Source organism: Pseudobacillus sp. FSL P4-0506 (assembly GCF_038003025.1).
In the GTDB taxonomy this organism is placed as follows: Bacteria; Bacillota; Bacilli; order Bacillales; family Domibacillaceae; genus Pseudobacillus.
In genome coordinates this window covers 338,187-392,321 of sequence record NZ_JBBOOI010000001.1, presented here as the reverse complement: position 1 = coordinate 392,321, position 54,135 = coordinate 338,187, and the positions used below count along the sequence as shown (strand labels likewise).

The 54,135-nt window shown below is 43.1% G+C and carries 64 protein-coding genes, 8 tRNA genes and 3 rRNA genes (2 of these 75 running past the window's edge); 67 read left to right on the top strand and 8 right to left on the bottom strand.

Annotation, left to right across the window (positions count from 1 at the left end):
- The 32 genes from fusA to rplQ form a co-directional block, all read left to right on the top strand.
- Positions 1-2,033, top strand: the 3' portion of a protein-coding gene (gene fusA / locus MKZ02_RS01980) for an elongation factor G (protein WP_120035858.1). It extends 46 nt beyond the left edge of the window; only the last 2,033 of its 2,079 coding nucleotides appear in the window; its start codon lies beyond the left edge, outside the window; it ends in the stop codon at positions 2,031-2,033.
- A 129-nt stretch (positions 2,034-2,162) separates the two neighbouring features.
- Positions 2,163-3,350 carry an elongation factor Tu gene (gene tuf / locus MKZ02_RS01975; protein ID WP_120035859.1) on the top strand — a complete coding sequence of 396 codons (1,188 nt, stop codon included), beginning with the start codon at positions 2,163-2,165 and terminating at the stop codon, positions 3,348-3,350.
- 293 nt (positions 3,351-3,643) lie between these two features.
- The gene (gene rpsJ, locus MKZ02_RS01970; RefSeq protein ID WP_019394071.1) at positions 3,644-3,952 is read left to right on the top strand and encodes a 30S ribosomal protein S10; all 309 of its coding nucleotides are present in this window, start codon (positions 3,644-3,646) and stop codon (positions 3,950-3,952) included.
- 37 nt (positions 3,953-3,989) lie between these two features.
- Entirely contained in the window at positions 3,990-4,616 is a 627-nt protein-coding gene (gene rplC, locus MKZ02_RS01965; RefSeq protein WP_120035860.1) for a 50S ribosomal protein L3, read from the top strand.
- A gap of 30 nt (positions 4,617-4,646) precedes the next feature.
- The gene (gene rplD, locus MKZ02_RS01960) at positions 4,647-5,270 is read left to right on the top strand and encodes a 50S ribosomal protein L4 (protein WP_120035861.1); all 624 of its coding nucleotides are present in this window, start codon (positions 4,647-4,649) and stop codon (positions 5,268-5,270) included.
- The gene (gene rplW / locus MKZ02_RS01955) at positions 5,270-5,554 is read left to right on the top strand and encodes a 50S ribosomal protein L23 (protein ID WP_049659359.1); all 285 of its coding nucleotides are present in this window, start codon (positions 5,270-5,272) and stop codon (positions 5,552-5,554) included. The genes rplD and rplW overlap by 1 nt, the downstream gene beginning before the upstream one ends.
- A gap of 31 nt (positions 5,555-5,585) precedes the next feature.
- Positions 5,586-6,416, top strand: a complete 831-nt coding sequence (gene rplB, locus MKZ02_RS01950) for a 50S ribosomal protein L2 (RefSeq protein ID WP_120035862.1) — start codon at positions 5,586-5,588, stop codon at positions 6,414-6,416.
- A gap of 60 nt (positions 6,417-6,476) precedes the next feature.
- Positions 6,477-6,755, top strand: coding sequence for a 30S ribosomal protein S19 (gene rpsS, locus MKZ02_RS01945; protein ID WP_120035863.1), 279 nt, complete (start codon positions 6,477-6,479; stop codon positions 6,753-6,755).
- A gap of 18 nt (positions 6,756-6,773) precedes the next feature.
- Entirely contained in the window at positions 6,774-7,115 is a 342-nt protein-coding gene (gene rplV, locus MKZ02_RS01940; protein WP_120035864.1) for a 50S ribosomal protein L22, read from the top strand.
- Positions 7,116-7,118: 3 nt separating this feature from the next.
- Positions 7,119-7,775, top strand: coding sequence for a 30S ribosomal protein S3 (rpsC, locus tag MKZ02_RS01935; protein WP_049659366.1), 657 nt, complete (start codon positions 7,119-7,121; stop codon positions 7,773-7,775).
- Between the two features lie 2 nt (positions 7,776-7,777).
- Positions 7,778-8,212 (top strand): 50S ribosomal protein L16, encoded by a 435-nt coding sequence (gene rplP, locus MKZ02_RS01930; protein ID WP_120035865.1) that lies wholly within the window; start codon positions 7,778-7,780, stop codon positions 8,210-8,212.
- Positions 8,202-8,405 (top strand): 50S ribosomal protein L29, encoded by a 204-nt coding sequence (gene rpmC / locus MKZ02_RS01925; protein ID WP_120035866.1) that lies wholly within the window; start codon positions 8,202-8,204, stop codon positions 8,403-8,405. Before rplP ends, rpmC begins: the two co-directional genes overlap by 11 nt.
- A 19-nt stretch (positions 8,406-8,424) precedes the next feature.
- Positions 8,425-8,688: a 30S ribosomal protein S17 gene (gene rpsQ, locus MKZ02_RS01920; RefSeq protein ID WP_041101764.1), complete on the top strand. Its 264-nt coding sequence runs from the start codon at positions 8,425-8,427 to the stop codon at positions 8,686-8,688.
- A 47-nt stretch (positions 8,689-8,735) separates the two neighbouring features.
- Positions 8,736-9,104 (top strand): 50S ribosomal protein L14, encoded by a 369-nt coding sequence (rplN, locus tag MKZ02_RS01915; protein WP_041101762.1) that lies wholly within the window; start codon positions 8,736-8,738, stop codon positions 9,102-9,104.
- A gap of 46 nt (positions 9,105-9,150) precedes the next feature.
- Positions 9,151-9,462 (top strand): 50S ribosomal protein L24, encoded by a 312-nt coding sequence (gene rplX / locus MKZ02_RS01910; RefSeq protein WP_041101761.1) that lies wholly within the window; start codon positions 9,151-9,153, stop codon positions 9,460-9,462.
- 30 nt (positions 9,463-9,492) lie between these two features.
- Positions 9,493-10,032 carry a 50S ribosomal protein L5 gene (rplE, locus tag MKZ02_RS01905; protein WP_120035867.1) on the top strand — a complete coding sequence of 180 codons (540 nt, stop codon included), beginning with the start codon at positions 9,493-9,495 and terminating at the stop codon, positions 10,030-10,032.
- A 25-nt stretch (positions 10,033-10,057) separates the two neighbouring features.
- The gene (gene rpsN, locus MKZ02_RS01900; protein ID WP_001085700.1) at positions 10,058-10,243 is read left to right on the top strand and encodes a 30S ribosomal protein S14; all 186 of its coding nucleotides are present in this window, start codon (positions 10,058-10,060) and stop codon (positions 10,241-10,243) included.
- Between the two features lie 29 nt (positions 10,244-10,272).
- Entirely contained in the window at positions 10,273-10,671 is a 399-nt protein-coding gene (gene rpsH, locus MKZ02_RS01895; protein WP_041101755.1) for a 30S ribosomal protein S8, read from the top strand.
- Positions 10,672-10,701: 30 nt separating this feature from the next.
- Positions 10,702-11,238 carry a 50S ribosomal protein L6 gene (gene rplF, locus MKZ02_RS01890; protein WP_340851576.1) on the top strand — a complete coding sequence of 179 codons (537 nt, stop codon included), beginning with the start codon at positions 10,702-10,704 and terminating at the stop codon, positions 11,236-11,238.
- A 32-nt stretch (positions 11,239-11,270) separates the two neighbouring features.
- Positions 11,271-11,633: a 50S ribosomal protein L18 gene (gene rplR, locus MKZ02_RS01885; RefSeq protein WP_120035869.1), complete on the top strand. Its 363-nt coding sequence runs from the start codon at positions 11,271-11,273 to the stop codon at positions 11,631-11,633.
- Positions 11,634-11,654: 21 nt separating this feature from the next.
- On the top strand, positions 11,655-12,155 hold the full coding sequence (gene rpsE, locus MKZ02_RS01880; RefSeq protein WP_049659380.1) for a 30S ribosomal protein S5: 501 nt from the start codon (positions 11,655-11,657) through the stop codon (positions 12,153-12,155).
- Positions 12,156-12,168: 13 nt separating this feature from the next.
- Positions 12,169-12,351 carry a 50S ribosomal protein L30 gene (rpmD, locus tag MKZ02_RS01875; protein ID WP_120035870.1) on the top strand — a complete coding sequence of 61 codons (183 nt, stop codon included), beginning with the start codon at positions 12,169-12,171 and terminating at the stop codon, positions 12,349-12,351.
- A gap of 32 nt (positions 12,352-12,383) precedes the next feature.
- A complete protein-coding gene (gene rplO / locus MKZ02_RS01870) occupies positions 12,384-12,824 on the top strand; it encodes a 50S ribosomal protein L15 (protein ID WP_120035871.1) in 441 nt (146 codons plus the stop codon).
- A complete protein-coding gene (gene secY / locus MKZ02_RS01865; protein ID WP_120035872.1) occupies positions 12,824-14,125 on the top strand; it encodes a preprotein translocase subunit SecY in 1,302 nt (433 codons plus the stop codon). The genes rplO and secY overlap by 1 nt, the downstream gene beginning before the upstream one ends.
- 48 nt (positions 14,126-14,173) lie before the next feature.
- A complete protein-coding gene (locus MKZ02_RS01860; protein ID WP_120035873.1) occupies positions 14,174-14,824 on the top strand; it encodes an adenylate kinase in 651 nt (216 codons plus the stop codon).
- A complete protein-coding gene (gene map, locus MKZ02_RS01855; RefSeq protein ID WP_120035874.1) occupies positions 14,824-15,570 on the top strand; it encodes a type I methionyl aminopeptidase in 747 nt (248 codons plus the stop codon). The genes MKZ02_RS01860 and map overlap by 1 nt, the downstream gene beginning before the upstream one ends.
- Positions 15,571-15,671: 101 nt before the next feature.
- A complete protein-coding gene (gene infA / locus MKZ02_RS01850) occupies positions 15,672-15,890 on the top strand; it encodes a translation initiation factor IF-1 (protein WP_049659390.1) in 219 nt (72 codons plus the stop codon).
- A 35-nt stretch (positions 15,891-15,925) separates the two neighbouring features.
- Positions 15,926-16,039: a 50S ribosomal protein L36 gene (gene rpmJ, locus MKZ02_RS01845; RefSeq protein WP_000868344.1), complete on the top strand. Its 114-nt coding sequence runs from the start codon at positions 15,926-15,928 to the stop codon at positions 16,037-16,039.
- Positions 16,040-16,063: 24 nt separating this feature from the next.
- The gene (gene rpsM, locus MKZ02_RS01840) at positions 16,064-16,429 is read left to right on the top strand and encodes a 30S ribosomal protein S13 (RefSeq protein WP_120035875.1); all 366 of its coding nucleotides are present in this window, start codon (positions 16,064-16,066) and stop codon (positions 16,427-16,429) included.
- A 25-nt stretch (positions 16,430-16,454) separates the two neighbouring features.
- Entirely contained in the window at positions 16,455-16,844 is a 390-nt protein-coding gene (gene rpsK / locus MKZ02_RS01835; RefSeq protein ID WP_041101845.1) for a 30S ribosomal protein S11, read from the top strand.
- A 171-nt stretch (positions 16,845-17,015) separates the two neighbouring features.
- The gene (locus MKZ02_RS01830) at positions 17,016-17,960 is read left to right on the top strand and encodes a DNA-directed RNA polymerase subunit alpha (protein ID WP_340851568.1); all 945 of its coding nucleotides are present in this window, start codon (positions 17,016-17,018) and stop codon (positions 17,958-17,960) included.
- A gap of 41 nt (positions 17,961-18,001) precedes the next feature.
- Complete coding sequence (gene rplQ, locus MKZ02_RS01825) at positions 18,002-18,397, top strand: 50S ribosomal protein L17 (protein WP_120035876.1); 396 nt, start codon at positions 18,002-18,004, stop codon at positions 18,395-18,397.
- Here the strand turns inward: rplQ and MKZ02_RS01820 are convergent.
- Positions 18,381-18,551, bottom strand: coding sequence for a hypothetical protein (locus MKZ02_RS01820; protein WP_182917058.1), 171 nt, complete (start codon positions 18,549-18,551; stop codon positions 18,381-18,383). The two genes, rplQ and MKZ02_RS01820, sit on opposite strands and share 17 nt — an antisense overlap.
- 119 nt (positions 18,552-18,670) lie before the next feature.
- Between MKZ02_RS01820 and MKZ02_RS01815 the strand changes: the two genes are divergently transcribed.
- The 6 genes from MKZ02_RS01815 (at position 18,671) to rpsI (ending at position 22,947) form a co-directional block, all read left to right on the top strand.
- Entirely contained in the window at positions 18,671-19,510 is an 840-nt protein-coding gene (locus tag MKZ02_RS01815) for an energy-coupling factor ABC transporter ATP-binding protein (protein WP_340851566.1), read from the top strand.
- Positions 19,486-20,355, top strand: coding sequence for an energy-coupling factor ABC transporter ATP-binding protein (locus MKZ02_RS01810; protein WP_120035877.1), 870 nt, complete (start codon positions 19,486-19,488; stop codon positions 20,353-20,355). Before MKZ02_RS01815 ends, MKZ02_RS01810 begins: the two co-directional genes overlap by 25 nt.
- Complete coding sequence (locus MKZ02_RS01805) at positions 20,352-21,149, top strand: energy-coupling factor transporter transmembrane component T family protein (protein WP_340851564.1); 798 nt, start codon at positions 20,352-20,354, stop codon at positions 21,147-21,149. The genes MKZ02_RS01810 and MKZ02_RS01805 overlap by 4 nt, the downstream gene beginning before the upstream one ends.
- Before the next feature lie 15 nt (positions 21,150-21,164).
- Positions 21,165-21,899 carry a tRNA pseudouridine(38-40) synthase TruA gene (gene truA / locus MKZ02_RS01800; RefSeq protein WP_259455806.1) on the top strand — a complete coding sequence of 245 codons (735 nt, stop codon included), beginning with the start codon at positions 21,165-21,167 and terminating at the stop codon, positions 21,897-21,899.
- Positions 21,900-22,094: 195 nt separating this feature from the next.
- Entirely contained in the window at positions 22,095-22,532 is a 438-nt protein-coding gene (gene rplM, locus MKZ02_RS01795; RefSeq protein ID WP_120035880.1) for a 50S ribosomal protein L13, read from the top strand.
- A gap of 22 nt (positions 22,533-22,554) precedes the next feature.
- Positions 22,555-22,947 (top strand): 30S ribosomal protein S9, encoded by a 393-nt coding sequence (rpsI, locus tag MKZ02_RS01790; RefSeq protein WP_120035881.1) that lies wholly within the window; start codon positions 22,555-22,557, stop codon positions 22,945-22,947.
- Positions 22,948-23,085: 138 nt separating this feature from the next.
- Here the strand turns inward: rpsI and MKZ02_RS01785 are convergent, their stop codons facing one another.
- The gene (locus MKZ02_RS01785) at positions 23,086-24,357 is read right to left on the bottom strand and encodes a cation:dicarboxylate symporter family transporter (protein ID WP_120035882.1); all 1,272 of its coding nucleotides are present in this window, start codon (positions 24,355-24,357) and stop codon (positions 23,086-23,088) included.
- A 321-nt stretch (positions 24,358-24,678) separates the two neighbouring features.
- Here MKZ02_RS01785 and MKZ02_RS01780 point away from each other — a divergent pair, with 321 nt between their 5' ends.
- From MKZ02_RS01780 to MKZ02_RS01765, 4 genes are all read left to right on the top strand, one after another.
- Positions 24,679-25,164, top strand: a complete 486-nt coding sequence (locus tag MKZ02_RS01780; protein WP_340851562.1) for a staygreen family protein — start codon at positions 24,679-24,681, stop codon at positions 25,162-25,164.
- Between the two features lie 115 nt (positions 25,165-25,279).
- Positions 25,280-25,447, top strand: a complete 168-nt coding sequence (locus tag MKZ02_RS01775; protein ID WP_182917059.1) for a hypothetical protein — start codon at positions 25,280-25,282, stop codon at positions 25,445-25,447.
- Positions 25,448-25,576: 129 nt separating this feature from the next.
- Complete coding sequence (cwlD, locus tag MKZ02_RS01770) at positions 25,577-26,281, top strand: N-acetylmuramoyl-L-alanine amidase CwlD (RefSeq protein ID WP_340851560.1); 705 nt, start codon at positions 25,577-25,579, stop codon at positions 26,279-26,281.
- 84 nt (positions 26,282-26,365) lie between these two features.
- Positions 26,366-27,424, top strand: a complete 1,059-nt coding sequence (locus MKZ02_RS01765) for an Mrp/NBP35 family ATP-binding protein (protein ID WP_120038044.1) — start codon at positions 26,366-26,368, stop codon at positions 27,422-27,424.
- Positions 27,425-27,524: 100 nt separating this feature from the next.
- Here the strand turns inward: MKZ02_RS01765 and gerD are convergent, their stop codons facing one another.
- Positions 27,525-28,115, bottom strand: a complete 591-nt coding sequence (gerD, locus tag MKZ02_RS01760; protein ID WP_340851559.1) for a spore germination lipoprotein GerD — start codon at positions 28,113-28,115, stop codon at positions 27,525-27,527.
- Between the two features lie 142 nt (positions 28,116-28,257).
- On the opposite strand from gerD, the gene MKZ02_RS01755 reads away from it, so the two are divergent.
- Positions 28,258-28,869, top strand: coding sequence for a KinB-signaling pathway activation protein (locus tag MKZ02_RS01755; RefSeq protein ID WP_340851556.1), 612 nt, complete (start codon positions 28,258-28,260; stop codon positions 28,867-28,869).
- A 23-nt stretch (positions 28,870-28,892) separates the two neighbouring features.
- On the opposite strand, the gene MKZ02_RS01750 is transcribed toward MKZ02_RS01755, so the two are convergent.
- Entirely contained in the window at positions 28,893-29,639 is a 747-nt protein-coding gene (locus MKZ02_RS01750; protein WP_120035887.1) for a polysaccharide deacetylase family protein, read from the bottom strand.
- A 128-nt stretch (positions 29,640-29,767) separates the two neighbouring features.
- Here MKZ02_RS01750 and MKZ02_RS01745 point away from each other — a divergent pair, with 128 nt between their 5' ends.
- The 13 genes from MKZ02_RS01745 (at position 29,768) to rocF (ending at position 37,251) form a co-directional block, all read left to right on the top strand.
- Positions 29,768-30,022 carry a hypothetical protein gene (locus MKZ02_RS01745; protein WP_120035888.1) on the top strand — a complete coding sequence of 85 codons (255 nt, stop codon included), beginning with the start codon at positions 29,768-29,770 and terminating at the stop codon, positions 30,020-30,022.
- 458 nt (positions 30,023-30,480) lie between these two features.
- Positions 30,481-32,034 (top strand): 16S ribosomal RNA (locus tag MKZ02_RS01740).
- A 205-nt stretch (positions 32,035-32,239) separates the two neighbouring features.
- Positions 32,240-35,171, top strand: a 23S ribosomal RNA gene (locus MKZ02_RS01735).
- 136 nt (positions 35,172-35,307) lie between these two features.
- Positions 35,308-35,423 (top strand): 5S ribosomal RNA (rrf, locus tag MKZ02_RS01730).
- Together the 16S, 23S and 5S rRNA genes with 8 tRNA genes alongside form the textbook arrangement of a ribosomal RNA operon.
- Positions 35,424-35,470: 47 nt before the next feature.
- Positions 35,471-35,545: transfer RNA gene (locus tag MKZ02_RS01725), tRNA-Asn, on the top strand.
- Position 35,546: 1 nt separating this feature from the next.
- A tRNA-Thr gene (locus tag MKZ02_RS01720) sits at positions 35,547-35,619 on the top strand.
- Between the two features lie 17 nt (positions 35,620-35,636).
- Positions 35,637-35,708: transfer RNA gene (locus MKZ02_RS01715), tRNA-Glu, on the top strand.
- An 8-nt stretch (positions 35,709-35,716) separates the two neighbouring features.
- Positions 35,717-35,792, top strand: a tRNA-Val gene (locus MKZ02_RS01710).
- Between the two features lie 17 nt (positions 35,793-35,809).
- Positions 35,810-35,885, top strand: a tRNA-Thr gene (locus MKZ02_RS01705).
- A 9-nt stretch (positions 35,886-35,894) separates the two neighbouring features.
- A tRNA-Tyr gene (locus tag MKZ02_RS01700) sits at positions 35,895-35,979 on the top strand.
- A 70-nt stretch (positions 35,980-36,049) separates the two neighbouring features.
- Positions 36,050-36,124, top strand: a tRNA-Gln gene (locus tag MKZ02_RS01695).
- A 4-nt stretch (positions 36,125-36,128) separates the two neighbouring features.
- Positions 36,129-36,201, top strand: a tRNA-Lys gene (locus MKZ02_RS01690).
- A 144-nt stretch (positions 36,202-36,345) separates the two neighbouring features.
- The gene (gene rocF, locus MKZ02_RS01685) at positions 36,346-37,251 is read left to right on the top strand and encodes an arginase (RefSeq protein ID WP_120035889.1); all 906 of its coding nucleotides are present in this window, start codon (positions 36,346-36,348) and stop codon (positions 37,249-37,251) included.
- Between the two features lie 46 nt (positions 37,252-37,297).
- Here rocF and MKZ02_RS01680 read toward each other — a convergent pair whose 3' ends face one another.
- The gene (locus MKZ02_RS01680) at positions 37,298-37,447 is read right to left on the bottom strand and encodes an aspartyl-phosphate phosphatase Spo0E family protein (RefSeq protein WP_120035890.1); all 150 of its coding nucleotides are present in this window, start codon (positions 37,445-37,447) and stop codon (positions 37,298-37,300) included.
- A gap of 170 nt (positions 37,448-37,617) precedes the next feature.
- On the opposite strand from MKZ02_RS01680, the gene sigW reads away from it, so the two are divergent.
- From sigW to glmS, 6 genes are all read left to right on the top strand, one after another.
- Positions 37,618-38,181, top strand: coding sequence for an RNA polymerase sigma factor SigW (gene sigW, locus MKZ02_RS01675; protein ID WP_120035891.1), 564 nt, complete (start codon positions 37,618-37,620; stop codon positions 38,179-38,181).
- An 18-nt stretch (positions 38,182-38,199) separates the two neighbouring features.
- On the top strand, positions 38,200-38,808 hold the full coding sequence (locus MKZ02_RS01670) for an anti-sigma factor family protein (RefSeq protein WP_120035892.1): 609 nt from the start codon (positions 38,200-38,202) through the stop codon (positions 38,806-38,808).
- A 141-nt stretch (positions 38,809-38,949) separates the two neighbouring features.
- Entirely contained in the window at positions 38,950-39,783 is an 834-nt protein-coding gene (gene cdaA / locus MKZ02_RS01665) for a diadenylate cyclase CdaA (protein ID WP_120035893.1), read from the top strand.
- A complete protein-coding gene (locus MKZ02_RS01660; protein WP_120035894.1) occupies positions 39,776-40,759 on the top strand; it encodes a CdaR family protein in 984 nt (327 codons plus the stop codon). The genes cdaA and MKZ02_RS01660 overlap by 8 nt, the downstream gene beginning before the upstream one ends.
- 42 nt (positions 40,760-40,801) lie before the next feature.
- Positions 40,802-42,151 carry a phosphoglucosamine mutase gene (gene glmM, locus MKZ02_RS01655; RefSeq protein WP_120035895.1) on the top strand — a complete coding sequence of 450 codons (1,350 nt, stop codon included), beginning with the start codon at positions 40,802-40,804 and terminating at the stop codon, positions 42,149-42,151.
- Positions 42,152-42,596: 445 nt separating this feature from the next.
- Complete coding sequence (gene glmS / locus MKZ02_RS01650; RefSeq protein WP_340851551.1) at positions 42,597-44,399, top strand: glutamine--fructose-6-phosphate transaminase (isomerizing); 1,803 nt, start codon at positions 42,597-42,599, stop codon at positions 44,397-44,399.
- A 426-nt stretch (positions 44,400-44,825) separates the two neighbouring features.
- Here the strand turns inward: glmS and MKZ02_RS01645 are convergent, their stop codons facing one another.
- Entirely contained in the window at positions 44,826-45,791 is a 966-nt protein-coding gene (locus tag MKZ02_RS01645; protein WP_120035898.1) for a bile acid:sodium symporter family protein, read from the bottom strand.
- 375 nt (positions 45,792-46,166) lie between these two features.
- Positions 46,167-46,913, bottom strand: coding sequence for an SDR family NAD(P)-dependent oxidoreductase (locus tag MKZ02_RS01640; protein ID WP_340851550.1), 747 nt, complete (start codon positions 46,911-46,913; stop codon positions 46,167-46,169).
- Between the two features lie 457 nt (positions 46,914-47,370).
- On the opposite strand from MKZ02_RS01640, the gene MKZ02_RS01635 reads away from it, so the two are divergent.
- The 5 genes from MKZ02_RS01635 to nhaC all read left to right on the top strand — a co-directional run bounded on the left by MKZ02_RS01635 (position 47,371) and on the right by nhaC (position 53,791).
- A complete protein-coding gene (locus tag MKZ02_RS01635; protein WP_120035900.1) occupies positions 47,371-47,970 on the top strand; it encodes a TetR/AcrR family transcriptional regulator in 600 nt (199 codons plus the stop codon).
- A 242-nt stretch (positions 47,971-48,212) separates the two neighbouring features.
- Positions 48,213-48,599, top strand: coding sequence for a hypothetical protein (locus MKZ02_RS01630; RefSeq protein ID WP_340851547.1), 387 nt, complete (start codon positions 48,213-48,215; stop codon positions 48,597-48,599).
- Positions 48,600-48,890: 291 nt separating this feature from the next.
- The gene (locus tag MKZ02_RS01625) at positions 48,891-50,663 is read left to right on the top strand and encodes a sigma-54 interaction domain-containing protein (protein WP_340851545.1); all 1,773 of its coding nucleotides are present in this window, start codon (positions 48,891-48,893) and stop codon (positions 50,661-50,663) included.
- Positions 50,664-50,956: 293 nt separating this feature from the next.
- Positions 50,957-52,324 (top strand): aspartate aminotransferase family protein, encoded by a 1,368-nt coding sequence (locus MKZ02_RS01620; RefSeq protein WP_340851543.1) that lies wholly within the window; start codon positions 50,957-50,959, stop codon positions 52,322-52,324.
- 48 nt (positions 52,325-52,372) lie between these two features.
- Positions 52,373-53,791: a Na+/H+ antiporter NhaC gene (gene nhaC / locus MKZ02_RS01615; protein ID WP_340851542.1), complete on the top strand. Its 1,419-nt coding sequence runs from the start codon at positions 52,373-52,375 to the stop codon at positions 53,789-53,791.
- Between the two features lie 131 nt (positions 53,792-53,922).
- On the opposite strand, the gene pdxR is transcribed toward nhaC, so the two are convergent.
- Positions 53,923-54,135, bottom strand: partial view of a MocR-like pyridoxine biosynthesis transcription factor PdxR gene (pdxR, locus tag MKZ02_RS01610; RefSeq protein ID WP_340851541.1) — the 3' portion only. It continues 1,239 nt past the right edge of the window; 213 of the gene's 1,452 nt are visible here — the last part of the coding sequence; its start codon lies beyond the right edge, outside the window — the gene reads right to left on this strand; it ends in the stop codon at positions 53,923-53,925.

Below are 54,135 nucleotides of genomic sequence, written 5' to 3'. Positions count from 1 at the left end.
TGGCGCATATTGATGCCGGTAAAACGACAACTACCGAGCGTATTCTCTACTATACAGGCCGTATCCATAAAATTGGTGAGACTCACGAAGGTGCGTCTCAAATGGACTGGATGGAACAAGAACAAGAGCGCGGTATCACAATCACTTCTGCTGCGACAACTGCTCAGTGGAAGGGCAATCGTGTAAACATCATCGACACACCAGGACACGTAGACTTCACTGTTGAAGTTGAGCGTTCCCTTCGTGTTCTTGATGGTGCAGTAACTGTACTTGATGCCCAATCCGGAGTTGAGCCGCAAACAGAAACTGTTTGGCGCCAAGCAACTACGTATGGCGTTCCGCGTATCGTGTTTGTTAACAAAATGGATAAGATTGGAGCAGACTTCCTTTATTCTGTTCGCACAATCCATGACCGTTTAATGGCAAATGCACATCCGATTCAACTTCCAATCGGTGCTGAAGATGAATTCCGTGGCATCATCGACTTAGTCGAAATGAAAGCTACTTTCTACGGCAACGACCTTGGAACTGAAATCGAAGAAGGGGAAATCCCTGAAGATATGCAAGCTCAAGCAGAAGAATACCGTGAAAAACTTATCGAAGCAATTGCTGAATTCGATGAAGAAATCATGGAAAAATATCTTGGCGGTGAGGAAGTAACAATTCCTGAAATTAAAGCCGCTATCCGTAAAGGCACAATCAACGTTGAGTTCTTCCCTGTACTTTGCGGAACTGCTTTCAAAAACAAAGGTGTTCAATTAATGTTGGATGCAGTTGTTGACTATCTTCCTGCTCCTACAGACGTACCAAGCATTAAAGGGACTCTGCCAGATAGCGATGAAGAAGTAACTCGTCCATCATCAGACGATGCACCATTCTCTGCACTTGCATTTAAAGTTATGACTGACCCTTATGTAGGTAAGTTAACGTTCTTCCGTGTGTATTCTGGTATTTTACAATCCGGTTCATACGTACAGAACTCTACTAAAGGCAAACGTGAGCGTGTAGGTCGTATTCTACAAATGCATGCGAACTCCCGTGAAGAAATCTCTGAAGTGCATGCAGGCGATATCGCTGCTGCAGTTGGTCTGAAAGATACGACTACAGGGGACACTCTTTGTGACGAGAAAAACCTCGTTATTTTAGAGTCTATGGAATTCCCAGAGCCGGTTATCTCTTTATCAGTTGAGCCGAAATCAAAAGGCGATCAAGATAAAATGACAACTGCTCTGCAAAAACTTCAAGAAGAAGATCCAACTTTCCGTGCAGAAACAAATCCTGAAACAGGACAAGTTGTTATCTCCGGTATGGGTGAGCTTCACTTGGATATCATTGTAGACCGTATGCGTCGTGAATTTAAAGTAGAAGCAAACGTGGGTGCTCCACAAGTAGCTTACCGTGAAACTTTCCGTGCTTCTGCGCAAGTAGAAGGAAAGTTTGCCCGCCAATCTGGTGGACGCGGACAATACGGTCATGTATGGATCGAGTTTACACCTAACGAAGAAGGTGCTGGCTTCGAATTCGAAAACGGCATCGTCGGTGGGGTTGTTCCTCGTGAATACATCCCAGCTGTTCAAGCTGGTCTTGAAGATGCATTGCAAAACGGTGTTATTGCCGGCTATCCATTAATCGACATTAAAGCAAGACTGTTTGACGGTTCTTACCATGATGTTGACTCCAGTGAGATGGCGTTTAAAATTGCAGCATCTATGGCATTGAAAAATGCAGCTTCTAAATGTAATCCGGTTCTTCTCGAGCCAATGATGAAAGTAGAAGTTGTTATTCCTGATGAATACCTTGGAGATATTATGGGTGACATCACTTCCCGTCGTGGACGTGTGGAAGGTATGGAAGCTCGCGGTAACGCGCAAGTAGTAAAAGCATTCGTTCCACTTTCTGAAATGTTTGGTTATGCTACTTCACTACGTTCCAATACACAAGGTCGCGGAACTTATTCTATGCACTTTGACCATTATGAAGAGGTGCCAAAATCAGTTTCCGAAGAAATCATCAAGAAAAATAAAGGTCAATAATTGATTTATACTTCTTAATGAAGTATAAATACAATGTAAGCTTTGGTATCTTTGGAGACGGAATCACTTCCGCCTTCAAAGTCCCTATATAAATTAATTAATTTTGATAATTCAAAGGAGGATTTCCTAATGGCTAAGGAAAAATTCGACCGTTCCAAAACACATGCGAATATCGGTACAATTGGTCACGTTGACCATGGTAAAACAACTTTAACAGCAGCAATCACAACTGTTCTTGCTAAAAAAGGCGGAAGTGAAGCACGTGGTTACGACCAAATCGACAACGCTCCAGAAGAGCGCGAGCGCGGTATCACAATCAACACTTCTCACGTTGAATATGAAACTGACAAACGCCACTATGCACACGTTGACTGCCCAGGACATGCTGACTATGTTAAAAACATGATCACTGGTGCTGCGCAAATGGACGGCGGTATCCTAGTAGTATCTGCTGCTGACGGTCCAATGCCACAAACTCGTGAGCACATCCTTCTTTCTCGTCAAGTAGGTGTTCCTTACCTTGTAGTATTCTTAAACAAATGCGACATGGTAGACGACGAAGAACTTCTTGAGCTTGTAGAAATGGAAGTGCGTGACCTTCTTTCTGAGTACGAATTCCCTGGCGATGATGTACCAGTAATCAAAGGTTCTGCTCTTAAAGCTCTTGAAGGCGAAGCTGAGTGGGAAGACAAAATCATCGAGCTTATGGATGCTGTTGATGAGTACATCCCAACTCCAGAGCGTGACACTGAAAAACCATTCATGATGCCTGTTGAGGACGTATTCTCAATCACTGGCCGTGGTACAGTTGCAACTGGCCGTGTTGAGCGTGGACAAGTTAAAGTTGGTGACGTAGTTGAAATCATCGGTTTAACTGAAGAGCCAAAATCTACTACTGTAACTGGTGTAGAAATGTTCCGTAAGCTTCTTGACTATGCTGAAGCTGGTGACAACATCGGTGCCCTTCTTCGTGGTGTAGCACGTGAAGAAATCCAACGTGGACAAGTACTTGCTAAGCCAGGTTCAATCACTCCACACACTAACTTCAAAGCTGAAGTTTATGTATTGTCTAAAGAAGAAGGTGGACGTCATACTCCATTCTTCTCAAACTACCGTCCACAGTTCTACTTCCGTACAACGGATGTAACTGGTATCGTTCAACTTCCTGAAGGCGTAGAAATGGTTATGCCTGGGGACAACGTTGAAATGACAGTTGAACTTATTTCTCCGATCGCGATCGAAGAAGGTACTAAGTTCTCTATCCGTGAAGGCGGCCGTACAGTAGGCGCTGGCGTTGTAGCATCTATCCAAAAATAATAACGATTGACAAGCAGGCGGTTTCCGCCTGCTTTTTTATTTTTCAACTCTCTATTTCTTCTATTGATATGAAGCGATAGTATGTGTATAATAGTAAAAGTGTGCTAGGAAAGAAATATAGCAAATACTGTTGCATACATCGAAAACTTCGTGTATAATTAACAACGTTGGTTTTCGACAGCGATGATGCAGAAGGTTGCTGACACACCCGGCCGCTTTGCCATGGCGAGTGTCGTCAGGATATTTCTGCGGAGAATGTCTATTAGCAAATAGGCGGAAAAGGAGGGAAAATAATGGCAAAAGAAAAAATTCGTATTCGTTTAAAAGCATATGATCACAGAATTTTAGACCAATCAGCAGAAAAGATCGTTGAAACAGCAAAACGTTCTGGTGCTAACGTATCGGGTCCAATCCCGTTGCCAACAGAAAAATCTGTTTACACAATCTTACGTGCGGTTCATAAGTACAAAGATTCTCGTGAGCAATTCGAGATGCGTACACATAAACGTTTAATCGATATTGTGAATCCAACACCACAAACTGTTGATTCATTAATGCGTTTAGACTTGCCATCAGGCGTTGACATTGAAATTAAACTTTAATTACTATAAAAAATTATTAATTCAGGAGGTGTGACTCATGACCAAAGGAATCTTAGGAAGAAAAATCGGTATGACTCAAGTATTTGCTGAAAACGGTGAACTCATTCCAGTTACTGTGGTTGAAGCAACACCAAACGTTGTACTGCAAAAGAAAACGATCGAAAGCGACGGCTATGAAGCTATTCAGTTAGGCTTTGATGAAAAGCGTGAAAAGCTTGCAAACAAGCCAGCTAAAGGCCACGTTGCAAAAGCTAACACTGCACCTAAGCGCTTCATTCGTGAGTTCCGTAACTTCGGTGAAGAAGTAGAAGTTGGTCAAGAGGTTAAAGTCGATATTTTCGCTGAAGGAGATATCATCGACGTAACAGGAGTATCAAAAGGTAAAGGATTCCAAGGTGCGATCAAACGCCACGGACAAAGCCGCGGACCTATGTCCCACGGTTCACGTTACCACCGTCGCCCAGGTTCTATGGGACCAGTTGCTCCTAACCGTGTATTCAAAAATAAATTACTTCCAGGCCGTATGGGTGGCGAACAGATCACTATCCAAAACCTGCAAGTAGTGAAAGTTGATGCAGAGCGCAACGTAATCTTAATCAAAGGAAATGTTCCTGGACCTAAGAAATCTTTAGTGAAAATCCAACGTGCATTGAAAGTGAAATAATCGATTTTTTCTAGAAAGGAGGAAAAAAGAATGCCAAAAGTTACAGTATTAAACCAAAGCGGAGCTGAAGTTGGTGAAATCGAACTGAACGATTCCGTTTTCGGTATTGAACCTAATCAACATGTTTTATTTGAAGCAGTAATGATGCAACGCGCATCTTTACGTCAAGGAACAAGCAAAGTAAAAAACCGTTCCGAAGTGAGTGGCGGCGGTCGCAAACCATGGCGCCAAAAAGGTACTGGACGTGCTCGTCAAGGATCTATTCGTTCTCCACAATGGCGCGGAGGCGGCACAGTGTTCGGACCAGTTCCACGCAGCTACAGCTACAAATTACCGAAAAAAGTTCGTCGCTTAGCGATCAAATCTGCTCTTTCTTCTAAAGTTGTAGAGCAAAACATTATTGTATTGGAAGCATTAGCTCTTGATGCTCCAAAAACAAAAGAATTCGCAAGCGTATTGAAGAACCTTTCTGTAAACAGCAAAGCGCTAGTTGTAACAGAAGCGTTAAACGAAAATGTTGCACTGTCTGCACGCAATATCCCAGGTGTGACAGTAGTAGATGCAAGCGGCGTTAGTGTTTTAGATCTTCTTGGACACGAGAAGCTAATCATCACTAAAGCAGCTGTTGAAAAAGTAGAGGAGGTGCTTGCATAATGGATGCTCGCGATATCATTAAGCGCCCCGTTATTACAGAACATTCAACTGAAATCATGGCTGATAAAAAATATACGTTTGAAGTTGATGTGAAAGCTAACAAAACTCAAGTCAAAGACGCAATTGAAGAGATCTTTGGCGTGAAAGTAGCGAAAGTCAACATCTTGAACTACAAAGGTAAATTCAAGCGTATGGGTCGTTATGCAGGTTATACAAACAAACGCCGTAAAGCGGTTGTTACATTAACTCAAGACAGCAAAGAAATCGAACTATTTGAAGTTTAATTCAACATTATAAGAAGAGGAGGGAAATGACATGGCGATTAAAAAGTATAAACCAACGTCAAACGGCCGTCGTAATATGACGTCACTAGATTTTGCTGAGCTTACAACTGACAAGCCAGAAAAATCATTGTTGGCGCCTCTTAAAAAGAAAGGCGGTCGCAACAACCAAGGTAGAACTACAGTTCGTCATCAAGGTGGCGGCCATAAGCGTCAATACCGTATTATCGACTTTAAACGCGATAAAGATGGTATACCTGGACGCGTTGCCACAATCGAGTATGATCCAAACCGTTCAGCAAACATTGCTTTGATCAATTATGTAGACGGTGAAAAACGTTACATCTTAGCACCAAAAAACCTAAAAGTCGGAATGGAAGTTATGTCCGGACCGGAAGCAGATATTAAAACAGGTAACGCTCTTCCTTTAGTTAACATTCCTGTAGGTACAGTTGTTCACAATATCGAATTGAAGCCTGGTAAAGGCGGACAATTGGTACGTTCAGCTGGTACATCTGCACAAGTGTTAGGTAAAGAAGGAAAATACGTTCTTGTTCGTTTGAATTCTGGTGAAGTTCGTATGATTCTTGCTACTTGCCGTGCAACAATTGGCCAGGTGGGCAATGAGCAACATGAACTTGTTAACATCGGTAAAGCAGGTCGTTCTCGCTGGTTAGGCAAGAAGCCAACAGTTCGTGGATCTGTAATGAACCCGAATGACCATCCACACGGTGGTGGTGAAGGACGTTCACCAATCGGACGTAAAACACCTGTTACACCATGGGGCAAACCAACTCTTGGTTATAAAACTCGTAAGAAAACAAACAAAAGCGACAAGTTTATCGTTCGTCGTCGTAAAAAATAACGTAATTGCACTACGGTTCCTTTCGCGAACCGTAGACCAATTGCGAAGGGAGGTACCAAAATGGGCCGTAGCTTGAAAAAAGGACCTTTTGTTGATGATCATTTATTCAATAAAATTGAAAAATTAAATGAAGCTGATAAGAAACAAGTTGTGAAAACTTGGTCTCGCCGTTCAACAATCTTCCCTGCTTTTATCGGTCATACAATCGCTGTATATGATGGCCGTAAGCATGTTCCTGTTTATGTAACAGAAGATATGGTAGGACACAAACTGGGCGAGTTTGCACCAACACGCACGTACAAAGGTCACGGTAGTGACGATAAAAAAACAAGACGTTAATGAGAGGAGGGTATCCTGATGGAAGCAAAAGCTGTTGTAAGAACAGTTCGTATTGCTCCTCGTAAAGCACGTTTAGTGGTTGATCTGATTCGAGGAAAGCAAGTGGGAGAAGCGGTAGCTATTTTGCGTCACACACCAAAAGCTGCATCTCCTGTCGTTGAAAAATTACTTAACTCTGCAATTGCTAACGCAGAACACAACTATGACATGGATGTTAACAACCTTTTTGTTAAAAAAGTGTTCGTTGACGAGGGTCCAACTTTAAAACGTTTCCGTCCACGTGCAATGGGACGTGCAAGCGCAATTAACAAACGTACAAGCCACATCACAATCGTGGTATCAGAAAAGAAGGAGGGATAATTCGTGGGTCAAAAAGTACATCCTAATGGTTTACGTGTCGGTATCATCCGTGACTGGGATTCAAAATGGTACGCGGAGAAAGATTACGCAAGCCTTTTACATGAAGATCTTAAAGTTCGTGAATATATCGAGAGCCGCTTGAAAGATGCTTCCGTATCTCGAATTGAAATTGAACGTGCTGCTAACCGCATCAACATTACTATTCATACAGCGAAGCCTGGTATGGTTATTGGTAAAGGTGGATCTGAGGTTGAAGCACTTCGTAAGTCTTTAAATCAACTAACTGGCAAACGTGTTCATATTAACATCGTTGAAATTAAAAGAGCAGATTTAGATGCTAAACTTGTAGCAGAAAACATCGCTCGTCAATTAGAAAACCGTGTATCTTTCCGTCGTGCGCAAAAGCAAGCGATCCAACGCACAATTCGCGCTGGTGCAAAAGGAATCAAAACACAGGTTTCTGGACGTCTTGGCGGCGCAGATATCGCTCGTGCTGAACACTATAGTGAAGGAACAGTTCCACTTCATACACTTCGCGCGGACATCGACTATGCGCATGTTGAAGCTGACACTACTTATGGTAAGCTTGGCGTGAAAGTATGGATTTATCGTGGAGAGGTTCTTCCTACGAAGAAGAAGTCTGAGGAAGGAGGAAAATAATCATGTTATTGCCTAAACGCGTAAAATACCGTCGTGTGCACCGTGGAAAAATGCGCGGTCAAGCAAAAGGCGGCACAGAAGTAGCATTTGGCGAATACGGTCTACAAGCTCTTGAAGCCTCTTGGATCACAAACCGCCAGATCGAAGCTGCCCGTATTGCGATGACTCGTTACATGAAACGTGGCGGTAAAGTATGGATCAAAATTTTCCCACATAAGCCTTACACTGCAAAGCCTCTTGAAGTTCGGATGGGTTCCGGTAAAGGTGCTCCTGAAGGATGGGTAGCTGTAGTAAAACCAGGGAAAATCATGTTTGAAATTGCTGGTGTCTCTGAAGAGGTAGCTCGTGAAGCTCTTCGTCTTGCAGCACACAAATTACCGGTTAAATGTAAATTTGTAAAACGAGAAGAAATTGGTGGTGAATCAAATGAAGGCTAATGAGATTGTTGAATTAACCACTGCCGAAATTGAGCAAAAACTTAAGTCTTTAAAAGAAGAGCTCTTTAATCTTCGTTTCCAATTAGCGACTGGTCAACTTGAAAACACTGCTCGCATCCGTGAAGTACGCAAAGCGATCGCTCGTATGAAAACTGTTATTCGTCAAAGAGAGATCGATGTTAACAATCGATAATTGAGAGGAGGTTTGCACAATGAGTGAACGTAATCAACGTAAAGTTTATACTGGACGTGTTGTGTCTGACAAAATGGACAAAACAGTTACTGTTCTTGTAGAAACTTACAAAAAGCACTCTCTTTACGGCAAACGCGTTAAGTACTCTAAAAAATTCAAAGCTCATGATGAGCTGAATGAAGCAAAAATCGGTGACGTTGTCCGCATCATGGAAACTCGCCCGTTATCTGCTACGAAACGCTTCCGTTTAGTTGAAGTTGTAGAAAAAGCAGTTATTATCTAATTCATTATTGTTCGGATAGAAAGTGAATCCGAAGGGAGGTAACATAAATGATCCAACAAGAATCTCGTTTGAAAGTAGCTGACAACTCAGGAGCTCGTGAAGTGTTAACGATCAAAGTTCTTGGTGGCTCTGGCCGTAAAACTGCAAATGTCGGAGACATCATCGTCTGCACGGTGAAACAAGCAACACCAGGCGGCGTTGTCAAGAAGGGTGACGTAGTAAAAGCTGTTATCGTACGTACAAAACGTGGAATGCGCCGTAACGATGGATCTTATATCCGTTTCGATGAAAATGCGTGCGTAATCATTAAAGATGACAAGAGCCCTCGTGGAACTCGTATCTTTGGCCCGGTTGCGCGTGAATTACGTGACAGCAACTTTATGAAAATTGTTTCTCTTGCTCCGGAAGTAATCTAAATGAAAGCAATTTTATCAACTTGGCCATTCAAGGAGGTGCGATAAAATGAATGTTAAAAAAGGCGATAAAGTAATGGTCATCACGGGCAAAGACAAAGGAAAAACAGGCATCGTGCTTGCAGCATTTCCTAAAAAGGACCGTGTGCTTGTAGAAGGAATCAACATTGTGAAAAAACATGCTAAACCTTCTCAAGTAAATCCGCAAGGCGGAATTATTAGCCAGGAGGCACCTATTCACGTTTCTAACGTCATGCTTTTAGATCCAAAAACGAACGAACCTACTCGCGTAGGATTTAAAGTGGTTGACGGTAAAAAAGTACGTGTAGCAAAAAAATCTGGTGAAACTTTAGATAAATAATAAGTCTGTTAATGAAGGGAGGTACACTATATGAACCGCCTTAAAGCAAAGTTTAATGAAGAAATTACACCTGCTTTAATGAATAAATTTAATTACAAATCAGTAATGCAAGTACCGAAAGTTGACAAAATCGTAGTTAACATGGGGGTAGGCGATGCTGTTCAAAACGCGAAAGCACTTGATACAGCTGTCGAAGAATTAGCACTTATCACTGGTCAAAAGCCATTGATCACACGTGCTAAAAACTCAATTGCAGGCTTCCGTCTTCGTGAAGGTATGCCGATCGGAGCGAAAGTTACATTACGCGGTGAGCGTATGTACGAATTCCTTGATAAATTAATCGCTGTTTCACTTCCACGTGTACGTGACTTCCGTGGTGTTTCTAAAAAAGCATTTGACGGACGCGGCAACTACACACTTGGTGTGAAAGAACAATTGATCTTCCCTGAAATTGATTATGATAAAGTAAGCAAAATCCGCGGGATGGATATCGTAATTGTGACAACTGCGAACACTGATGAAGAAGCTCGCGAATTGTTAACTCAACTTGGAATGCCGTTCCAAAAGTAATCTCTATAAAAAGGGAGGCGAAAATGTGGCTAAAAAATCAATGATTGCGAAGCAAAAACGCACACCTAAATTTAAGGTGCAAGAGTATACACGCTGCGAACGCTGTGGGCGTCCACACTCTGTATACCGCAAATTTAAGCTTTGCCGTATTTGTTTCCGTGAACTTGCATATAAAGGACAAATTCCTGGTGTTAAAAAAGCTAGCTGGTAATACCCCGAATTGGGAAGGAGGTAAATAGAATGGTTATGACAGATCCTATTGCAGATTTGTTGACTCGCATTCGCAATGCGAACATGGTGCGTCACGAGAAATTAGAAGTACCTGCTTCTAATATCAAGAAGGAAATCGCTGAAATTTTAAAGCGTGAAGGTTTCGTACGCGACGTAGAATTTATCGAAGACAACAAGCAAGGCGTAATTCGTATTTTCTTAAAATATGGAGCGAACAACGAACGTGTTATCACTGGTTTAAAACGTATCAGCAAACCTGGTTTGCGCGTATACGCAAAAGCTGATGAAATGCCAAGAGTACTTAACGGTTTAGGTATTGCTCTTGTATCAACATCTAACGGTGTGTTAACAGATAAAGAAGCCCGTGCTAAGCAAGTGGGCGGAGAAGTATTAGCATACGTTTGGTAATATTCTTGTAATGAATGGAGGTGCAACATAATGTCTCGTGTAGGAAAAAAACCTATTGAGCTTCCAGAAGGCGTAACAGTAACAAACGACAACAACACAGTTACTGTTAAAGGACCAAAAGGTGAGCTTGTTAGAACGTTTAACAAAGATATGATTATTGAGATCGAAGGCAATGTCGTTACAATTTCTCGTCCTTCTGATTCTAAAGAACACCGCACTAACCATGGTACGACTCGTGCGCTTTTATCGAACATGGTAGAAGGTGTATCTAAAGGTTTCGAAAAGTCTCTTGAATTAATCGGGGTTGGATACCGTGCTCAAAAACAAGGAAACAAGCTTGTTCTGAACGTTGGATACTCTCATCCGGTTGAAATGGAGCCTGAAAAAGGTGTAGAAGTTGAAGTTCCTTCTAACACAAAAGTAATCGTTAAAGGGATCAGCAAAGAACGCGTTGGCGCTTTTGCTGCGAATGTTCGTGCAACACGCCCGCCAGAGCCTTACAAAGGCAAAGGTATCCGTTATGAAGGCGAACACGTACGCCGCAAAGAAGGTAAGACAGGTAAGTAATGTCGCTTAAGTAAACGAAAGGAGTGACCACAATGATTACGAAGCAAGATAAGAATAAAACGCGTAAAAAGAGACATGTTCGTGTTCGTTCAAAAATCAGCGGTACGGCGTCTCGTCCACGCTTAAATATCTTCCGTTCTAATCAGCATTTGTATGCACAAGTGATTGATGATGTGAACGGTGTAACAATTGCCAGTGCTTCTACAATTGAAAAAGACTTCGGTTTAGAAAAAACAGGCAATGCTGAAGCAGCTGCCAAAGTTGGCGAATTAGTTGCTAAAAGAGCGAGCGAAAAAGGAATCAAATCCGTAGTATTTGACCGCGGAGGTTACTTATATCATGGTCGCGTAAAAGCTTTAGCAGAAGCAGCACGCGAAAATGGACTGGAATTCTAATAAAGAAGGAGGGACAAATTAATGCGTCGCATTGATCCAAATAAACTTGAACTTGAAGAACGTGTAGTTACGGTCAATCGTGTAGCAAAGGTAGTAAAGGGTGGCCGTCGCTTCCGTTTTACTGCGCTTGTGGTTGTCGGTGACAAAAACGGACACGTAGGCTTTGGAACGGGTAAAGCACAAGAAGTACCTGATGCTATCCGCAAAGCGATTGAAGATGCAAAGAAAAATCTAATTGCTATTCCGATCGTTGGAACAACAATTCCACACGAAGTAATTGGCCGTTTTGGCGGTGGCGAAATCCTTTTGAAACCTGCTTCTGAAGGTACTGGGGTTATCGCTGGTGGACCAGTTCGTGCGGTACTTGAGCTTGGCGGAGTAGAAAACATTCTTTCTAAATCACACGGTTCAAATACACCAATCAACATGGTACGCGCTACTCTTGAAGGAATCAAACAATTGAAGCGTGCAGAAGACGTTGCTAAATTACGCGGAAAATCAGTAGAAGAACTGTTAGGATAAGGAGGGATTTACAATGGCTGAAAAATTATCAATCACCCTCACTCGCAGCTTGATCGGTCGTCCGAAAGATCAACGTGAAACAGTTAAAGCTCTTGGTCTTCGCAAAATGCATCAAACCGTGGAACACCAAGATAACGCAGCAATCAGAGGTATGATTAACAAAGTATCTCACTTAGTGACTGTCAACGAAAAATAATTTTAATCTAGAGAATAAGGAGGTGCACGAACATGAAACTTCATGAATTACGACCTGCTGAAGGTTCTCGTAAAACTCGCAATCGTGTTGGACGTGGTCCCGGTTCTGGCAATGGTAAAACTGCTGGTAAAGGACATAAAGGACAAAAAGCTCGTTCTGGCGGTGGTGTACGTCTAGGATTTGAAGGGGGACAAACTCCTTTATTCCGTCGCTTGCCAAAACGTGGTTTTACTAACATCAACAGAAAAGAGTATGCGATTGTTAACCTTGATGCATTAAATCGCTTTGATGAAGGCACAGAAGTCACACCAGAACTTCTTATTGAAACTGGTGTTGTCAGCAGCGAAAAAGCAGGAATCAAAATTCTTGCTAAAGGTAACGTTGAGAAGAAATTGACTGTAAAAGCTCATAAATTCTCTTCTGCTGCTCAAGAAGCAATTGAAGCTGCCGGCGGTAAGACTGAGGTGATTTAATGTTTCGCACAATCTCCAATTTTATGCGTGTGGGTGATATAAGAAGAAAAATTATATTCACCCTTCTTATGTTAATTGTGTTCCGTATCGGCACATTTATTCCTGTTCCGTACGTTAATGCAGATGTACTGAAGATGCAGGAGCAGGCAGGATTAATTGGTTTCCTTAATACTTTTGGAGGAGGAGCGCTGCAAAACTTCTCCATTCTTGCTATGGGAATTATGCCTTATATCACTGCTTCTATCATCGTTCAGCTTTTGCAAATGGATGTAGTTCCTAAGTTCACGGAATGGTCAAAGCAAGGGGAGGTTGGCCGACGCAAGCTCGCACAATTTACGAGATATTTCACAATCGTACTTGGTTTTATCCAGGCGTTCGGAATGTCTTATGGCTTCAACCGTTTATATGGCGGTATGCTAGTTGAGAGCAACAGCGTAGGCGCTTATCTCCTTATTGCACTCGTATTAACTGCGGGTACAGCCTTTCTTATGTGGCTTGGGGAATTGATCACTTCTAAAGGTGTCGGTAACGGAATTTCAGTTATTATCTTTGCTGGGATTGTTGCAGCGCTCCCAAATATAGCAAATCAGATTTATGCGCAGCAAATTGAAGGAGCGGGCGAGCAGCTCTTCCTGCGAATTGTCGTGCTATTATTGATTGCTTTGGCGGTGTTAGCAATTATCGTCGGTGTTATCTTCTTTCAGCAGGCATTGCGTAAGATTCCAATTCAATATGCCAAGCGTGTAACAGGAGAAGGCGGAATGGGAGCAAGAGGCGCTCAATCAACACATTTACCTTTGAAAGTAAATGCTGCTGGAGTTATTCCTGTCATTTTTGCGGTAGCCTTTTTGGTTACGCCGCAAACACTCTCGTCTTTCTTTGGTTCGAATGATGTAACAACGACTATTCAAAACATCTTTGACTACCATAAACCGATCGGTATGATTATTTACGTAACATTGATCGTCGCATTTACGTATTTCTATGCGTTTATTCAAGTCAATCCGGAGCAATTAGCCGATAATTTGAAGAAACAAGGTGGATACATTCCAGGCATTCGTCCTGGGAAAAACACGCAGGATTATCTAACAAGCGTTTTATACCGCTTAACATTTGTTGGAGCAATATTCCTGTCTGTCATCTCCATTCTTCCTGTATTCTTTATTAAATTTGCAGGTCTTCCACCAGCTGCACAAATTGGCGGCACAAGCTTGCTGATCGTAGTTGGAGTTGCATTGGAAACAATGAAGCAATTGGAAGCCCAGCTTGTCAAACGCCATTACAAAGGCTTTATAAAATAAAAGGCAAGCTGTTGCACGTCTCGAATCAGACTGAGGGGGGAAACACAAATGAATCTAGTATTAATGGGACTGCCAGGAGCCGGAAAAGGCACGCAGGCCGAACGAATTGTTGAAAAATATGGCATTCCGCACATTTCTACAGGCGACATGTTCCGTGCGGCGATGAAAGAGGGAACAGAGCTTGGACTAAAAGCTAAATCCTTTATGGATCAAGGCGCACTTGTCCCTGACGAAGTGACAATCGGAATTGTTCGCGAAAGATTGAGCAAATTAGATTGTCAAGACGGTTTTCTTCTCGATGGATTTCCAAGAACAGTTGCTCAAGCAGAAGCGCTTGAAGGCATCTTAGAAGCCCTTGGGAAGAAAATAGATTACGTTATCAACGTAGATGTTGATAAAGAAATTCTTATGGCACGTTTAACAGGTCGCCGAATTTGTAAAAGCTGCGGAGCTACTTACCATCTTGTATTTAATCCGCCAGCTGTTGAAGGCAAATGTGACCGTTGCGGCGGGGAACTTTATCAACGTGCAGATGATAATGAAGAAACTGTTCAAAATCGTCTGGATGTCAATTTAAAACAAACTGAACCATTACTAGATTTCTATCGGCAAAAAGGTTATTTAAAAGATATTAATGGCCAGCAGGAAATCGGCAAGGTCTTCGAAGACATTGACCAGCTTCTGAAAGGCTTAAATTAATGATCATTTGCAAAACCCCTCGAGAGATAGAGATTATGAGAGAAGCAGGACGGATTGTGGCTTTGACGCACAAGGAGCTGCAGAGGTTTATCTCTCCCGGTATAAGCACGAAACAGTTAGACGAGATTGCAGAAAAATTTATTAGACAGCATAATGCAATTCCTTCTTTTAAAGGGTATAATGGTTTTCGTGGCAGCATTTGTACATCTGTTAACGAAGAGCTTGTTCACGGCATTCCTGGAGACCGGGTTTTAAAAGAGGGCGATGTCATTAGTCTGGACATTGGGGCTAACTATCGAGGGTATCATGGTGATTCTGCCTGGACTTACCCTGTTGGCAACGTCTCTTCTGACGTCCAGCAGCTGTTGAAAGTAACTGAGGAATCGCTTTTTATTGGTTTAGAGGAAGCGAAGCCGGGTGAACGTCTTTCAAACATCTCCCATGCGATTCAAACATATGTAGAATCCTACGGCTTTTCTATAGTGCGTGAGTATGTAGGACACGGGATTGGTCAAAACTTGCATGAGGATCCACAAATTCCTCATTACGGTCCGCCTGGCAAAGGTCCAAAGCTCAAACCTGGAATGGTGCTTGCAATCGAACCGATGGTGAATGCTGGAAGCCGCTATGTAAAAACACTTGGAGATAACTGGACAGTTGTAACCCAAGACGGGAAAATGTGTGCTCACTTCGAACATACAGTTGCAATTACCGAAACAGGTTTTGAGATTTTAACTAAAGCCTAACACATATGTGCTTCTCCAGAAGTTGGTTCAAATAGAGTCTAATAACCAGGGCCGCTTAATTTGCAGCGGGTTCTGTATGAAAAGAGAAGGGAGAGTAAAGAATGGCGAAAGACGATGTAATTGAAATTGAAGGTACTGTAGTTGAAACTTTGCCTAACGCTATGTTTAAGGTAGAATTAGAAAATGGCCATACTGTTCTTGCCCACGTATCTGGAAAGATCCGTATGCATTTTATCCGCATTCTGCCTGGAGATAAGGTAACTGTTGAACTTTCTCCTTACGATTTAACGCGCGGACGTATTACTTACCGCTATAAATAACTTATGCACTCCGGACTATAAGGAGGTTGGAAAAAATGAAAGTTAGACCATCAGTAAAGCCAATCTGTGAGAAATGTAAAGTCATTCGCAGACGCGGCAAAGTAATGGTTATTTGTGAAAACCCTAAACATAAACAAAAACAAGGTTAATCTGAATAGGAGGTGCACATTCATATGGCACGTGTAGCAGGTGTTGATATTCCACGCGACAAGCGTGTAGTTATCTCATTAACTTACATCTTTGGTATTGGCAGACCGACTGCCCAAAAAATCCTGGCTGAAGCCGGTGTTTCTGAAGACACTCGTGTACGTGATCTGACAGAAGACGAATTAAATAAAATTCGTGATATCATTGACAAATTAAAAGTTGAGGGTGATCTTCGCCGTGAAGTATCTCTTAACATTAAACGTTTAATGGAGATCGGTTCTTACCGCGGTATCCGTCATCGTCGTGGCTTGCCAGTTCGTGGACAAAATACGAAGAACAATGCTCGTACTCGTAAAGGTCCTCGTAAAACTGTAGCTAACAAGAAAAAATAATAGGTAAAGGAGGTCAATGTAAGACATGGCTCGTAAACAACAATCTCGTAAGCGTCGTGTGAAAAAGAATATCGAATTAGGTATTGCACACATTCGCTCAACATTTAACAATACAATCGTAACAATTACAGACGTTCATGGTAATGCTCTCGCTTGGTCTAGTGCAGGTGCCCTTGGATTTAGAGGCTCTCGTAAATCTACTCCATTCGCGGCTCAAATGGCTGCTGAAACAGCTGCGAAAGCATCAATGGAACATGGCATGAAATCTCTTGAAGTAACAGTTAAAGGTCCTGGTTCTGGCCGTGAAGCTGCTATTCGTGCTTTACAAGCTGCAGGTCTTGAAGTAACTGCTATTAAGGACGTTACTCCTGTTCCTCACAACGGATGCCGCCCTCCAAAACGTCGCCGTGTTTAATTTTCCTGTATAATAATTATATCTTTGGCAATAATGGGATATAATTGAATGTTGCGCTCGTTACAGGACTACTAAACCAGTTGTGGTGCACAGTCGGGAACGTAAACATGGGGAAATTTCGGTTGAACCATCTAAGCCGGAGTTTCGACGTATTGAAGGAGGTATAATTGAATGATCGAAATTGAAAAGCCAAAAATTGAAACGGTCGAGATCAGCGATGATGCCACTCATGGGAAATTCGTTGTAGAACCACTTGAGCGTGGGTATGGTACAACTTTGGGTAACTCCTTACGTCGCATACTATTATCTTCACTTCCAGGTGCTGCTGTTACATCCATTCAAATTGATGGAGTACTGCATGAATTTTCAACTGTTGAAGGTGTCGTGGAAGATGTTACATCTATTATCTTAAACATTAAGAAACTGGCGCTTAAAATCTACTCGGATGAGGAGAAAACGCTAGAGATAGATGTACAGGGAAGCGGTGTAGTGACGGCTGCTGATATTACGCATGACAGTGATGTAGAGATTTTAAATCCTGATTTGCATATTGCTACTTTAGGAGAAAACGCTCATTTCCGTATGCGTCTTACTGCACAGCGTGGAAGAGGCTATAATCCTGCTGATCAAAATAAAAAGGAAGATCATCCAATTGGTGTCATTCCAGTTGACTCCATCTACACTCCGGTTGCCCGTGTAAACTATCAAGTGGAAAGCACTCGCGTGGGGCAGTTAACGAATTATGATAAACTCTCATTGGATGTGTGGACTGATGGCAGTATCGGCCCGAAAGAAGCTATTTCTTTAGGTGCCAAAATCTTAACTGAGCACTTAAACATCTTCGTTGGTTTAACAGACGAAGCTCAAAATGCTGAAATTATGGTAGAAAAAGAAGAAGACCAAAAAGAAAAAGTTCTTGAAATGACAATTGAAGAACTTGATCTCTCCGTCCGTTCTTATAACTGCTTAAAGCGTGCTGGCATCAATACGGTGCAAGAGCTTGCTAATAAGAGTGAAGAAGATATGATGAAGGTCCGAAATCTTGGCCGTAAGTCACTTGAAGAAGTGAAGGCAAAGCTGGATGAGCTCGGATTAGGCCTGAAAAAAGAAGATTGATCATCTAATAAAAGTAAAACTCAACAAAGGAGGGTATCTTCATGGCTTACAGAAAGCTAGGACGTACAAGCGCTCAACGTAAAGCGATGCTTCGTGATTTAACAACTGACTTGATCATCAGTGAGCGTATTGAAACAACTGAAGCACGCGCAAAAGAGCTTCGCTCAGTTGTCGAAAAAATGATTACACTTGGTAAACGCGGTGATTTACATGCACGCCGCCAAGCAGCTGCATTCCTTCGCAATGAAGTAGCATCAACTGTTGAAGTTGAAGGAAAAGACGGCAAAATGAAAGAAAAACCAGTTTATGCATTGCAAAAACTTTTCTCTGATGTAGCTCCTCGTTATAACGAGCGCCAAGGCGGTTATACGCGCATCATGAAAATCGGTCCTCGTCGTGGTGACGGTGCACCAATGGTTATTATTGAGCTTGTTTAATTTTCGATAAAACCACAACAAGGGCAGAACCTTCCAGCGTGGCTGTGTTTTGCCCTTTTCTTATAACTTTCGTTAAAGACTGAATCATTTGAAGCTTGAGCGTTACGATGAGCATTCGTTTAGATGACTCGTCTAGCTCATGTACCCCTTCCACTCTTAACCAGTTTAAGAGGCTGCTTTACGGGCAGGAATTTTTTCCTTGGAATGGGGTGCGGGCTTTTTTTGTATTCAGAATCTTTTGTCCGTCTATTCAACTGAGAAAAGAGGGAAGTCATGAAAGAGACGATTATTTCGATTAACCATGTCGACTTTCGTTATCCAGAGCAGCAGGAATACGCTTTAAAAGATATTACATTAAGTGTGGCGAAAGGTGAGTGGCTGGCGATTGTCGGTCACAATGGCTCAGGAAAATCGACGCTTGCGAAAATGCTGAACGGCCTCCACTATCCGCAAGAAGGCGAGGTAACAATCTGTAATTTCCCCTTGAAAGATGAGTTTGTCTGGGACATACGCAGACGCCTTGGCATGGTATTTCAAAACCCTGACAATCAATTTGTCGGCACGACAGTACAAGATGATGTGGCTTTTGGGTTAGAAAATAATGGAGTATTGCATGAAGTGATGGTAGAGCGAGTAGAAAAATCACTTCAGCGCGTAGGCATGCTGGATTTTCTGAATCAAGAGCCGCACCATCTTTCCGGTGGACAGAAGCAGCGTGTAGCGATCGCCGGAGTGATTGCTCTTCAGCCAGACATTATTTTATTGGATGAAGCAACATCTATGCTTGATCCGCGGGGGAGAGAAGAAGTGCTTCAAACCGTCCGGCAGTTGAAGGAAGAGCAGGATTTAACCGTTATCTCCATTACGCACGACTTGGAAGAAGCCGCTCGTGCTGATCGTATTATTGTTTTAAATAAAGGATCGGTCTACCGGGAAGGCACACCAGAAGAGATTTTTCAGATGAACGAAGAGTTAGTCGAACTCGGCCTTGATGTACCCTTTCCAGTCAAATTGAGCGGAGTCCTTCGTTTGCAAGACTTCGAGATTGCGAGCAATTATTTAACAGAAGAAGAGCTGGTGAGAGAGCTATGGACATCCAACTTCAAGAAGTAGAATACCGCTATGCAGCAGGAACGCCTTTTGAACGTCTGGCTATCAAGGACGTTAGCTTTGCTATTCCAGAGGGAGTGTTTTTAGCCGTAATCGGTCACACTGGCTCTGGCAAATCAACGATTATCCAGCACCTTAATGCCTTATTGCAGCCTACAAAGGGGCAAGTAATCATTGGAGACCGGGTAATCACTGCAGGAAAGAAAGAAAAGAACTTGAAGTCCGTTCGCAAAAAAGTAGGGACGGTCTTTCAATTTCCTGAACATCAGTTATTTGAAGAAACGGTCGAAAAGGATATTTGCTATGGGCCGATCAATTTTGGTGTATCAGAGGAAGAAGCAAAAGAGCGAGCCCAATTATTAATCCGCCAGGTAGGTCTGCCTGAAGAGGTCTTGCAAAAGTCCCCTTTTGATTTATCAGGCGGCCAGATGAGACGGGTAGCAATTGCAGGTGTGTTGGCAATGGAACCGGAAGTTCTTGTGCTGGATGAGCCGACGGCTGGGTTAGATCCGCGAGGCCGGAAAGAAATTATGGACATGTTTTATGCTCTTCATAAAGAACGCGGCCTATCTACCATATTAGTCACCCACAGCATGGAGGATGCGGCTTTATATGCGGACGAGATGATTGTTATGCATAAAGGAAGAGTCCATAAGCATGGAAAGCCTCGGGAGTTGTTTTCTCAGCCAGATGAACTAGCTGCTTGTGGTCTTAGTGTTCCGGAAGTTGTTCGCTTTCAGCACCGCTTTGAGGAAGTATCTGGCATCAAGCTGGACAGAACTTGCCTGACGATTGAAGAACTGGCCGAAGAGCTAGCGCGTGCAAAAAAGCGGGGTGACGACCAATGATGGAGAAAATGATTTTTGGGCGTTATTTACCGCTTCAATCGGTCGTTCACCAGCTTGATCCGCGTGCTAAGCTGTTATTTATATTTGGATTCGTAATTGTCGTCTTTTTGGCAAATAACGTGCTCTCTTATGGCGTATTGACCGTTTTTACCCTTATGCTGGTGTATTTATCAAAGATTAATATACGTTTTTTGCTGGCTGGTCTAAAGCCGGTTATTTGGATTGTCGCTTTCACATTTTTGCTCCATATCTTTTTGACAAAAGAAGGAGATTTACTGTTTCAGGCAGGTTTTTTAAAGGTATATGAGGGCGGGGTTAGACAGGGGGCTTTCATTTCTCTGCGCTTTCTCCTATTGATCTTCGTTACGTCTTTACTTACTTTGACAACTTCCCCTATCTCTATTACAGATGGTTTGGAAAGTTTGCTAAAGCCTTTTAAAAAGCTGAAGCTGCCAGTCCACGAGTTGGCTCTGATGATGTCGATTTCTCTTCGTTTTATTCCAACCCTAATGGATGAAACAGATAAAATTATGAAAGCACAAATGGCCAGGGGAGCGGACTTTTCAAGCGGTCCGATTAAAGATAGAGTAAAAGCAGTTGTTCCGTTGTTGATTCCTTTGTTTGTCAGCTCTTTTAAGCGAGCGGAAGAGTTGGCTATAGCTATGGAAGCACGCGGCTACCGCGGGGGAGAGGGCCGGACGAAGTATCGTCTCTTGCACTGGCAGGGGAAAGACACAGCAGCCCTAGTTCTGCTGATAGTACTGGCTGCCCTGTTGTGGTGGGCAAGAAGTTAATGGAGTGATAATATGCTGCGAGTGAAATGCACGATTGCTTATGATGGAGCCCGATTTTCCGGCTACCAGGTACAACCGCACAGTCGCACTGTCCAGGAGGAGTTGGAGAAAGCACTGGCTGTTATTCATAAGGGAAGGGAAGTAAGAGTGACAGCATCCGGACGGACGGATGCGGGTGTTCATGCGAGAGGGCAAGTAATCCATTTTGATACACCGCTCTCTGTTCCGGATGACCGCTGGCCGTCGGCGCTTAACAGCCGTCTTCCTGATGATATAGCTGTAAAACAAGCTGAAATCGTTGCTGATTCCTTTCATGCGCGTTTTTCAGCGGTCGGTAAAGAGTACCGTTATAAAATTTATCAGAATGCAGTTCGCGATCCTTTTAACCGCTTTTATGCTTGTCATTCCCCGGTAGAATTGGATGCTTCGCTTATGCAAGAGGCCGCTCACTCGTTAATTGGCACTCATGACTTTACAAGCTTCTGTTCAGCGAAAACAGAAGTAGAGGATAAAGTAAGAACCATTACTAAGCTGGAGGTTATCCAAAGCGGAGAAGAAATAGAACTGCGGGTGGCCGGAAACGGATTTTTATATAATATGGTCCGTATCATTGCTGGGACATTAATGGAAGCAGGCAAGGGAAAGTTGAGCCCTGAAGACATGCCGTCTATTCTTGCCGGCTGCGACCGTTCACTGGCAGGAAAAACCGCACCGGCAGAAGGATTGTATTTATGGAAAGTACTTTATTAAGCTTTCTAATACATCGGTTGCCATGGCAACTAGCCCGGGTGTCACATTTTTTCTTGACATTGACTCTAGGAAGTTATATTATATCCTATGGTACGTTATTTAACCCCACGATAAGCCCCGGAAACTTATTCGTGATATAAATAAAATACGATGAACATTGAAACAATTAATTTATTTTTAGGAGGGCAAATACCAATGCGTACGACTTATATGGCAAAAGCAGGCGAAATCGAACGTAAATGGTACGTGATCGACGCTGCAGGCCAAACACTAGGCCGTCTTTCCAGCGAAGTTGCGTCTATTTTACGCGGTAAACATAAACCAACATTCACACCACATGTTGACACTGGTGATCATGTTATTATCATCAATGCAGAAAAAATCGAATTAACAGGCAACAAATTAGCGGACAAAATTTACTACCGTCACAGCATGTATCCAGGCGGTTTGAAAACTCGTACTGCTAACGAAATGCGCACAAACTACCCTGAAAGAATGCTTGAGCTTGCAATCAAAGGCATGCTTCCAAAAGGTTCTTTAGGTCGTCAAATGGCTAAAAAATTACACGTATACGCTGGTTCTGAACATAAGCACCAAGCTCAACAACCGGAAGTTTACGAACTTCGCGGCTAATTATTAAGAGGAGGTTATTATCTTGGCACAAGTTCAATATATCGGAACAGGTCGCCGCAAGAGCTCTGTTGCTCGTGTGCGCTTAGTACCTGGAGACGGAAGAATCGTCATCAATGGACGTGACGTAGAAGACTATATCCCATTCGAAGCATTACGTACAGTAATCAAGCAGCCGCTTGTAGCAACTGAAACAACTGGCAGCTATGATGTACTTGTAAACGTACAAGGAGGCGGCTACACTGGACAAGCGGGAGCGATCCGTCATGGTATCGCACGTGCGCTTCTTCATGTAGACCCTGAGTACCGTGCAGTATTAAAACGCGCTGGCTACTTAACTCGTGATGCACGTATGAAAGAACGTAAAAAATACGGTCTTAAAGCAGCTCGTCGTGCACCTCAGTTCTCAAAACGTTAATTATTGGCGTTTTCAAAGGCTCTCAACCATTTTGGTTGGGGGTCTTTTTTGTTTGGCACGCAGAGAAGAAGGGCGTCCCCCATAGATTCTCGAATAAAAAAAAACGACCGGCTGTTCTTAGAGAGCCGGTCGTTTCGCTTATTTGTAGGTTTCATAGTAGGCGGTCCGCTTGGCGTCATCGAAGCGGTGTTCCCACTTGGAAATAACGATAGTTGCCAAGGAATTCCCAACCACATTGACAACGGTACGCGCCATATCGAGCAGTCGATCGATCCCTGCGATGAAGGCCAATCCTTCGAGCGGGATGCCGACCGAGCCGAGTGTAGCCAACAGAACGACAAATGACACGCCCGGCACACCGGCGATTCCTTTCGAGGTGACCATGAGCACCAGGACAAGAGTGATCTGATGAGTGATGCTCAAATGGATATCGTACATCTGGGCGATAAACAAGGCGGCGATAGCCTGATAAAGCGTGGAACCGTCCAAGTTAAATGAATAGCCCGTCGGAACGACAAATGATACGATATCTTTTGGACTGCCGAACCTTTCCATTTTTTCGATGATTTTTGGCAATACGGTCTCCGAGCTAGACGTTGAATAGGCGAGCAACAATTCATCTTTCAGGACACGAAGGAGATGGAAGATATTAATGCCTATTAGTTTTGCGATTCCACCCAGCACAAATAAGATAAAGAAAATCATGGTGGCGTAGACGAGAATCATGAGCTTTCCGAGCGGCACTAACGAGGCTAGGCCGAATTTTGAAACTGTCACGGCAATCAGTCCAAAGACGCCGAACGGAGCAAAACGCATGATTAAGTTCGTCACCCAGAACATGGCATCTGCCACTCCCTCGAAGAAGACCAGCACCGGTTTCCCTTTATCACCAATCGCTGCAATTCCCAGTCCAAAGAGGACTGTGAAGAAAATGATTTGCAACATATCGGCATTCGCCATTGAGCTCACAATGTTTGTTGGAACGATGTCCACAAGAATCTGTAGGGGACCGTGATCCTCGCTCTCTACTTCTTTCGTTGTTTTCATATATTCGTCGATATTGCCTTTTTCTAGGCTTGACATATCAATCCCGGAGCCAGGATGGAACAAATTCGCAGACAGCAGGCCGACTAAGATAGCCACAGTCGTCACTGCTTCAAAATAGAGAATCGTTTTCCCGCCGATTTTGCCTAATTGTTTCAGGTCTCCGGTGCCTGCCACTCCTAAGACAAGCGTGGAGATGATAATCGGCACGACGATCATTTTGATCATATTTAGAAATATCGTTCCTAGGGGCTGCAGATACTTTTCTACACCCGGATGCCCGTAAAATACCGCTCCAACGATAATCCCTAAAATTAAGCCAGCTAAAATTTGATAAGCCAGTGAAAACCTGAACTTCTTTTTCATATTGTTACCCTACTTTCTCATCCTCTTTGATCTCTAAACCTATGTCTTTTCCTTTCTTCCCTGTTTTAAAATTTTTCACACCTTTGTAATAAAATATTTTATCAATAAGAAAAATACCTAAATTTTCCACGCGCGATGAAGGAACGGATCAATTGTACGTTTGTGCATGGAACAATGCGGGCCGAAAAGGGGAAGTGGGAACCCATTTGGACACTATCATTATGATGCCAAATGGGCTGTTCTTTTATGAAGAAGCGGGCGATAGGCTAGGTGTATAAAGTGTAAAAGGGATTTTTATTCACGGAGAGGAGATCACAATCGGTGTTTGACCTGCAAAAGTTATTTGTACAGCTTACCCCGCCTGCTACATTTGTTCAGCCGGCAGAAGGAAGAAAATATACGCTCACCCATTCGGATGTGACAGCTAAATTATTTTTGGACGTTGGATATGTATATAACTGCAAGGCAATCAATTGGAAAATGCGGGATGAAGTGCTGGCCGAGTGGAAAAAAGATTGGGAAGGCCGGTTGTATTTGGCCGGGAAGGCGTATGTAGATAGTGGAGAGTTTAGGAAAGAGGTTTCAGGTCTCCGGTTTAATCTATTCCAGAAAGAAATCGGTACAGCGATAACAGGAATCGTATATGGCGACTGGCCGTTTTACTATAACTATCCGGCTTTGCTAGATGCTCCTATCTTTGTCTACTATGATTCCACTTATCCGGAGTACAGTCACGTTTTTTACTATGGCACACCCCGTCAATATGTAAAACAAATTTCTTCGGGATTCCGATTAGCCAGGCTATGATCTTTGGTATTATAGCTTTTCGTGGTGAAGGTGACAAGTTCAGCCATGAATATGAAAGTAAGGAAAAGGAGACGCTAATAGTAGTTTGCTGTCACTAAGGAAAAGAGGTGAGGAGATGGCTAAGCGGAAAGCAGAGAGAAATGCAGTAGAGAAATATGCGAAAACCCCAAAGAAGAACATTGAGGAAGCTGATTACTCTGTAGAGTTTGCGGATGGAGAAGATCCGATGAAAGGAGCAAATCGGAACTCTAACCTTGGGAGAAAAGGGCGAGGCAATGAGTAAGAATCAATCATAAGCCCATAAAGCAAGGAAGCAGAAAAGAAAGGGTCGGTCCAGCTTTTTTATATACTCACTCATAATTCCCTCACTTGTCCCATATGATGTCAACAGGAGAGGAAAAGGGGGAGTTGGATGAGAGGATGGAAAAGATGGATTGCTTTCTTGCTGAGCGGTGCCATCCTTGTTTTTGTCATTCAATTTTTAAACACTAATTATATGTCTTGGAAGCCATGGAGTATGCCACTTTCAGGAAAAATTATCTATTTAGATGCCGGGCATGGCGGACCGGATGGCGGAGCGGGAGATAGGGACACGCTGGAAAAAGATATTGCTCTGGCAGTCACTAAGAAAGTTCGCGATTATTTGCAGGAGCAGGGAGCGATCGTTTTAATGACAAGAGAGAAGGATGTAGACCTAGCTCCTTCAGATATACAATCATACCGCTCGCGAAAAACGGAGGATTTAAAAAAACGGCTTCAGTTAATTAATGATTCTGAAGCGGACCTTTTTGTAAGCATTCATTTAAATGCCATTCCTTCCCCGCGCTGGAGAGGGGCACAAACTTTTTATGCCCCGCATATAGAGGAAAATAAAGAATTAGCGAAGGCTCTCCAATATGAACTTGTCTTAAATCTTGAAAATACGAATAGAGAAGCAAAAGCCATTAACCATGTCTATTTGCTAAAGTATGCAAAAAAGCCAGGAGCGTTGGTTGAGATTGGTTTTCTTTCCAACCCTGAAGAGAAGCGGAATTTGTCAACGGAAGAATACCAGGAGAAAGTGGCAGCATCTATTTATAAAGGGATTATGAAACATATGGATGACAAAGAGGGATAAGGACAAGAGAGTCCTGCCCTTTTTTTGATGGGTGGTTATGGTATACTGTAAGAGAAATGAAAGAGATAAAGGATGGTGGATAGTTTGGTAACGCCAGAACAAGTACGAGATATTCTAAGTCAAATGAACGACCCCATTTTACATAAAACGTTGGCAGAAACAAACGGTATTGTCGATATTAGTGTCAAAGAAGAAAAGCAGCATGTAAGTGTCAAAGTAGCCATTGCCCAGACAGGCACGGCAGAACAACTGCCGTTCCAAATGCAAATTGTTGAAGCGTTAAAAGCAGCGGGCGCACAAACAGTTGGTATTCGCTTTTCAGAGCTTCCGGAAGATGTGCTTGCCAGGTACCGCAGTTCAGAAAGCCATCAGGATCATAATCTGTTGTCGCCGGATAGTCAGACAACGTTCATCGCTATTGCAAGCGGAAAGGGCGGTGTCGGTAAATCGACTGTTTCCGTCAACCTTGCTGTAGCTCTTGCCCGTTTAGGGAAGAAGGTTGGACTCGTGGATGCTGATATTTACGGGTTTAGCGTACCGGATATGATGGGAATTGAGCAACGTCCTGTTGTCCGTGGAGATAAAATCGTCCCTGTTGAGCGCTTTGGCGTAAAGGTTATTTCTATGGGCTTCTTTGTGGAAGACAATGCTCCTGTTATTTGGCGTGGTCCGATGCTCGGAAAAATGCTCAATAACTTCTTCCAAGAAGTAGAATGGGGGGAGTTGGATTACTTGTTGCTTGATTTGCCGCCGGGAACAGGCGACGTAGCGCTTGATGTTCACTCGATGATCCCTCATTCCAAGGAAATCATTGTCTCTACCCCGCATCCGACGGCCGCTTTCGTTGCAGCCCGGGCCGGAGCTATGGCTTTACGGACGGATCATGAAGTTATTGGCGTCATTGAAAACATGGCTTACTTTGAAAGCAAGAAGACGGGAGAAAAGGAATACGTATTCGGGCGCGGAGGCGGAGACAAATTGGCAGAAGAGCTTCGTACGGAAATATTAGGGCGCCTGCCGCTTGAACAGCCAGATTGGAATGAAGAAGAGTTCGCTCCGTCCATTTATGCGGCCGATCACAGGCTTGGGAAGATTTATCAAGAAATCGCAGAAAAAGTAGTCAATAAATTAAACGACAAATAAAAAAAGACAGCCGGTGAGAATCCTCCCGGCTGTTTTAGTTGTAGGAAAAGGCTTTGTACATCTATCAGTGGGTAAAGGAGTGTTAAGGTTTAATCTTGGATCAAGAGCTTCCGCCTTGCTTCTTCTCTTTTCCCCCGCCTGCGTTTGCTTCTTCTGCTGCCGCTTTCAGTAAAATATCCTGTATTTTTGCTTTATATAAAGGACTCTCGAAAGTCTCATTCATTATTTTTTGCAAGTGCTCACGGTATTCTTTACTCTTCATCAGTTGTGTTACATTTTTCTCGTATTCTGGGTCCTGCATAATACTGAGCATCATGTCCTGATATTGAGGATCTTTCATAAGCGTCTTTAATAAATCCTCTTGTTCATTCCTCATTCCCTTAGCAATGGCGCTGGCAAATGCCGGATCTTTAAAAGCTTCTTTCCAGAACTTTTTGCCTTTTTCGGAGGTTAGGGTGTCTTCAATCGTTTTAGTGATCATTTCCTGATCCATGACGAGTTGTTGCTTTACTTTTTCATCCTCCATCATGTCTTGAAGAGCCTTTTTTCCATCATCTGTTTTTAATATATCAACGACCATTTTTTTGGTCGCATCATAATCCATTTGAGCCGTTCCAGCATCGGCCGCACCCCCTCCGCAAGCCGCCAAGAAAAAAACGAGAAAGAGGAGCGGCAAGACAGGTTTCCACATAAAGAAGCTCCTTTCTAGCCTTTTCTTATTTTTAATATGAGCAGTGACAAAGAAATTATTCAAGGCTGCAGCCGTGCCTAGATTTTTTTTATCTTCATTGTTACAATCAGGAGAGCATAACTATATAGTTGGGGGTAACAAGGTGACAATCCGGAATTGGATCAGGTTTTTTGTACATACATTATTGATTGGCGGAGTAGCTGCCAGCATTCTCGGCTTTTTTATTCGCTGGGATGAATTATCTCCGTTAATCAGTACAGGGGGATGGAAAGATCTTTTTTCTATTTTAACTTGGCATGTGTTTGTTGGGTTTACATTTAGCGTAATTAGTCAAATGGGTTTTTTTGCTTATTTAACTGTTCATCAATTTGGAGCAAGCATGTTCCGGTCATTTTGGAATAGTGTACAGTTTGTCATTATCGCATTTGTTTTATTCGATCTTATCTATTTTCGCTTTCAAGCATTTGCTGATAAAGGGGAATCTATTTTTCCCTACATTGGCTTAGCTGTCTTGCTTTTTGTAATTGGTCTGATAGTTTCATTTTTCAAAGCGAAGCAATCCAACAAGAGCGTATTCATTTCTGCTTTGTTTTTTATGGTAGTGGTTACTGTTCTAGAATGGTTGCCGGTACTTCAGGCGAATGAAACGAGATGGCTGTATATTATGTTGTTTACTCTATTGCCATGTAATGCCTTTCAGTTGCTGGCTTTGCCTAAATATAATCAACGCCCATCTAAAAAAAGCGGAGCCTAAAGGCCCTGCTTTTTTGTTTTGAATTAGGGGATAAGTTTGGTTTCGACTTCTCCATTGGCGATTAGTTCCGATACTGTTACCAGTTTGTCGGATGATCTTGAGATATCAATAATTTGTGGAAGAACAGCATTTGTTTGTTTAGCTGAATCGGATGCGTGCATAAAGATAATATCACCGTTTTTGGCTGCTTTCACCTTAGATAGAATTGAAGCAGTTCCTGGGTTTCTCCAATCATTTGTATCAATGCTCCAGTGCACATAAGTCAAATTCATTTCGTTTACGATCTTTAATACCTCTTGGTTAAAGTGGCCTGTCGGTGCTCGAACTAATTTAATTTCTTCGATTTGCAGCTTTTTAAATACTTCTTGAGCTTTAAGCAAGTCTTTCCTAATTTCAGCTTTTTCCATAGACGTGTAGTCGACATAGTTATAACCTAACAAGCCAATTTCAAAGTGGTGATCTTTCATTTTTTTCACGAGATCTGGATGGCGTTCTGCCCAAGAAGCTGACAAGAAAAAGGTTGCTTTAGCTTTATGACGAATGAGCGTATGCAAAATCTGTCCCGCTTTTTCATCGCCCCATCCAATGTCAAAAGTTAAAGCTATTCCATTTTCTCCCTTATAAATTGCTTTTGGAGACTCTTTTTCTAAAAAAACAGGAATACTTAAAAGATTTTGGGTAAACAATAAAATAGCTGTAAAGAATGAAACTGAAATAAGTAACAAGAACTGCTTCGTTTTTTTCATATGCACACTATAAAAGAACGTCATGTTCTCCCTCCGCTAAAATCATCTTATTCAACTTTATGAGCATGTACACAAATATTATGACAAACAAATAGATTTGCCGAATAGCATAGTAGTATGACATTGAATAAAAAAGAAAAACGGGTGATGAGATGCTGGCATTGTTAATTAGCGAAGAAGAAAAGCGAGAAATTTATTATTTGATCAAGCGGGAAATGGATGAAATACTATTCGATCTCGGTGATTCAAGGATAGATGAGTCCGTTAAGCGCTCTATGAAGAAAAAATACGTGCGGCTGTTTAAATTGTTTAAAAGAGTAGCTGCTGAAGAAGAATGTATGAAGTACTTAGCCTATAAAATGTCGGCTGAAAAAGAGCAATCGTCAGCTTCTTCCTTTGATGCCTGACATAAAAGGATCATTTATGGAATCTGGAGAAAAGGGGTTTTTCGCATAATACGCAAAAAGAATGATGGAGAGAAGGAAAGAGCCTATTCAAGACAGTTAAAAGGTATAGTAAAAAGGAGTAATTGGCCATTTACAAAGAAGAGGCAGGGCTAGTCATTCTGTAGAGAGATTAGCCTTTTTTCTATTGAATAATGATTTGTTATGAGTGAAAAAATTTATTATAAAATAACTTGTTGACAAAAATCTTTTGTGTGTGTTAAATTACTAATTGTCGCTGAAAACAAAGCAGCTGATGAAAGATTTGAAAATAAAAAATAACTGTTGACTTGAAAATGGTAAAAGTGTTATGATGATCAAGTCGCTGTTAAAGACAAAAGAAAAATTGATCTTTGAAAACTGAACAAAATACATGCCAGTAAGTTAATTCTTATTTTTAAATTATGAGCAAGTCAAACATCTTTTTGGAGAGTTTGATCCTGGCTCAGGACGAACGCTGGCGGCGTGCCTAATACATGCAAGTCGAGCGGACTTGACGGAGCTTGCTCTGTTCAAGTTAGCGGCGGACGGGTGAGTAACACGTGGGTAACCTGCCTGTAAGACTGGGATAACTCCGGGAAACCGGGGCTAATACCGGATATTCTTTTTCTTCGCATGAAGAAGAATGGAAAGGCGGCTTTTAGCTGTCACTTACAGATGGACCCGCGGCGCATTAGCTAGTTGGTGAGGTAACGGCTCACCAAGGCGACGATGCGTAGCCGACCTGAGAGGGTGATCGGCCACACTGGGACTGAGACACGGCCCAGACTCCTACGGGAGGCAGCAGTAGGGAATCTTCCGCAATGGACGAAAGTCTGACGGAGCAACGCCGCGTGAGTGAAGAAGGTTTTCGGATCGTAAAGCTCTGTTGTCAGGGAAGAACAAGTACCAAAGTAACTGTTGGTACCTTGACGGTACCTGACCAGAAAGCCACGGCTAACTACGTGCCAGCAGCCGCGGTAATACGTAGGTGGCAAGCGTTGTCCGGAATTATTGGGCGTAAAGCGCGCGCAGGCGGCTTCTTAAGTCTGATGTGAAAGCCCACGGCTCAACCGTGGAGGGTCATTGGAAACTGGGAGGCTTGAGTGCAGAAGAGGAGAGCGGAATTCCACGTGTAGCGGTGAAATGCGTAGAGATGTGGAGGAACACCAGTGGCGAAGGCGGCTCTCTGGTCTGTAACTGACGCTGAGGCGCGAAAGCGTGGGGAGCGAACAGGATTAGATACCCTGGTAGTCCACGCCGTAAACGATGAGTGCTAAGTGTTGGAGGGTTTCCGCCCTTCAGTGCTGCAGCTAACGCATTAAGCACTCCGCCTGGGGAGTACGGCCGCAAGGCTGAAACTCAAAGGAATTGACGGGGGCCCGCACAAGCGGTGGAGCATGTGGTTTAATTCGAAGCAACGCGAAGAACCTTACCAGGTCTTGACATCCCGCTGACCGGTCTGGAGACAGATCTTTCCCTTCGGGGACAGCGGTGACAGGTGGTGCATGGTTGTCGTCAGCTCGTGTCGTGAGATGTTGGGTTAAGTCCCGCAACGAGCGCAACCCTTGATCTTAGTTGCCAGCATTCAGTTGGGCACTCTAAGGTGACTGCCGGTGACAAACCGGAGGAAGGTGGGGATGACGTCAAATCATCATGCCCCTTATGACCTGGGCTACACACGTGCTACAATGGATGGTACAAAGGGCTGCAAGACCGCAAGGTTTAGCCAATCCCATAAAACCATTCTCAGTTCGGATTGCAGGCTGCAACTCGCCTGCATGAAGCCGGAATCGCTAGTAATCGCGGATCAGCATGCCGCGGTGAATACGTTCCCGGGCCTTGTACACACCGCCCGTCACACCACGAGAGTTTGCAACACCCGAAGTCGGTGGGGTAACCCTTACGGGAGCCAGCCGCCTAAGGTGGGGCAGATGATTGGGGTGAAGTCGTAACAAGGTAGCCGTATCGGAAGGTGCGGCTGGATCACCTCCTTTCTAAGGAAATTGTGAACCGTGTCAGGCTTTTAGCCGCACGTAGTAGCAACAGAGAACGCTGTTCTCACAAACGAATTAACGGCACTGTTTTTTGTTCAGTTTTGAAGGATGAATTCCTTCTCTATAGGTAAGCAATCTTGTTCTTTGAAAACTGGATAATATCGTATAAAAGTAACCAAGCAATAACCGAGTAATCGCCATTTTAGGTTAAGTTAGAAAGGGCGCACGGTGGATGCCTTGGCACTAGGAGCCGAAGAAGGACGGGACTAACTCCGATATGCTCCGGGGAGCTGTAAGTAAGCGTTAATCCGGAGATTTCCGAATGGGGAAACCCACTGTTCGTAATGGAACAGTATCCCTACCTGAATCCATAGGGTAGGAGAAGGCACACCCGGGGAACTGAAACATCTAAGTACCTGGAGGAAGAGAAAGCAAACGCGATTCCCTGAGTAGCGGCGAGCGAAACGGGAACAGCCCAAACCAGAAGGCTTGCCTTCTGGGGTTGTAGGACACTCTATACGGAGTTACAAAAGAACGGTGTAGGCGAAGAGGTCTGGAAAGGCCCATCAGAGAAGGTAACAATCCTGTAGCCGAAACATCGTTCTCTCCAGAGTGGATCCTGAGTACGGCGGAACACGTGAAATTCCGTCGGAATCCGGGAGGACCATCTCCCAAGGCTAAATACTCCCTAGTGACCGATAGTGAACCAGTACCGTGAGGGAAAGGTGAAAAGCACCCCGGAAGGGGAGTGAAAGAGAACCTGAAACCGTGTGCCTACAAGTAGTCAGAGCCCGTTAATGGGTGATGGCGTGCCTTTTGTAGAATGAACCGGCGAGTTGCGATTTCATGCGAGGTTAAGCCGTAAAGGCGGAGCCGCAGCGAAAGCGAGTCTGAATAGGGCGCATGAGTATGAGGTCGCAGACCCGAAACCAGGTGATCTACCCATGTCCAGGGTGAAGGTAAGGTAACACTTACTGGAGGCCCGAACCCACGCACGTTGAAAAGTGCGGGGATGAGGTGTGGGTAGCGGTGAAATTCCAATCGAACCTGGAGATAGCTGGTTCTCTCCGAAATAGCTTTAGGGCTAGCCTCAAGGGAAGAGTCTTGGAGGTAGAGCACTGTTTGGACTAGGGGCCCCCCTCGGGTTACCGAATTCAGACAAACTCCGAATGCCAAAGACTTATCCTTGGGAGTCAGACTGCGAGTGATAAGATCCGTAGTCAAGAGGGAAACAGCCCAGACCACCAGCTAAGGTCCCCAAGTATACGTTAAGTGGAAAAGGATGTGGAGTTGCTTAGACAACCAGGATGTTGGCTTAGAAGCAGCCACCATTTAAAGAGTGCGTAATAGCTCACTGGTCGAGTGACTCTGCGCCGAAAATGTACCGGGGCTAAACGTATCACCGAAGCTGTGGATGGACACCTTGTGGTGTCCGTGGTAGGAGAGCGTTCTAAGGGCGGTGAAGCAAGACCGGAAGGACTTGTGGAGCGCTTAGAAGTGAGAATGCCGGTATGAGTAGCGAAAGAAGGGTGAGAATCCCTTCCACCGAATGCCTAAGGTTTCCTGAGGAAGGCTCGTCCTCTCAGGGTTAGTCGGGACCTAAGCCGAGGCCGATAGGCGTAGGCGATGGACAACAGGTTGATATTCCTGTACCACCTCTTCACCATTTGAGCAATGGGGGGACGCAGGAGGATAGGGCAAGCGCACAGTTGGTTGTGCGTCCAAGCAGTTAGGCCGGTGATGAGGCAAATCCCATCACCATCAAGGCGGAGCTGTGACGGCGAGGGAAGTTTAGTACCGAAGTTCCTGATTCCACACTGCCAAGAAAAGCCTCTAGCGAGGTGAAAGGTGCCCGTACCGCAAACCGACACAGGTAGGCGAGGAGAGAATCCTAAGGTGAGCGAGTGAACTCTCGTTAAGGAACTCGGCAAAATGACCCCGTAACTTCGGGAGAAGGGGTGCTCTTTGGGGTGCATAGCCCTGAGGAGCCGCAGTGAATAGGCCCAGGCGACTGTTTAGCAAAAACACAGGTCTCTGCGAAGCCGTAAGGCGAAGTATAGGGGCTGACGCCTGCCCGGTGCTGGAAGGTTAAGAGGAGGGGTTAGCTCACGCGAAGCTCTGAATTGAAGCCCCAGTAAACGGCGGCCGTAACTATAACGGTCCTAAGGTAGCGAAATTCCTTGTCGGGTAAGTTCCGACCCGCACGAAAGGCGTAACGATCTGGGCACTGTCTCAACGAGAGACTCGGTGAAATTATAGTACCTGTGAAGATGCAGGTTACCCGCGACAGGACGGAAAGACCCCGTGGAGCTTTACTGCAGCCTGATATTGAATTTCGGCACAGCTTGTACAGGATAGGTAGGAGCCTTTGAAACCGGAGCGCCAGCTTCGGTGGAGGCGTCGGTGGGATACTACCCTGGCTGTGTTGAACTTCTAACCCGCACCCGTGATCCGGGTGGGAGACAGTGTCAGGCGGGCAGTTTGACTGGGGCGGTCGCCTCCTAAAGAGTAACGGAGGCGCCCAAAGGTTCCCTCAGAATGGTTGGAAATCATTCGCAGAGTGTAAAGGCACAAGGGAGCTTGACTGCGAGACCTACAAGTCGAGCAGGGACGAAAGTCGGGCTTAGTGATCCGGTGGTTCCGCATGGAAGGGCCATCGCTCAACGGATAAAAGCTACCCCGGGGATAACAGGCTTATCTCCCCCAAGAGTCCACATCGACGGGGAGGTTTGGCACCTCGATGTCGGCTCATCGCATCCTGGGGCTGTAGTCGGTCCCAAGGGTTGGGCTGTTCGCCCATTAAAGCGGTACGCGAGCTGGGTTCAGAACGTCGTGAGACAGTTCGGTCCCTATCCGTCGCGGGCGCAGGAAATTTGAGAGGAGCTGTCCTTAGTACGAGAGGACCGGGATGGACGCACCGCTGGTGTACCAGTTGTCTTGCCAAAGGCATCGCTGGGTAGCTATGTGCGGACGGGATAAGTGCTGAAAGCATCTAAGCATGAAGCCCCCCTCAAGATGAGATTTCCCATAGCGCAAGCTAGTAAGATCCCTGAAAGATGATCAGGTAGATAGGTTCGAGGTGGAAGCGTGGCGACACGTGGAGCTGACGAATACTAATCGATCGAGGACTTATCCTAAATGATACGCCTAACGGCGTCACACATGAAATGGCACGGAGTTGCCGGTTACTTGAACATATTATCCAGTTTTGAAAGAACAAAAAAAGCTTGCTAAATAAGAAGATTTTGCTATAATAGTAAATGTCTTAAATAGTCTGGTGGCGATAGCGAAGAGGTCACACCCGTTCCCATCCCGAACACGGAAGTTAAGCTCTTCAGCGCCGATGGTAGTTGGGGGATTCCCCCTGTGAGAGTAGGACGTTGCCAGGCGACTTGTTTTTTAGTCAATGTGTTGTACATCTGCAGCTAGAAATTATTCCGCAGTAGCTCAGTGGTAGAGCAATCGGCTGTTAACCGATCGGTCGCAAGTTCGAATCTTGCCTGCGGAGCCATGCTTCCATAGCTCAGCAGGTAGAGCACTTCCATGGTAAGGAAGAGGTCACCGGTTCGAGCCCGGTTGGAAGCTTACTATTTTTTGAGAATGGCCCCTTGGTCAAGCGGTTAAGACACCGCCCTTTCACGGCGGTAACACGGGTTCGAATCCCGTAGGGGTCATCATTTATGGAGGATTAGCTCAGCTGGGAGAGCACCTGCCTTACAAGCAGGGGGTCGGCGGTTCGATCCCGTCATCCTCCACCATTGCTATTTATATCTATGCCGGTGTAGCTCAATTGGTAGAGCAACTGACTTGTAATCAGTAGGTTGGGGGTTCAAGTCCTCTTGCCGGCACCACTTTATTGTGGAGGGGTAGCGAAGTGGCTAAACGCGGCGGACTGTAAATCCGCTCCCTCAGGGTTCGGCGGTTCGAATCCGTCCCCCTCCACCAGTTTTTATGAATAAAACAAATGAAATGCGGGCATATTTATAATGTCCTTTTTATTTCGTCTATACTTCATTGGGCTATAGCCAAGCGGTAAGGCAACGGACTTTGACTCCGTCACTCGTTGGTTCGAATCCAGCTAGCCCAGCCATAACGAGCCATTAGCTCAGTTGGTAGAGCATCTGACTTTTAATCAGAGGGTCGAAGGTTCGAGTCCTTCATGGCTCACTCTTTAAAAAGCTGTTTTAGTTATTCAACTAAAACAGCTTTTTTCTTGTGAAAAATGTGAATAATTATCCATAAAAGTGTCCAGTTGAGTCAAGTTCTTTCTTTCGGTTAAAATAAAGCGAGCAACATGAAAGGAGAGTTCTTATGACTAATGAAAAGAAAATAGCAATCATCGGAGTACCGATGGATTTAGGACAGTTACGCAGAGGGGTAGACATGGGTCCTAGTGCTATCCGCTATGCAGGTATAAGTGAACGTCTAGAAGGTTTGCAATATGAAGTAGAAGATTGCGGTGACATTGAAATTAACAAAAAGCTTTCTGTTCATAGCGAAAATACAAATTTAAAGAACCTGAAAGCGGTTGCCGAAGCAAGCCATCAGTTGGCCGAAAAAGTAGACAACGTTATCCAATCAGGCAGCTTTCCTCTTGTGCTTGGCGGTGACCATAGTATTGCTATCGGAACACTGGCCGGTGTAGCTAAACATTATAATAACTTAGGCGTTATTTGGTACGATGCGCATGGTGATCTAAATACAGCAGAAACTTCTCCTACAGGAAATATTCATGGTATGCCATTAGCTGTCAGCATTGGTCTTGGCCATGAAGATCTTACTGGTATTTATGGGGATTCTCCAAAAGTAAAACCGGAAAATGTGGTTATCATCGGCGCTCGGGATCTGGACGAAGGAGAAAAAGCCCTTATTAAGGAAAAAGGCATAAAAGTATATACCATGCATGAAGTTGATCGTTTAGGAATGACAAGAGTCATTGAAGAAACGATCGAGTACTTAAAGGAAAGAACAGATGGCGTTCATTTGTCACTTGACTTGGATGGACTTGATCCAAGTGATGCACCGGGAGTTGGTACACCAGTCATTGGCGGAATTAGCTACCGGGAAAGTCATTTGGCGATGGAGATGCTTTCAGAAAGCGGGTTAATTACTTCAGCGGAGTTTGTGGAAGTGAATCCAATTCTCGATGAGAAAAATAAAACCGCCTCTGTAGCGGTCGCTTTAATGGCCTCTTTATTTGGAAGCAAGCTTCTATAAGAAGGCAAAAAATAACCGGAACCTGGCTTCATGCCAACGGTTCCGGTTATTTTAATTGTTCGAATTGGTTTAGCAGTTGATCAAGACGTACGCTGATTTCTACTACTTTTTTATCGGAGAAGGATGTTTTCATAGCCAAATTCACCATATGATTCCGACAATCTTCAATTTCCTCTAGTAATTCCGCTGCAGCCATCGCTCTTATTCAACTCCCGCCGTCTAAATTAATTACATTTACTATACCCTTTTACAAAAAAATGTAAACATTTTTTTGTAATTTGTTATGATAGAGTTGTGCTTTTTTGAAACCTTTTTAGATGATAATCGTATGAAAAGATACCTGCGAGGGCAGGAGGTAAAAAAATAATGGAGTTAATTGTCCAAAGAAGGATCAAGCAAGTTTTAAAGGGTGATCAAAATGCCTTTGGTGAGATCGTAGAACTTTACAAAGATAAGGTATATCAAATCTGCTTCCGGATGCTATGGGATCGTCACGAGGCAGAGGATGCCGCACAGGAAGCGTTTATTAAAGCGTTTGTTAATATCCATACGTATGACCCTGGAAAGAAATTCGCCACATGGCTTTATAGGATTGCGACCAACCTTTGTATTGACCGAATTCGAAAGAAAAAACCGGATTACCATCTTGATGCCGAAATTTCGGGTACAGAAGGTCTCAACATGTATTCGCAAGTTGCCTCTACGGAAGAACTTCCGGAAGAAGCAGTGGAAAATCTGGAGCTGCAAGAAATCATCCAGTCAGCTATCTTTAATCTTCCTGAGAAATACAGGTCAGTCATCGTCTTAAAATATATCGAAGAGCTGCAGCTGCAAGAGATTGCAGATATTTTGGAATTGCCTTTGGGTACGGTAAAAACACGTATACATAGAGGGCGGGAAGCACTTCGTAAGTATTTGCGGAATATGTGAGAAGGGATGTGTGAAATCATGGCTTCTTGTCAAAAAGAGATCGTTCGCTTGATGCATAGTTATTTAGATGGGGAGCTTATTTCTGGAGAACAGCGCGAGTTAAAAGCACATTTACAAGCATGTGATGATTGCCGTCAGCATTTCTTAGAGCTAAAGAAAACCATTGCGCTTGTACAAAGTCTGTCTCATATAAAAGCTCCTGAAAGATTTACAGAAAAAGTCGTGCTCTCCTTGCCAAAAGAAACGAGAGTGATTGGTGTTCAACGCTGGATTAGAAAGCATCCGTTTTTCACGGCAGCTTCTTTGTTTTTCGCTTTAACGACGGGGGGCCTTTTATCCTCGTGGCAACAGGAAGCAGATAATTTTGCTTTCACTAAGTACGACAATCTTCATATCGAAAACGATACAGTAATCGTCCCGGCCGGCGAAAAAGTGCAGGGAGATATTGTTGTGAGAAATGGCGATATTCGAATTGAAGGAGAGGTACAAGGTGACGTTACTGTCATTAACGGTGAAAAGTACATGGCTTCCGCTGGAAACGTCACAGGTGAAATTGAAGAGATTGATGAAGCTTTCGGCTGGATGTGGTTCAAATTAAAGAAAGCAGTAGTAGGTGTGTTCGAGTAGAAAAAAGAACGCCTATTTTCTAAAGAACCAGCTTTGTCCCTTTTCATTCTGACTTTTCGGCAGACTGTGTTATAATATGCTGGTTAAGTAAAGATAAAGCCTCTGTACGGCTGCAGTCATTACATTATTGGAGGATGTAATATGCCGTTTTCAAACTACTTCGAAAATTTTACAGTGTTGGATTATTTATCCAATGCGCTTGATATACTGCTTGTTTGGTTTGTTGTTTATAAACTTTTAATGGTCATACGCGGCACGAAAGCCGTTCAGCTCGTGAAAGGTATTTTTGTTATTATAGTCGTACGGGGGTTAAGCGGGCTGCTCGGACTCGATACATTAAGCTGGATTATGGAACAAGCATTAACGTGGGGGTTCCTGGCGGTTATTATTATTTTCCAGCCTGAGGTGCGCCGGGCCCTGGAGCAGCTTGGAAGGGGAAGCATCTTTTCTCGGAATGTGGCACAGGAAGATAAAGAGCAGCGGGATTTAATAGAAGCGCTCACCAAGTCGGTCAGCTATATGGCCAAAAGACGAATTGGTGCTCTTATCTCCATAGAAAAAGAGACAGGCATGAACGATTATATCGAAACGGGAATTCCTTTGCATTCAGCCGTGACATCAGAACTGCTGATCAACATCTTTATTCCCAATACTCCACTTCATGACGGGGCTGTCATTATACAGAAAAACCAAATAGCTGCCGCTGCCTGCTATTTGCCGCTGTCAGAGAGCCCATTTATCTCAAAAGAGCTTGGCACGAGACACAGAGCGGCATTGGGCATCAGCGAAGTGACCGACAGCATCACGATTATTGTTTCTGAGGAAACTGGGGCCGTTTCGGTTACAAAAAATGGTGACTTATTCCGTGACTTGGCCGCTGAGGATTTTGAAAAACTGTTAAGTCACGAGTTGCTTAAAACGCAAAGCGATTCCTCAAACCGGTGGATCTGGAGGGGGAGAAAAAGCGATGGATAAATTTGTGGAAAGCTCCTGGTTTGTGCGTATCGTTGCTTTACTTCTAACTATTTTGCTGTACATATCTGTGAACTTTAATGATTTTCAATTAATCCAAAAAGCAGATAAATCCTCTCAGACGAACAGTGAAATAATTACCGATGTACCGGTGCAAGCATACTATGATACGGAAAACTTATTTGTTTCGGGCATTCCAGATAAAGTAAAAGTGGAATTGGAAGGACCGAAAAGTATCATTGAATCGGCGAAGCGGTTAAGAGATTTTGAACTTTTCATTGATTTAACAAACACGAGTATAGGAAAGCATCGTGTACCAATTAAATATAAACAGCTGTCTGACAAATTAAAAGTAAGGGTCATTCCGGAAACAGTAGATGTGACTATTGAAGAAAAAGTATCCGACTACTTTGTTGTCAGCCCAGAATTTAACGATAATATGCTGGCAGAAGGATATCAGGAAGAAGCCGTTTCCGTAGATCCGAAGCGAGTAAAAGTGACTGGATCGAAAGCAGCACTTAATAAAATTGTCTATGTGAAAGCGACCCTAGATGTAAAAGAAAAAGTTGACAAAGAAACAACTGGTACAGCCAAGGTACAAGTGCTGGACGGTGAATTAAATAAGCTGGATGTTAAGGTGGAGCCGGAGACGGTGCAAGTATCTATCTCTGTAAAAAATCCAAGCAAAAAAATAGCACTCAGGATGTTTCCGAAAGGAACACCACCGAAGGGAATCAAAATTAAATCCATTAAACCTGAAACAGAAGAGATTACCATTTACGGAAAAGAAGCTATTTTGAAGGAAATGGAAGAGTTAGTTGTTCCAGTGGAAGTGGATGGGATAAAAAAAGACGCGACCATTACTGTGCCAATTGAACTTGGTGAAGGTTTAAACTTTGTTTCTCCGCAAATCATAAAAGTAAAAGTGACAGTCGAAGGAAGTCCGGAAGATGAACCAGAAAAGGAAAGCGGCGAATAAAGCCGTTTGAACAGAAGGTAAAACAAAGGAGAGAATCAATACATGGGAAAGTATTTTGGAACTGATGGAGTAAGAGGCGTGGCGAATACGGAGTTAACACCGGAGCTCGCCTTTAAGTTAGGCAGGTTCGGAGGATATGTGTTAACGAAGAACGCAGATCGCCCGAAAGTTGTGGTAGGCCGTGATACTCGCATTTCCGGCCATATGCTGGAAGGGGCTCTTGTTGCCGGCCTCTTGTCCATCGGGGCAGAAGTAATGCGTCTCGGCGTTATTTCCACACCAGGTGTCGCTTATTTAACCAAAGTGATGGATGCGCAAACGGGCGTGATGATCTCAGCTTCTCATAATCCGGTAGGAGACAACGGAATTAAGTTCTTCGGTCCAGATGGCTTCAAATTATCCGATGAGCAGGAAGAAGAAATTGAGGCTCTCCTCGACCAAGAAACAGATCATTTGCCGCGGCCGACAGGTGCGAACCTTGGCCAGGTCAGCGATTATTTCGAAGGCGGTCAAAAATATATCCAGTACTTGAAACAGTCGGTGGATGAAGACTTCTCTGGCATTCACATCGCACTTGATTGCGCACATGGGGCCACTTCTTCGCTAGCTCCCCACCTGTATGCCGACTTAGAGGCAGATATTTCAACGATGGGGACGTCTCCTAACGGCTTAAATATTAACGATGGAGTCGGCTCTACGCATCCAGAGGCGCTAGCTGCTTTCTTGTTGGAGAAAAAAGCAGATGTCGGTTTATCTTTTGACGGCGATGGTGACCGCTTAATTGCTATCGATGAAAAAGGTAATATTGTAGACGGCGATCAAATTATGTTTATCTGTGCTAAATATATGCATGAACAAGGACAGCTGAATCAGTCTGTTGTTGTTTCAACGGTTATGAGCAATCTTGGGTTTTACAAAGGATTGGAAGCTCTCGGTATCCAAAGCGTACAAACAGCAGTCGGCGACCGCTATGTAGTGGAGGCAATGAAAAAGGATCAATATAATCTTGGCGGAGAACAGTCTGGCCATATTGTCTTCCTTGACTACAACACGACGGGTGACGGCTTACTAACAGGTTTACAGCTTGTTAATATTATGAAGATGACGAAAAAACCTTTATCAGAGCTTGCAGCGGAAATGAAGAAGTACCCGCAGATTTTAGAGAATGTACGGGTGACTGATAAGTATAAAGTAGCGGAAAATGAACAAGTAAAAGCTGTTATTTCTGAGGTAGAAGCAGAGATGAATGGAAACGGACGCGTGCTTGTTCGACCATCTGGCACAGAACCGCTCGTTCGCGTGATGGTCGAAGCGCAAACAGAAGAACAATGTAAGTTATTTGTTGAGCGGATTGCTGATGTTGTTAAAGCAGAAATGGGCCTGAACGAATAGAAGAATGTTTCACTAACGGGGTATCCGGGAATGACAAAAAAGAGACGCACCTAAGCGTCTCTTTTTTCATATAAATGTAATAATATTGGCTTTCTGTTAAAAAAGAAAATAGTAGTTGACGGCGGGAAATTGGGTAGTGTATGATAATCCTGTTTTACAAATGAAGTAAAGAAAGGAGAAGAGCCCACTTTATACTAGTTTATTTTATAAAGCGCCTGAACTAGCGGGAGAGAGCCTGACTAGTTGACGAGGAGGAGGTTTATCGAAATGTTCGGCGGATGCCTCCCGGTTGATCACCGCACAACCGACAGTCCTTCCTTAAATCACGAGGGTAACCTTGTGGACAAAGGGAATGGAAATGCGGAACAAAAAAAGAGAATAGAAAAAGAAGAGCGGCAAATAAGCGCTCTGCTTTTGCCTGCCTTCTTTATAGGAGGAACATTTTATGTGCGGAATTGTTGGTTATATCGGCTATAAGGATGCGAAAGAAATCTTATTGAGCGGATTGGAAAAGCTGGAGTACCGGGGCTATGACTCTGCGGGCATTGCCATTAGAGATGCACAGGATGTGCATGTGTTTAAAGAAAAAGGACGGATTGCTGATCTGCGCAAGATCGTAGACGAGAAGGTAAGCGCAGTAACAGGAATCGGCCATACACGCTGGGCGACTCACGGCGTGCCAAGCAGAGAGAATGCTCATCCTCATCAAAGCTTATCCGGCCGGTTTACACTCGTTCACAATGGTGTAATCGAAAACTATGAGCAGCTTAAAAAAGAGTATTTGCTCGATGTACCGCTCAAAAGCGACACCGACACAGAAGTGATTGTTCAGTTGATTGAACTTTTTGTCCATGAAGGCCTGGAAACAGAGGTAGCCTTTCGTAAAACGCTGCAGCTGCTGAAAGGTTCTTATGCAATCGGTTTGCTGGATAGAGAAGACCCGGAAACGATTTTCGCAGCTAAAAATAAAAGTCCACTTCTTGTCGGTCTCGGAGAAGGATTTAACGTGATTGCCTCCGATGCCATGGCAATGATTCAAGTAACAGACCAGTTTGTAGAATTAATGGACAAAGAAGTGGTCATCGTGACAAAGGAAAAAGTAATAATTGAAAATTTAAACGGCGAAGAAGTTCAACGTGCCCCTTATACAGCGGAACTGGATGCCAGCGATATCGAAAAAGGCACGTATCCGCATTACATGCTGAAAGAAATTGATGAGCAGCCGCTTGTAGTAAGAAAGCTGATCCAAGCCTATCAAAACGAGCAAGAAGAGCTGACAGTCGATAAAGAAATCATTGAAGCGATCAAAGGAGCCGACCGTTTATATATCATAGCTTGCGGAACGAGCTACCATGCCGGACTTGTTGGCAAACAATATTTAGAAAAGCTAGCAAAAATCCCGACAGAAGTGCATGTGGCAAGTGAGTTTGTCTACAACATGCCGCTTCTATCTAAAAACCCATTATTTATCTTTATTTCTCAAAGTGGGGAAACAGCAGACAGCCGTGCAGTGCTTGTAAAAGTGAAAGAGATGGGCTATCAGGCCTTAACGATTACAAATGTTCAAGGCTCCACCCTTTCTCGTGAAGCGGATTATACACTATTGCTTCATGCAGGCCCTGAGATCGCTGTTGCTTCTACCAAGGCCTACACAGCCCAAGTATCTGTACTCGCGATCTTAGCGAACGCTGTGGCCGAATCACTCGGCATTAAAACAGAATTTAACCTTGTCCATGAACTGGGCATTGTGGCAAACGCGATGGAAATGCTTTGCGATACGAAAGATGAGTTTGAACAAATTGCTAGGGACTACCTTGCAACGACACGCAACTGCTTCTTCATCGGTCGCTCCATTGACTATTACGTTGGCCTTGAAGGCGCCTTAAAGCTGAAGGAAATCTCTTATATTCAAGCGGAAGGCTTTGCTGGGGGAGAATTAAAGCACGGAACCATCGCTTTAATTGAAGACGGTACACCAGTGATTGCCTTAGCTACTCAGGAAAAAGTCAGCTTGAGCATTCGCGGCAATGTGAAGGAAGTAACAGCCCGTGGCGCAAACCCTTGCATTATTTCTATGAAAGGCCTGGAAAGCGAAGAGGACCGCTTCGTGATTCCGGCTGTTCATGAATTTCTTACACCGCTTGTTTCTGTGGTGCCATTACAGCTGATCGCTTACTATGCAGCCTTGCACCGCGACTGTGACGTTGATAAGCCGCGTAATCTGGCAAAGAGTGTGACAGTGGAGTAATTGATTGGCATAGAGGCTGATTTTTGTGGCTTTGAAATAAAGTTATATCGTTTATAAAGAATCATACCGTTTCACCCCTTTAGATTATCTAAAGGGGTGTATTTATAGTGAAAAGAAAAAGAACATCTGAAATTGAAAAATCGATTAAGGAACTGTTGAGTGACAATAAGTTGTTCCATTAAAAGGCTAGATTGTGGAGTAATGAAAAAAGCCCAATTTCTCAATTTTAGTGTGGAGGAATTGGGCTTTAAATATTGAGATTTCTTATCGTTGTAAATCCGTATTCTCTTGGTCGTACTCTTCAATGATCAAATGAGAGTCTTAATTTGGTTGAACATTAAGTATGATAATACACAAAGTAAGGCTCTCTGCTTCAAAAATAAAGAAAATGCAGTCATAACTCTCATATTTCTTTATTTTTTCTCGTTAGATTGCTTTAGTAATACTCTTATCGCTTTTCTCTTCTTTATCTTTCATACGTCTAAAGATGGTTGCCAAAATGGGGCCTGAAATATTATGCCATACACTGAAGATTGCGCTTGGTACTGCTGCTAAAGGTGAAAAATGAGCAGTTGCAAGGGCGACACCTAATCCAGAATTTTGCATGCCAACTTCGATTGCGACTGCTTTCTTCTTTGATAAATTCATTTTGAACAATTTTCCAAATAGGTAACCTAAGAAATAACCAAGTGTGTTGTGCAAAATAACAACCGCAAAAATTAGCAAACCTGTTTCGGCGATTTTTGCTTGGCTTCCGGCAACAACGGCTGATACAATGGCTACGATTGCAATTACTGAAACCAACGGTAACACTTTCACGCTTGCTTGTGCTTGTTTTTTAAATGTTTTTTGGACTATGATTCCTAAGATAATCGGAAGTAAGACAACTTGCACAATCGAAATGAATAAAGAGCTTGGGGCTATATCAACCCATTCACTGGCGAATAATAAAATAAGTGCCGGTGTAACAAAGGGGGCCAGTATAGTTGTTATAGACGTAATAGTTACAGAAAGTGCAACATCCCCCTTAGATAAAAACGTCATGACATTCGATGAGGTTCCTCCTGGACAACATCCAACTAATATAACTCCTACTGCCACTTCCGGTGGTAAATTAAATCCTTTCGCCAACAGGTAAGCAAGAGTAGGCATAATAACAAATTGACCAATTACTCCAATGGCAACATCTTTTGGCCTTGTTAATACCTCTTTAAAATCATCTACGGTAATGGTTAAACCCATACCAAACATAACAATTCCTAATAAAATAGTAATATATCCGCCAATCCAGGAAAATGTATTTGGTGACAAAAAAGCAAATGCTGCAAAAATTAATACCCAAATAGCAAATGTACTACTAACAAACTGACTGAAACGTTCTAAAGTTTTCATTTTGTCCCTCTTTTAAAATTAGTTTAATGTGTTGAATTATATAGTAAAAACTGAAAATAAACAATAGTACAATAATTAATCGGTTAACTATGTTAGTTTTAATTATTGATTTTTATATAAAATTTAGACATTCTGATTAGAATATTTAAATCTATGGAAGTTAATTATTATCTTAGTAACTGACTTATAGTAACTCCAAGTATTAGTAGAAGGCTAATATAATCATTAAATAACTTTAAAACCACCTATCAATTTAAGCGATAGGTGGTTATTGCATTTATAAGATCATAATTAAATAACTTTATTATCTGTTTTCATTTGTATAGATTTGAAATAGAGTAGAGCGTGGTTTCCTAGATGATCCTTAAATAGAGATTAAAGAGCAGTCCAGCCGCCGTCGATAACTAATTCAGACCCTGTCATAAAGCGAGACTCATCGGAGGCTAAGAAAAGTGCACCATAAGCAATGTCTCCTGGTTCGCCAAAGTATGGAAGTTGTGTATAGGTTTTATAGTAAGGAAGTGCATCTTTCATCGTTGGTTCTGTCATCGGTGTGACAACAATGCCTGGATGCAAAGAATTGACGCGAATTTTATCTTTTCCGTATTCAACAGCTGCTGATTTTGATAAGACACGAAGGGCGCCCTTTGCTGCTGTATATGGGCTTGTACCAGCCATACCGACAAGGCCGCCGATTGAAGAAATATTGATGATGGAACCGCCGCCTGCTTTTTTCATTTCAGGGATGACATATTTCATTCCGATTACGCAGCCATTTAAGTCAATATCCAAAATTTTATTCCATTCATCCATTTCCATGTTTGCAATTGTTTTTGGTGATGAAACACCTGCATTATTAACAAGGATATCGACTTTTCCGTATAAATTCACTGCTTCCTCAATGATAGATTTCCATTCCTCTTCAGATGTAACATCATGTTTAATGGCGACAGCCTCGCCGCCATTTTCCTTAATTTCCTTTACGACTTGATTTAAAGGTTCTACTTGAACATCTGTTGCGATCACTTTTGCTCCTTCTTTTGCAAATAATATTGCTTCAGAAGCACCCATCCCCATCGCAGCTCCAGTAATGATTGCCACTTTTCCGCTTAAACGGCCCATATATAAACACCCTTTCATTTTTGGATTAAATAAAAAAACTTTTCCATTTATTTCACTCTTCGGTTTTACGAACAATACCATCAGGATAATTTGTAAAGACTCATGCTTTACCTTTTGATACAGGGGAAGTATTCGTTGCTCCTGTCCCAACTATTTTAGCTATCAACGAAGTATTCATAATGAATCCATCCGGATACCGCATCTGTAATAATCGCTACCTTTCCGGCTATTGATCCAGATTTATTTCCTTCAAAATTTTAATATAATAAAGCTTTATAGTTATCACGATATCATGAACATATAAACAACAAGTTGTTTTATCAACGTTGCGTTGATAAAATAATTATAACAGTTGTCTAAAAAAGAGCAATTAACATAGTTTATAGAACAGTTGCTTAATCGACAGTTTATTAATTAGTGTTGTTAAATTAGAAAAAGTAATACAAGGAGATTAAAAATGTCGAAAAAAATGGACCCGCGAGTTGTAAGAACCCGACGAATGTTGAGAGATGCACTCGTAGAATTAATCCGCGAGCGAGGATATGAGAAGATTACAGTTCAAGATATTACAAACCGCGCTACTTTAAATCGTGCTACCTTCTATCTGCATTATCGTGACAAACTTGATCTTCTATATCAAAGTTCAGAGGAAATATTAAATGATTTAACTGAGAGTATTAACTCGTCTTTTGGTGGAAAAGAAGAATTTGACTTTTTAAACGATCAACCGAATGAAAATTTCATCAATCTATTTGAACAGATTTCTTTAAATGGTGAATTATATAAAGTCTTTCTAACCGAAAAAAACATGCCCCACTTTACTTCCTGTTTGATGGAAGTCCTCGTCGATTTTATTTCGAAGGGAATGAATATTATGCAGCCGGATGATCAGATGCTTACTGTACCACGGGAGATCGCTGTGAGGTACTTTGCGGCTGCTTTTCTAGGGGTGATTGTATGGTGGTTAGAAAAGGACATGCCTTATACGCCAAAATATATGGCAACACAATTAATGAGCATTGCAATAAAAGGGCCATACGTTGACAACCCTTTTTAGAGCTGGAGTACAGTCAGGAAAATGGGCTTAACGTTGTAAGTCCGCACTTTCTTAACTGGACCCCGATAATAAAGATTGATTTTAAAAAAAGTCTGACTTTTCATAATAAGGTTGGATAAGTTATAAAAAAGATTGATCAAAGATTTAGTATTGGCGGATTTTTATTCTATAATCAGTCCGAATTAATGAATGTTATTTAGAGGCGAAAGCAAGAAAATTAAAAGATAAGGGAGGTTGTTCACATGAGTTTTTCCGAGTTTGTAGTCCTGTTGCTGATTTATAGTGGGCTTTTGATTTTCTTTTTGGTTCCATTTTCAAAACAAGAACAATCGAAAGATCGTTATCAAGGTCAAATATCTTTTTCCTCCATTTTTAAGGAGAACTTAGTTAAAATGGTCTTTCATAAAAAGGCTGTTTTAGCCTTGGTGTTATTCGTATTTGTGTTAATCAGTATTCATGCAGGATTTGAAGGTGCAGAATGGCATTACAATGCTCATAGTGGTTACCCTCCAATCAGTAACAAATTACCGGCTTTATACTCTATGGGTAGTATAGTTATATATACGGGCGTTCTTTTGCTGTCACTTGGATACATGAGAACTTTACAGAGCATGAAGAGTGTAAAATAGAAGGCGTAAAAAAGACAGCATAGATCCCGTAATCAGGCGCTTTAATGGGATAAGGATTATAGAAATGATCGAACTTTTTTATAAAAGAATGTATTCCCAAGCTACATAAAGTTTGCTATGGATTTAAAATAAAGATCGTTCAAATCCTGTGTTCTTTACTGAATACAGGATTTTGATTTGTCCTTCTTCAACTAAAGGAGGGCATTTTTGTCTCTTTTTACTTTGGACCATTCAAATGAATGAAAAAACTAAAGTATAATGGGAGAAAAGCAAAGGATGGGTTTGAGGGGGATGTCTCATTTAAGAGCAATACAACATACTGTCCAAGAGATTGCAGAGGCTATTACAGCGGCGATTGGCATGGAAGTTGAAATTATCGACGAAAAGTTGAGAATTGTGGCAGGCACAGGTCGATATGAAGAAAAGGTAGGGCAAATGGAGGAAGAAGGAAATTTAGACTCCGGTTATATTTACAGCCATATTTTGAAGAAAGGTACAGAATATATTGTGGAGGATGCACAAAGCAATCCGTTTTACCATGCGGTTGAAAATGAATTGGCTGAAGTATGCTGCCCGATTAAACTGGATCGGCAAATTGTCGGTTTAATCGGCATGGTCGCCTTTGCAAAAGAGCAACAGATGGTGATGCTGCATAATAAAGATAATTTGCTTGTTTTTTTAAGAAGGATGGCCGATTTACTTTCAAGTAAAATAGCAGAATCAAAAATATCCGATGAGCTTAAAATTATTGTGGAAACAAGCCGCGACGGAATTGTTGTCGTGGACAAGCAGGGAGTGATCACCCTATGCAATCATTCAGCAGAACAGCTGATCAATATGAATAGGGACAAACTCATTGGCCAGCATTTACATACGGTTTGGCCTGATTCTCCCGTTTTAACCGCACTGCAAACAGGAGAGGGATACGCTGACCGGGAGGAATTTTACAAAGGGAAGTCGAGCAAATCCAAGGCCATGCATTTTTTTACGACTGTTAATCTTATTTTCAACAGAACAGAGGAAGATGGCAAACAAGTGACTGGAGCTGTTGTGTATTTCCGTGATATTGCCGATGTTCGCAAGATGGTTTATGAAATAACAGAAAATAAAGAATATTATTCTTTTCAAGAAATCCTGGGAACAAGCAATAAAGTGAAAGAGCTGAAGCGGCAAGCTAAAAAAATCGCTCCGAGCAATTCTACTGTGCTGATTACGGGTGCAAGCGGGACAGGGAAAGGACTTTTGGCGAAAGCGATTCACTACGCCAGCCCGAGGAAAAATAAATCGCTGATCATGGTAAATTGTGCGGCGATACCTGATACACTGCTGGAAAGCGAGCTTTTTGGCTATGAGGGCGGTGCCTTTACCGGGGCAAACAAATCCGGCAAGGTCGGAAAGTTCGAGCTGGCTCATGAAGGAACGATATTCCTGGATGAGATTGGGGACATGTCTCTTCATCTGCAAGTGAAATTGCTTCATGTACTGCAGCACAGAGAGATTGAGCGAGTGGGAGGAACAAGAGTTCTCCCCGTTGATGTACGAGTCATCGCAGCAACAAACAGAGACTTAGAGCAGATGATGCAGGATGGAGAGTTTCGGGAGGATCTTTATTTTCGTTTGAATGTTATTCCGATTAAAATTCCATCCTTATTTGAGCGAAAGGAGGACATCCCATTGTTACTCCACCATGCCCTGCAAAAATATAATGATTTGATAGGCAAGCAGATTAGAGGCTTTGAACAGGAAGCGATGGAGCTGCTGGTTTCTTATCAATGGCCGGGGAATATAAGAGAATTAGAGAATGCCGTGGAGTATGCGGTGAATATTGAAACGAATGATTTGATTTCCAAACAAAGTATACCTGGGAGAATTTTACGCTCTCACAAAGGGCTGGAGAGCACTTCGTTAAAGAAGCAGCTAGAGGCATATGAGAAACAGATCATAACGAAGCATTTACAAGAAAACGGTTACTCTGTCCAGGATAAAAGAAAGGTTGCAGCCATGCTGGGCATAAGCGAGTCCACATTGTACAGAAGAATAAGAGAGCTGGGCATCGTTAAATAGTTGTCAAATGTAACAATTAAATTGTCAATATTGACAATTTAGGCATTTGCGGGCGTTTCGCCCGTTTTTTTGTTTTTTATTTTGTTAATCATATTCCTCCGTTTGTCAGCATTGACAAATTTTAAATAATAATTTTATAGAATCTTTCTGTTTGATCCAACCTCCAAAAAATATTTTCTGTATTTTCGGAGCGGTTTGTATATCGATGAACAGGGGACTTCCGTTTTTCTAAATCAATTGGCATGAAAACTGCTATATAGATATTGACAACAAAATGCAGGAGGATGAAACACATGGAAATCAACAGGGAGAGATTGGCGCAGCTGCTTGAAAAAGAATTGGAGCTATTTGAGAAGAAGCATCCAACGTCCAAGGCGTTATTTGAGCAAGCCAAGTCGAATTATATTGATGGCGTACCAATGAATTGGATGGTGAAGTGGGCCGGAAGTTATCCGATTTTTGTAAAAGAAGCAGCAGGGGCCTATTTTAAAGATGTAGACGGAAATGAATTTATCGACTTTTGCCTGGGAGACACAGGATCAATGACTGGACATGCGCCGGAGGGAGCAGTGCCGGCAATTACAGAGCGGATCCAAAACGGTGTCACCTTCATGCTTCCGACAGAGGATGCCATCTGGGTAGGAAAAGAGCTAAAGAAGCGCTTCGGCCTTCCTTATTGGCAGGTGGCGATTTCCGCTACGGATGCTAACCGCTTTTCGTTAAGATTGGCACGCCATATTACAAAGCGCAAATACGTCCTGGTGTTTAATTATTGTTACCATGGGACGGTCGATGAATCTTTCGTCACTTTAGAAAATGGCAAGCTTTCCAGCCGCAGCGGGAACATTGGTCCGCAGGTGGACCCGACAGAAACGACAAAAGTAGTGGAATTCAATGATATTGAAGCTTTGGAGAAGGCGCTTGCGCCGGGAGATGTAGCTTGTGTCCTGGCTGAGCCGGTGATGACGAATATTGGAATCATCCACCCTGAACCGGGCTTTTTGGAGGCTTTAAGGGAGATTACCAAACGTACAGGCACATTGCTTATTTATGATGAAACCCACACCATGAGTGCTGGCCCTGGCGGTTATACGGGAGCCCATGGTTTGGAGCCGGATATGCTGACCGTCGGAAAAGCGATCGGTTCAGGGATACCGACAGCGGTCTACGGGTTCAGCGAAGAGGTGGCACAGCGTATGAAGGGGTTGATCAGTCTGGAGGATTCTGATACAGGCGGCATTGGAGGGACGCTTGCAGGAAACGCCTTATCCATGGCGGCAATGAGAGCGACGATGGAACATGTGCTTACGGATGAATTTTATGAGCGAAATATTGCCCTTGCCGAGCGGTTCTCGGACGGAGTCGAATCGGTGATTAAAGAGAAACAGCTTTCTTGGATCGTCAAGCGCCTTGGATGTCGTACAGAATACTGGTTCCGTGAAACTGCACCGAAAAATGGCGGGGAAGCGGCAGCGGCTGTGGATTTTGAGCTTGACCGATACATGCACCTTTATGCATTGAACCGCGGTATACTTATGACTCCTTTTCATAATATGGCTCTTATTTCTTCCCAGACGAAGGAATCGGATGTTGATTACCATACACAGATTTTCCGCGAAAGTGTAGAATCACTGCTTGAACATGCTGTAGTGCAGGTTTAATTATTCGCAATCAGCTCTTTTTAAACGGGGATGAAAGGGGGAGCAACAATGACAACTAAGAGGCCAAGAACGCCGAATTTACTGATTGCGCTTATACCCATTGTGTTTATGATGATATCTCTTTTGGTTGGTTTATTTTTCCTGAAACTTGATCCGCAAATTCCTCTCTTGGCCAGTGCGATTGTAGCCACAGTCTTGGGATTGAGTTTGGGTTACTCTTGGAAAGACATTGAAAAGGGAATGTTGAAAACCGTTGTGCTGCCTATTCAGGCGATTATAATTTTAATGGTCATCGGAGCTTTGATTGGCTCCTGGACAGCAGGCGGTGTCGTGGCCTCCATGATTTATTATGGTTTGAAGTTATTGTCACCGACTTATTTCCTAGTGGCTGCCTGTCTTATTTGCATGGTAGTATCGGTGTCTTCCGGAAATGCCTGGACTTCTGCAGGAACAATTGGAATCGCGATCATGGGTATGGCAGAAGGCTTTGGTATCAGTACAGCAATGGCAGCGGGTGCTGTTATATCCGGGTGCTATTTTGGGGATAAAATATCACCCATGTCTGAGATGACCAATCTGGCTGCGGGAATCACCGGATTAAATCTCTTTGAACATATCCGGCATTTGCTGTACACAACAGTTCCGGCTATTACGATTGCGCTTATTATTTATACTATCATGGGCTTTACACTGACGCCGCAAGGGTCTCCTGACCAGGTAATGGTTTTGCAGTCTCAGCTTGATGACATATTTGTCATTTCACCTTGGCTTCTGCTTGTTCCGCTAATTGTCATTGTATTGCTTACTCTGAAAATCCCTGCTATCCCGGGTCTTGTGATTGGAAGTCTTATGGGGACAGTGTGTACAGTAATGGTGCAGGGGGCATCCTGGACAACGGCCTTAAATACGTTATATTACGGAAATGAAGCGGAAACCGGCGTGGAAATCCTCGACAGCCTATTGAATAATGGTGGAATTGAATCGATGTTTTGGACGATTTCTTTGATCATGATTGCCATGGCCTATGGGGGCATCCTTGAAGTGACTAGGACGTTGGAGACGATTGTAGAATCTCTGGTTAAGATGGTCAAATCTACAGGACATCTGATCGCAACCACCGTGGGCACGAGCGTGATAACGAACATACTGGCCTGTGATGCCTATCTCGCCATGATTTTTCCGGCACGGATGTATGCTTCAGAGTATAAAAGAAGAGGGCTGCATATTAAGAACCTGTCACGAACGATTGAAGATGGAGGAGCAGTGACTTCACCGCTGATTCCATGGAATACGTGCGGTGCCTTTATGTTTGCCACATTGGGCGTGCATTCCTTTTCCTATGCACCGTTTGCTTTTTTCTGTTTCCTTAGCCCAATTATAGCGATGATTTACGGCTTTTTTAATCTGAAAATTGAATACCTTCCAAAGGATGAAACAGAGGAAGCGGAAATGCCTTACGCCAAATGATCATGGAAGGGGCTATCGGGGAAGTCAGTTTTGTGGCTTTTCGGATAGCCCTTTCTTGACCAATAGAAAAAGTGGCACAGAGTTCAATCTTAAGTTTTTATTTCACTATAAAAGGGATTAGCCCCTAGTGTTCATATGGTTTCATTAAGATACCATTTCATAACCATACAAAGCTCGATAATCCCTTGTTCCAGCTGTTGATTCTCTAGATAAGAGTAACTAATTCTCAAATGGTTATACTGTGGTTCACTTGGATAACAGGCAGAACTGGGCAAAAATGAAAGATTGGACTGTTGTGCTTTTAGAAGCAGTTCATCTGTATTTCCACTGCCGGGCAAAGATAC

Excerpts from the sequence above, each read along its gene's own strand:
- MKZ02_RS01805 (WP_340851564.1), top strand. The coding sequence starts at position 20,352 with ATGATGGAGAAAATGATTTTTGGGCGTTATTTACCGCTTCAATCGGTC.
- rplE (WP_120035867.1), top strand. The coding sequence starts at position 9,493 with ATGAACCGCCTTAAAGCAAAGTTTAATGAAGAAATTACACCTGCTTTA.
- tuf (WP_120035859.1), top strand. The coding sequence starts at position 2,163 with ATGGCTAAGGAAAAATTCGACCGTTCCAAAACACATGCGAATATCGGT.
- nhaC (WP_340851542.1), top strand. The coding sequence starts at position 52,373 with ATGACAACTAAGAGGCCAAGAACGCCGAATTTACTGATTGCGCTTATA.
- MKZ02_RS01645 (WP_120035898.1), bottom strand. The coding sequence starts at position 45,791 with ATGAAAACTTTAGAACGTTTCAGTCAGTTTGTTAGTAGTACATTTGCT.
- rplR (WP_120035869.1), top strand. The coding sequence starts at position 11,271 with ATGATTACGAAGCAAGATAAGAATAAAACGCGTAAAAAGAGACATGTT.
- rplO (WP_120035871.1), top strand. The coding sequence starts at position 12,384 with ATGAAACTTCATGAATTACGACCTGCTGAAGGTTCTCGTAAAACTCGC.
- MKZ02_RS01750 (WP_120035887.1), bottom strand. The coding sequence starts at position 29,639 with ATGACGTTCTTTTATAGTGTGCATATGAAAAAAACGAAGCAGTTCTTG.
- rplQ (WP_120035876.1), top strand. The coding sequence starts at position 18,002 with ATGGCTTACAGAAAGCTAGGACGTACAAGCGCTCAACGTAAAGCGATG.
- rpsQ (WP_041101764.1), top strand. The coding sequence starts at position 8,425 with ATGAGTGAACGTAATCAACGTAAAGTTTATACTGGACGTGTTGTGTCT.
- cwlD (WP_340851560.1), top strand. The coding sequence starts at position 25,577 with ATGAGAGGATGGAAAAGATGGATTGCTTTCTTGCTGAGCGGTGCCATC.
- rplX (WP_041101761.1), top strand. The coding sequence starts at position 9,151 with ATGAATGTTAAAAAAGGCGATAAAGTAATGGTCATCACGGGCAAAGAC.
- rpmC (WP_120035866.1), top strand. The coding sequence starts at position 8,202 with ATGAAGGCTAATGAGATTGTTGAATTAACCACTGCCGAAATTGAGCAA.
- rpsS (WP_120035863.1), top strand. The coding sequence starts at position 6,477 with ATGGGCCGTAGCTTGAAAAAAGGACCTTTTGTTGATGATCATTTATTC.
- rplM (WP_120035880.1), top strand. The coding sequence starts at position 22,095 with ATGCGTACGACTTATATGGCAAAAGCAGGCGAAATCGAACGTAAATGG.
- rocF (WP_120035889.1), top strand. The coding sequence starts at position 36,346 with ATGACTAATGAAAAGAAAATAGCAATCATCGGAGTACCGATGGATTTA.
- rpmJ (WP_000868344.1), top strand. The coding sequence starts at position 15,926 with ATGAAAGTTAGACCATCAGTAAAGCCAATCTGTGAGAAATGTAAAGTC.
- rpsJ (WP_019394071.1), top strand. The coding sequence starts at position 3,644 with ATGGCAAAAGAAAAAATTCGTATTCGTTTAAAAGCATATGATCACAGA.
- rpsM (WP_120035875.1), top strand. The coding sequence starts at position 16,064 with ATGGCACGTGTAGCAGGTGTTGATATTCCACGCGACAAGCGTGTAGTT.
- rplV (WP_120035864.1), top strand. The coding sequence starts at position 6,774 with ATGGAAGCAAAAGCTGTTGTAAGAACAGTTCGTATTGCTCCTCGTAAA.
- rplC (WP_120035860.1), top strand. The coding sequence starts at position 3,990 with ATGACCAAAGGAATCTTAGGAAGAAAAATCGGTATGACTCAAGTATTT.
- MKZ02_RS01815 (WP_340851566.1), top strand. The coding sequence starts at position 18,671 with ATGAAAGAGACGATTATTTCGATTAACCATGTCGACTTTCGTTATCCA.
- MKZ02_RS01640 (WP_340851550.1), bottom strand. The coding sequence starts at position 46,913 with ATGGGCCGTTTAAGCGGAAAAGTGGCAATCATTACTGGAGCTGCGATG.
- map (WP_120035874.1), top strand. The coding sequence starts at position 14,824 with ATGATCATTTGCAAAACCCCTCGAGAGATAGAGATTATGAGAGAAGCA.
- MKZ02_RS01810 (WP_120035877.1), top strand. The coding sequence starts at position 19,486 with ATGGACATCCAACTTCAAGAAGTAGAATACCGCTATGCAGCAGGAACG.
- rpsE (WP_049659380.1), top strand. The coding sequence starts at position 11,655 with ATGCGTCGCATTGATCCAAATAAACTTGAACTTGAAGAACGTGTAGTT.
- rpsH (WP_041101755.1), top strand. The coding sequence starts at position 10,273 with ATGGTTATGACAGATCCTATTGCAGATTTGTTGACTCGCATTCGCAAT.
- infA (WP_049659390.1), top strand. The coding sequence starts at position 15,672 with ATGGCGAAAGACGATGTAATTGAAATTGAAGGTACTGTAGTTGAAACT.
- MKZ02_RS01745 (WP_120035888.1), top strand. The coding sequence starts at position 29,768 with ATGCTGGCATTGTTAATTAGCGAAGAAGAAAAGCGAGAAATTTATTAT.
- rpsK (WP_041101845.1), top strand. The coding sequence starts at position 16,455 with ATGGCTCGTAAACAACAATCTCGTAAGCGTCGTGTGAAAAAGAATATC.
- cdaA (WP_120035893.1), top strand. The coding sequence starts at position 38,950 with ATGCCGTTTTCAAACTACTTCGAAAATTTTACAGTGTTGGATTATTTA.
- sigW (WP_120035891.1), top strand. The coding sequence starts at position 37,618 with ATGGAGTTAATTGTCCAAAGAAGGATCAAGCAAGTTTTAAAGGGTGAT.
- MKZ02_RS01630 (WP_340851547.1), top strand. The coding sequence starts at position 48,213 with ATGAGTTTTTCCGAGTTTGTAGTCCTGTTGCTGATTTATAGTGGGCTT.
- MKZ02_RS01660 (WP_120035894.1), top strand. The coding sequence starts at position 39,776 with ATGGATAAATTTGTGGAAAGCTCCTGGTTTGTGCGTATCGTTGCTTTA.
- MKZ02_RS01625 (WP_340851545.1), top strand. The coding sequence starts at position 48,891 with ATGTCTCATTTAAGAGCAATACAACATACTGTCCAAGAGATTGCAGAG.
- secY (WP_120035872.1), top strand. The coding sequence starts at position 12,824 with ATGTTTCGCACAATCTCCAATTTTATGCGTGTGGGTGATATAAGAAGA.
- MKZ02_RS01680 (WP_120035890.1), bottom strand. The coding sequence starts at position 37,447 with ATGGCTGCAGCGGAATTACTAGAGGAAATTGAAGATTGTCGGAATCAT.
- MKZ02_RS01775 (WP_182917059.1), top strand. The coding sequence starts at position 25,280 with ATGGCTAAGCGGAAAGCAGAGAGAAATGCAGTAGAGAAATATGCGAAA.
- glmS (WP_340851551.1), top strand. The coding sequence starts at position 42,597 with ATGTGCGGAATTGTTGGTTATATCGGCTATAAGGATGCGAAAGAAATC.
- rplN (WP_041101762.1), top strand. The coding sequence starts at position 8,736 with ATGATCCAACAAGAATCTCGTTTGAAAGTAGCTGACAACTCAGGAGCT.
- MKZ02_RS01830 (WP_340851568.1), top strand. The coding sequence starts at position 17,016 with ATGATCGAAATTGAAAAGCCAAAAATTGAAACGGTCGAGATCAGCGAT.
- rpmD (WP_120035870.1), top strand. The coding sequence starts at position 12,169 with ATGGCTGAAAAATTATCAATCACCCTCACTCGCAGCTTGATCGGTCGT.
- gerD (WP_340851559.1), bottom strand. The coding sequence starts at position 28,115 with ATGTGGAAACCTGTCTTGCCGCTCCTCTTTCTCGTTTTTTTCTTGGCG.
- rplD (WP_120035861.1), top strand. The coding sequence starts at position 4,647 with ATGCCAAAAGTTACAGTATTAAACCAAAGCGGAGCTGAAGTTGGTGAA.
- MKZ02_RS01635 (WP_120035900.1), top strand. The coding sequence starts at position 47,371 with ATGTCGAAAAAAATGGACCCGCGAGTTGTAAGAACCCGACGAATGTTG.
- MKZ02_RS01620 (WP_340851543.1), top strand. The coding sequence starts at position 50,957 with ATGGAAATCAACAGGGAGAGATTGGCGCAGCTGCTTGAAAAAGAATTG.
- MKZ02_RS01670 (WP_120035892.1), top strand. The coding sequence starts at position 38,200 with ATGGCTTCTTGTCAAAAAGAGATCGTTCGCTTGATGCATAGTTATTTA.
- rplB (WP_120035862.1), top strand. The coding sequence starts at position 5,586 with ATGGCGATTAAAAAGTATAAACCAACGTCAAACGGCCGTCGTAATATG.
- rplP (WP_120035865.1), top strand. The coding sequence starts at position 7,778 with ATGTTATTGCCTAAACGCGTAAAATACCGTCGTGTGCACCGTGGAAAA.
- MKZ02_RS01860 (WP_120035873.1), top strand. The coding sequence starts at position 14,174 with ATGAATCTAGTATTAATGGGACTGCCAGGAGCCGGAAAAGGCACGCAG.
- rplW (WP_049659359.1), top strand. The coding sequence starts at position 5,270 with ATGGATGCTCGCGATATCATTAAGCGCCCCGTTATTACAGAACATTCA.
- rplF (WP_340851576.1), top strand. The coding sequence starts at position 10,702 with ATGTCTCGTGTAGGAAAAAAACCTATTGAGCTTCCAGAAGGCGTAACA.
- glmM (WP_120035895.1), top strand. The coding sequence starts at position 40,802 with ATGGGAAAGTATTTTGGAACTGATGGAGTAAGAGGCGTGGCGAATACG.
- MKZ02_RS01785 (WP_120035882.1), bottom strand. The coding sequence starts at position 24,357 with ATGAAAAAGAAGTTCAGGTTTTCACTGGCTTATCAAATTTTAGCTGGC.